Annotated in this window: 49 protein-coding genes, 4 tRNA genes and 4 pseudogenes (2 of these 57 only partly in view); 28 read left to right on the top strand and 29 right to left on the bottom strand. The window is 59.6% G+C overall.

Annotated elements, in window-relative coordinates; genetic code table 11:
• The 4 genes from HBJ59_RS11015 to HBJ59_RS11000 all read left to right on the top strand — a co-directional run.
• Positions 1–372, top strand: the final stretch of a protein-coding gene (locus HBJ59_RS11015) for an MFS transporter (protein ID WP_167663561.1). It extends 822 nt beyond the left edge of the window; 372 of the gene's 1,194 nt are visible here — the last part of the coding sequence; the start codon falls outside the window, past its left edge; the stop codon is at positions 370–372.
• Between the two features lie 41 nt (positions 373–413).
• A complete protein-coding gene (locus tag HBJ59_RS11010; protein WP_076015276.1) occupies positions 414–725 on the top strand; it encodes a cupin domain-containing protein in 312 nt (103 codons plus the stop codon).
• Between the two features lie 106 nt (positions 726–831).
• Complete coding sequence (locus HBJ59_RS11005) at positions 832–1,986, top strand: TDT family transporter (RefSeq protein ID WP_167663560.1); 1,155 nt, start codon at positions 832–834, stop codon at positions 1,984–1,986.
• A gap of 69 nt (positions 1,987–2,055) precedes the next feature.
• Positions 2,056–3,930, top strand: a complete 1,875-nt coding sequence (locus HBJ59_RS11000) for an MFS transporter (protein WP_167663559.1) — start codon at positions 2,056–2,058, stop codon at positions 3,928–3,930.
• Between the two features lie 102 nt (positions 3,931–4,032).
• Here the strand turns inward: HBJ59_RS11000 and sugE are convergent, their stop codons facing one another.
• Together sugE and HBJ59_RS10990 are read right to left on the bottom strand one after the other, a co-directional pair.
• Positions 4,033–4,347, bottom strand: coding sequence for a quaternary ammonium compound efflux SMR transporter SugE (sugE, locus tag HBJ59_RS10995; RefSeq protein ID WP_003190128.1), 315 nt, complete (start codon positions 4,345–4,347; stop codon positions 4,033–4,035).
• 105 nt (positions 4,348–4,452) lie between these two features.
• Positions 4,453–5,418, bottom strand: coding sequence for a bile acid:sodium symporter family protein (locus HBJ59_RS10990; protein ID WP_167663558.1), 966 nt, complete (start codon positions 5,416–5,418; stop codon positions 4,453–4,455).
• A gap of 60 nt (positions 5,419–5,478) precedes the next feature.
• On the opposite strand from HBJ59_RS10990, the pseudogene HBJ59_RS31840 reads away from it, so the two are divergent.
• Positions 5,479–5,559, top strand: a pseudogene (locus tag HBJ59_RS31840) (outer membrane lipoprotein carrier protein LolA); the annotation flags it as partial.
• A 13-nt stretch (positions 5,560–5,572) separates the two neighbouring features.
• Here the strand turns inward: HBJ59_RS31840 and rdgC are convergent.
• Positions 5,573–6,493 carry a recombination-associated protein RdgC gene (rdgC, locus tag HBJ59_RS10985; protein WP_008430455.1) on the bottom strand — a complete coding sequence of 307 codons (921 nt, stop codon included), beginning with the start codon at positions 6,491–6,493 and terminating at the stop codon, positions 5,573–5,575.
• A gap of 161 nt (positions 6,494–6,654) precedes the next feature.
• Between rdgC and HBJ59_RS10980 the strand changes: the two genes are divergently transcribed.
• Both HBJ59_RS10980 and HBJ59_RS10975 read left to right on the top strand, forming a co-directional pair.
• Positions 6,655–6,730: transfer RNA gene (locus HBJ59_RS10980), tRNA-Val, on the top strand.
• Between the two features lie 20 nt (positions 6,731–6,750).
• Positions 6,751–6,827: transfer RNA gene (locus tag HBJ59_RS10975), tRNA-Asp, on the top strand.
• Between the two features lie 148 nt (positions 6,828–6,975).
• Here HBJ59_RS10975 and HBJ59_RS10970 read toward each other — a convergent pair.
• From HBJ59_RS10970 to HBJ59_RS10960, 3 genes are all read right to left on the bottom strand, one after another.
• Positions 6,976–9,399: a TonB-dependent siderophore receptor gene (locus HBJ59_RS10970; protein ID WP_167663557.1), complete on the bottom strand. Its 2,424-nt coding sequence runs from the start codon at positions 9,397–9,399 to the stop codon at positions 6,976–6,978.
• A gap of 77 nt (positions 9,400–9,476) precedes the next feature.
• Positions 9,477–10,457 carry a FecR family protein gene (locus HBJ59_RS10965; protein ID WP_167663556.1) on the bottom strand — a complete coding sequence of 327 codons (981 nt, stop codon included), beginning with the start codon at positions 10,455–10,457 and terminating at the stop codon, positions 9,477–9,479.
• A 7-nt stretch (positions 10,458–10,464) separates the two neighbouring features.
• A complete protein-coding gene (locus HBJ59_RS10960; protein WP_167663555.1) occupies positions 10,465–10,983 on the bottom strand; it encodes a sigma-70 family RNA polymerase sigma factor in 519 nt (172 codons plus the stop codon).
• Between the two features lie 201 nt (positions 10,984–11,184).
• Between HBJ59_RS10960 and HBJ59_RS10955 the strand changes: the two genes are divergently transcribed.
• Positions 11,185–11,260: transfer RNA gene (locus HBJ59_RS10955), tRNA-Val, on the top strand.
• Positions 11,261–11,279: 19 nt separating this feature from the next.
• Positions 11,280–11,356, top strand: a tRNA-Asp gene (locus tag HBJ59_RS10950).
• Between the two features lie 84 nt (positions 11,357–11,440).
• Here the strand turns inward: HBJ59_RS10950 and HBJ59_RS10945 are convergent.
• Together HBJ59_RS10945 and HBJ59_RS10940 are read right to left on the bottom strand one after the other, a co-directional pair.
• Positions 11,441–12,211: an APH(3')-II family aminoglycoside O-phosphotransferase gene (locus HBJ59_RS10945; protein WP_178124262.1), complete on the bottom strand. Its 771-nt coding sequence runs from the start codon at positions 12,209–12,211 to the stop codon at positions 11,441–11,443.
• A complete protein-coding gene (locus HBJ59_RS10940) occupies positions 12,186–13,724 on the bottom strand; it encodes an MFS transporter (RefSeq protein WP_256670825.1) in 1,539 nt (512 codons plus the stop codon). The genes HBJ59_RS10945 and HBJ59_RS10940 overlap by 26 nt, the downstream gene beginning before the upstream one ends.
• Before the next feature lie 105 nt (positions 13,725–13,829).
• Here HBJ59_RS10940 and HBJ59_RS10935 point away from each other — a divergent pair, with 105 nt between their 5' ends.
• Entirely contained in the window at positions 13,830–14,753 is a 924-nt protein-coding gene (locus HBJ59_RS10935; protein ID WP_076015286.1) for a LysR family transcriptional regulator, read from the top strand.
• On the opposite strand, the gene HBJ59_RS10930 is transcribed toward HBJ59_RS10935, so the two are convergent.
• From HBJ59_RS10930 to HBJ59_RS10895, 8 genes are all read right to left on the bottom strand, one after another.
• Complete coding sequence (locus HBJ59_RS10930) at positions 14,713–15,405, bottom strand: response regulator (protein WP_003219430.1); 693 nt, start codon at positions 15,403–15,405, stop codon at positions 14,713–14,715. The genes HBJ59_RS10935 and HBJ59_RS10930 overlap by 41 nt on opposite strands.
• On the bottom strand, positions 15,402–18,053 hold the full coding sequence (locus HBJ59_RS10925; RefSeq protein WP_167663553.1) for a sensor histidine kinase KdpD: 2,652 nt from the start codon (positions 18,051–18,053) through the stop codon (positions 15,402–15,404). The genes HBJ59_RS10930 and HBJ59_RS10925 overlap by 4 nt, the downstream gene beginning before the upstream one ends.
• 130 nt (positions 18,054–18,183) lie before the next feature.
• Positions 18,184–20,256 carry a potassium-transporting ATPase subunit KdpB gene (kdpB, locus tag HBJ59_RS10920; protein WP_167663552.1) on the bottom strand — a complete coding sequence of 691 codons (2,073 nt, stop codon included), beginning with the start codon at positions 20,254–20,256 and terminating at the stop codon, positions 18,184–18,186.
• An 11-nt stretch (positions 20,257–20,267) separates the two neighbouring features.
• Complete coding sequence (gene kdpC / locus HBJ59_RS10915; protein ID WP_167663551.1) at positions 20,268–20,927, bottom strand: K(+)-transporting ATPase subunit C; 660 nt, start codon at positions 20,925–20,927, stop codon at positions 20,268–20,270.
• 10 nt (positions 20,928–20,937) lie between these two features.
• On the bottom strand, positions 20,938–22,644 hold the full coding sequence (kdpA, locus tag HBJ59_RS10910; RefSeq protein WP_167663550.1) for a potassium-transporting ATPase subunit KdpA: 1,707 nt from the start codon (positions 22,642–22,644) through the stop codon (positions 20,938–20,940).
• A gap of 107 nt (positions 22,645–22,751) precedes the next feature.
• A complete protein-coding gene (kdpF, locus tag HBJ59_RS32020; protein WP_003219423.1) occupies positions 22,752–22,850 on the bottom strand; it encodes a K(+)-transporting ATPase subunit F in 99 nt (32 codons plus the stop codon).
• A 1,304-nt stretch (positions 22,851–24,154) separates the two neighbouring features.
• The gene (locus HBJ59_RS10900; RefSeq protein ID WP_167663549.1) at positions 24,155–25,285 is read right to left on the bottom strand and encodes a catalase family protein; all 1,131 of its coding nucleotides are present in this window, start codon (positions 25,283–25,285) and stop codon (positions 24,155–24,157) included.
• 31 nt (positions 25,286–25,316) lie between these two features.
• On the bottom strand, positions 25,317–27,128 hold the full coding sequence (locus tag HBJ59_RS10895) for a di-heme-cytochrome C peroxidase (protein WP_167663548.1): 1,812 nt from the start codon (positions 27,126–27,128) through the stop codon (positions 25,317–25,319).
• A gap of 246 nt (positions 27,129–27,374) precedes the next feature.
• On the opposite strand from HBJ59_RS10895, the gene HBJ59_RS10890 reads away from it, so the two are divergent.
• The 5 genes from HBJ59_RS10890 (at position 27,375) to HBJ59_RS10870 (ending at position 30,082) form a co-directional block, all read left to right on the top strand.
• Positions 27,375–28,115: an FKBP-type peptidyl-prolyl cis-trans isomerase gene (locus HBJ59_RS10890; RefSeq protein WP_167663547.1), complete on the top strand. Its 741-nt coding sequence runs from the start codon at positions 27,375–27,377 to the stop codon at positions 28,113–28,115.
• 321 nt (positions 28,116–28,436) lie between these two features.
• Entirely contained in the window at positions 28,437–28,892 is a 456-nt protein-coding gene (locus tag HBJ59_RS10885; protein ID WP_076015295.1) for a YkvA family protein, read from the top strand.
• A 97-nt stretch (positions 28,893–28,989) separates the two neighbouring features.
• Entirely contained in the window at positions 28,990–29,328 is a 339-nt protein-coding gene (locus HBJ59_RS10880) for a helix-turn-helix transcriptional regulator (protein ID WP_076015296.1), read from the top strand.
• Complete coding sequence (locus tag HBJ59_RS10875) at positions 29,325–29,696, top strand: hypothetical protein (protein WP_010166435.1); 372 nt, start codon at positions 29,325–29,327, stop codon at positions 29,694–29,696. Before HBJ59_RS10880 ends, HBJ59_RS10875 begins: the two co-directional genes overlap by 4 nt.
• Positions 29,696–30,082 (top strand): tetratricopeptide repeat protein, encoded by a 387-nt coding sequence (locus HBJ59_RS10870; protein ID WP_076015297.1) that lies wholly within the window; start codon positions 29,696–29,698, stop codon positions 30,080–30,082. Before HBJ59_RS10875 ends, HBJ59_RS10870 begins: the two co-directional genes overlap by 1 nt.
• A gap of 1 nt (position 30,083) precedes the next feature.
• Here the strand turns inward: HBJ59_RS10870 and HBJ59_RS10865 are convergent.
• Positions 30,084–30,539: pseudogene (locus tag HBJ59_RS10865) on the bottom strand (diguanylate cyclase domain-containing protein); the annotation flags it as partial.
• 319 nt (positions 30,540–30,858) lie between these two features.
• On the opposite strand from HBJ59_RS10865, the gene HBJ59_RS10860 reads away from it, so the two are divergent.
• Entirely contained in the window at positions 30,859–32,601 is a 1,743-nt protein-coding gene (locus HBJ59_RS10860) for a P-loop NTPase fold protein (protein WP_167663546.1), read from the top strand.
• A 41-nt stretch (positions 32,602–32,642) separates the two neighbouring features.
• On the opposite strand, the gene HBJ59_RS10855 is transcribed toward HBJ59_RS10860, so the two are convergent.
• The 5 genes and pseudogenes from HBJ59_RS10855 to HBJ59_RS10835 all read right to left on the bottom strand — a co-directional run bounded on the left by HBJ59_RS10855 (position 32,643) and on the right by HBJ59_RS10835 (position 39,100).
• Positions 32,643–33,776 (bottom strand): beta family protein, encoded by a 1,134-nt coding sequence (locus tag HBJ59_RS10855; protein WP_167663545.1) that lies wholly within the window; start codon positions 33,774–33,776, stop codon positions 32,643–32,645.
• Positions 33,777–33,787: 11 nt separating this feature from the next.
• The gene (locus HBJ59_RS10850) at positions 33,788–34,999 is read right to left on the bottom strand and encodes an ImmA/IrrE family metallo-endopeptidase (RefSeq protein WP_167663544.1); all 1,212 of its coding nucleotides are present in this window, start codon (positions 34,997–34,999) and stop codon (positions 33,788–33,790) included.
• A complete protein-coding gene (locus HBJ59_RS10845) occupies positions 34,996–35,259 on the bottom strand; it encodes a type II toxin-antitoxin system HigB family toxin (RefSeq protein WP_167663944.1) in 264 nt (87 codons plus the stop codon). The genes HBJ59_RS10850 and HBJ59_RS10845 overlap by 4 nt, the downstream gene beginning before the upstream one ends.
• Positions 35,260–35,562: 303 nt before the next feature.
• A pseudogene (locus HBJ59_RS10840) lies at positions 35,563–36,906 on the bottom strand (EAL domain-containing protein); the annotation flags it as partial.
• 112 nt (positions 36,907–37,018) lie between these two features.
• A complete protein-coding gene (locus tag HBJ59_RS10835) occupies positions 37,019–39,100 on the bottom strand; it encodes a carboxy terminal-processing peptidase (protein ID WP_173860379.1) in 2,082 nt (693 codons plus the stop codon).
• Positions 39,101–39,238: 138 nt separating this feature from the next.
• Between HBJ59_RS10835 and HBJ59_RS10830 the strand changes: the two genes are divergently transcribed.
• A complete protein-coding gene (locus HBJ59_RS10830) occupies positions 39,239–40,201 on the top strand; it encodes a zinc-binding dehydrogenase (protein WP_076015300.1) in 963 nt (320 codons plus the stop codon).
• Positions 40,202–41,112: 911 nt separating this feature from the next.
• Here HBJ59_RS10830 and leuD read toward each other — a convergent pair.
• Together leuD and leuC are read right to left on the bottom strand one after the other, a co-directional pair.
• The gene (gene leuD / locus HBJ59_RS10825) at positions 41,113–41,727 is read right to left on the bottom strand and encodes a 3-isopropylmalate dehydratase small subunit (RefSeq protein ID WP_167663542.1); all 615 of its coding nucleotides are present in this window, start codon (positions 41,725–41,727) and stop codon (positions 41,113–41,115) included.
• Positions 41,724–43,145, bottom strand: coding sequence for a 3-isopropylmalate dehydratase large subunit (gene leuC / locus HBJ59_RS10820; RefSeq protein ID WP_167663541.1), 1,422 nt, complete (start codon positions 43,143–43,145; stop codon positions 41,724–41,726). The genes leuD and leuC overlap by 4 nt, the downstream gene beginning before the upstream one ends.
• Positions 43,146–43,396: 251 nt before the next feature.
• On the opposite strand from leuC, the gene HBJ59_RS10815 reads away from it, so the two are divergent.
• From HBJ59_RS10815 to HBJ59_RS10775, 9 genes and pseudogenes are all read left to right on the top strand, one after another.
• Positions 43,397–44,599 (top strand): PepSY domain-containing protein, encoded by a 1,203-nt coding sequence (locus HBJ59_RS10815; RefSeq protein ID WP_167663540.1) that lies wholly within the window; start codon positions 43,397–43,399, stop codon positions 44,597–44,599.
• Positions 44,596–45,135, top strand: coding sequence for a thiamine pyrophosphate-binding protein (locus HBJ59_RS10810; RefSeq protein WP_167663539.1), 540 nt, complete (start codon positions 44,596–44,598; stop codon positions 45,133–45,135). The genes HBJ59_RS10815 and HBJ59_RS10810 overlap by 4 nt, the downstream gene beginning before the upstream one ends.
• Positions 45,132–45,461 carry a hypothetical protein gene (locus HBJ59_RS10805; RefSeq protein WP_167663538.1) on the top strand — a complete coding sequence of 110 codons (330 nt, stop codon included), beginning with the start codon at positions 45,132–45,134 and terminating at the stop codon, positions 45,459–45,461. Before HBJ59_RS10810 ends, HBJ59_RS10805 begins: the two co-directional genes overlap by 4 nt.
• On the top strand, positions 45,458–46,018 hold the full coding sequence (locus tag HBJ59_RS10800) for a DUF6162 family protein (protein ID WP_167663537.1): 561 nt from the start codon (positions 45,458–45,460) through the stop codon (positions 46,016–46,018). The genes HBJ59_RS10805 and HBJ59_RS10800 overlap by 4 nt, the downstream gene beginning before the upstream one ends.
• A gap of 25 nt (positions 46,019–46,043) precedes the next feature.
• On the top strand, positions 46,044–46,964 hold the full coding sequence (locus tag HBJ59_RS10795) for a metal ABC transporter substrate-binding protein (RefSeq protein ID WP_167663536.1): 921 nt from the start codon (positions 46,044–46,046) through the stop codon (positions 46,962–46,964).
• The gene (locus tag HBJ59_RS10790) at positions 46,961–47,707 is read left to right on the top strand and encodes a metal ABC transporter ATP-binding protein (protein ID WP_167663535.1); all 747 of its coding nucleotides are present in this window, start codon (positions 46,961–46,963) and stop codon (positions 47,705–47,707) included. Before HBJ59_RS10795 ends, HBJ59_RS10790 begins: the two co-directional genes overlap by 4 nt.
• Positions 47,704–48,603, top strand: coding sequence for a metal ABC transporter permease (locus HBJ59_RS10785; protein WP_029300631.1), 900 nt, complete (start codon positions 47,704–47,706; stop codon positions 48,601–48,603). Before HBJ59_RS10790 ends, HBJ59_RS10785 begins: the two co-directional genes overlap by 4 nt.
• Positions 48,603–49,550 carry a metal ABC transporter solute-binding protein, Zn/Mn family gene (locus HBJ59_RS10780; protein ID WP_167663534.1) on the top strand — a complete coding sequence of 316 codons (948 nt, stop codon included), beginning with the start codon at positions 48,603–48,605 and terminating at the stop codon, positions 49,548–49,550. The genes HBJ59_RS10785 and HBJ59_RS10780 overlap by 1 nt, the downstream gene beginning before the upstream one ends.
• Positions 49,551–49,713: 163 nt before the next feature.
• A pseudogene (locus tag HBJ59_RS10775) lies at positions 49,714–49,845 on the top strand (metal ABC transporter substrate-binding protein); the annotation flags it as partial.
• A gap of 149 nt (positions 49,846–49,994) precedes the next feature.
• On the opposite strand, the gene HBJ59_RS10770 reads toward HBJ59_RS10775, so the two are convergent.
• From HBJ59_RS10770 to HBJ59_RS10750, 5 genes are all read right to left on the bottom strand, one after another.
• Positions 49,995–50,219: an MbtH family protein gene (locus HBJ59_RS10770; RefSeq protein ID WP_003209001.1), complete on the bottom strand. Its 225-nt coding sequence runs from the start codon at positions 50,217–50,219 to the stop codon at positions 49,995–49,997.
• Positions 50,220–50,299: 80 nt separating this feature from the next.
• Positions 50,300–51,700 (bottom strand): aspartate aminotransferase family protein, encoded by a 1,401-nt coding sequence (locus tag HBJ59_RS10765; RefSeq protein ID WP_167663533.1) that lies wholly within the window; start codon positions 51,698–51,700, stop codon positions 50,300–50,302.
• Positions 51,701–51,880: 180 nt separating this feature from the next.
• Complete coding sequence (locus HBJ59_RS10760) at positions 51,881–52,648, bottom strand: N-acetylmuramoyl-L-alanine amidase (protein WP_167663532.1); 768 nt, start codon at positions 52,646–52,648, stop codon at positions 51,881–51,883.
• Between the two features lie 122 nt (positions 52,649–52,770).
• Positions 52,771–54,090 carry an ATP-binding protein gene (locus tag HBJ59_RS10755; RefSeq protein WP_076015327.1) on the bottom strand — a complete coding sequence of 440 codons (1,320 nt, stop codon included), beginning with the start codon at positions 54,088–54,090 and terminating at the stop codon, positions 52,771–52,773.
• Positions 54,090–54,770: a response regulator gene (locus HBJ59_RS10750; RefSeq protein ID WP_167663531.1), complete on the bottom strand. Its 681-nt coding sequence runs from the start codon at positions 54,768–54,770 to the stop codon at positions 54,090–54,092. The genes HBJ59_RS10755 and HBJ59_RS10750 overlap by 1 nt, the downstream gene beginning before the upstream one ends.
• A 175-nt stretch (positions 54,771–54,945) precedes the next feature.
• On the opposite strand from HBJ59_RS10750, the gene dsbD reads away from it, so the two are divergent.
• Positions 54,946–56,676: a protein-disulfide reductase DsbD gene (gene dsbD / locus HBJ59_RS10745; protein WP_167663530.1), complete on the top strand. Its 1,731-nt coding sequence runs from the start codon at positions 54,946–54,948 to the stop codon at positions 56,674–56,676.
• Positions 56,676–56,850, top strand: partial view of a TlpA disulfide reductase family protein gene (locus tag HBJ59_RS10740; protein WP_167663529.1) — the beginning only. The gene runs 695 nt beyond the window's last position; the window shows 175 of its 870 coding nt (coding positions 1–175); its start codon is at positions 56,676–56,678; the stop codon falls past the right edge of the window. The genes dsbD and HBJ59_RS10740 overlap by 1 nt, the downstream gene beginning before the upstream one ends.

The raw sequence follows: 56,850 nt of genomic DNA, 5'->3' as shown, positions 1-56,850 counted from the left end.
TTGGGCGCCGTGTTGTTGGCGGTAGGTGTTGCGCTAATCCTCACGGCCGTTCATAGCGCCAGCCTGCCGCTGTTCTTCATGGCCACGCTGATCGCTGGCGCAGGCTTTGGTTCGGGATTCCTCGGCGCACTGCGCAGCGTTTTACCGTTGGCCTTGCCCCATGAGCGGGCGGGTTTGATGTCGGCGTTCTATGTGCTGAGTTACCTGGCGTTCTGCGTGCCGTCGCTGTTGGCAGGCAACTTGACGCGCACCTTCGGCTTGATTGCCACTACCGATGGTTACGGCGTGGTGCTGATCGTATTGGCGCTCGGTGCGTTGGTGGCGTTGCTATTGCAGGATTTGGCGCGGAGCAGGGCGACGGCGGGTAATTGATTCGGTAATAATCCGCCAACCGTACGCTATGGGATTCACACATGAAGATCATCCGCAGCAAGGACTTCACCGGCAGCCGCGCCTGGGAGGCGCTGGACATCGCCAACATGAACGGCATCACCACCCGGTTGCACTGGACCGACCAGCCGTACCGCTGGCACGTCAATGACGGGGAAGAAGTGTTCGTAGTGCTCGACGGCCAGGTGCAGATGCACTATCGCGAAAACGGCACCGAGCAGATCGTCTTGCTGCACGTCGGTGACATCTTCTACGCCAGCGTCGGCACCGAGCATGTGGCCCATCCACAGGGCCCGGCACGGATCCTGGTGATTGAATCCGAAGGCAGCGTTTGACTGCATATCTACAAAGCAGATAACAGTTAGAGATATTACCCGTTATATAGATATTCGATTCGGTTCTACCATGGTCTCAACCTCATGCGAGGAAGAGGAATTCACCATGACTTGCCCCAATACCCTTCACAGCAGCTTGAAACCTTTCAGTCACCTGACCCGTCCCCGGGAAGTGATTCGCCAGTTCACCCCCAACTGGTTTGCCGCCACCATGGGCACCGGAGTGCTGGCGTTGGCGCTGGCGCAATTGCCGGTCAACCTACCCGGGCTGCACGCAGTGGCCGAAGGTATGTGGCTGTTTACCATCGGCCTGTTTGTGTTGTTCAGCGTGCTGTACGCGGCGCGCTGGGTAATGTTTTTCCACGAGGCACGGCGTATTTTCGGGCACTCCACGGTGTCGATGTTCTTCGGCACCATTCCCATGGGCCTGGCGACCATCATCAATGGCTTCCTGGTATTCGGCCTGCCGCGCTGGGGTGATGGCGTGGTGCAGCTGGCCGAAGTGCTGTGGTGGCTGGACGTGGCGATGGCCCTGGCCTGCGGGGTGTTGATCCCGTTCATGATGTTCACTCGCCAGGAACACAGCATCGACCAGATGACCGCCGTATGGCTGTTGCCGGTGGTGGCCGCTGAAGTCGCCGCTGCCAGCGGTGGCCTGCTCGCGCCGCACCTGGCCGATGCCCATTCGCAACTGGTGATGCTGGTGACCAGCTACGTGTTGTGGGCGTTTTCCCTGCCGGTGGCGTTCAGCATCCTGACCATCCTGATGCTGCGCATGGCCCTGCATAAACTGCCCCACGCCAATATGGCCGCGTCGAGCTGGCTGGCCCTCGGCCCCATCGGCACCGGCGCCTTGGGCATGCTGGTGTTGGGCGGTGATGCACCGGCCATCTTTGCGGCAAATGGCTTGCCCGGTGTTGGCGAGATGGCCAACGGCATTGGCCTGGTGGCTGGGATCACCCTGTGGGGATTCGGCTTGTGGTGGATGTTGATCGCGGTGCTGATCACCGTGCGTTACCTGCGGGCCGGCATTCCGTTCAACCTTGGCTGGTGGGGTTTTACCTTCCCGTTGGGCGTGTACTCGCTGGCCACGCTGAAACTGGCGAGCACCTTGCACCTGGGTTTCTTCAGTATCGTCGGCAGTGTGCTGGTGGCGGCGCTGGCGCTGATGTGGCTGATCGTTGCCAAGCGCACGGTGGAAGGTGCCTATAAAGGTGAGCTTTTTGTTTCGCCGTGCATTGCAGGACTAGCGAATAAGTAAGCGGGATTAGGTAAAGTCGTGGCCTGGAAAAACCAATAACAGTCTTCAGGCCACGCAGGAACACGGACGATGAGCCACCCCTCGCAATTCACATTGCTGCGCAAACGGCGTTTCCTGCCGTTCTTCATCACCCAGTCCCTTGGGGCGTTCAACGACAATATCTTCAAGCAGTCGTTGATCCTGGCGATTCTCTACAAGCTGACCATCGAGGGCGACCGCTCGATCTGGGTCAACCTCTGCGCCTTGCTGTTTATCCTGCCGTTCTTCCTGTTCTCGGCCCTGGCCGGGCAGTTTGGCGAGAAGTTCAACAAGGACGCGCTGATCCGGGTGATCAAGATCGGCGAGATCGTGATCATGTCCGTCGGCGCGGTGGGCTTCATGTTCAACCACCTGGAACTGATGCTGCTGGCGTTGTTTGCCATGGGCACCCACTCGGCCCTGTTCGGGCCGGTGAAGTACTCGATCATGCCCCAGGCCCTGCACGAAGATGAGCTGGTGGGCGGCAACGGCCTGGTGGAGATGGGCACGTTCCTCGCGATTCTGGCCGGCACTATCGGCGCCGGGATCATGATGTCTTCCACCCATTACGCGCCGGTAGTCTCCACCGCCATCGTCGGCATCGCGGTGCTGGGTTACCTGGCCAGCCGCAGCATTCCCCGCGCGGCGGCTTCCAGCCCCGAGATGCGCCTGAACTGGAACATCTTCAGCCAGTCCTGGGCCACCCTCAAGCTGGGCCTGGGGCAGACGCCGGCGGTGTCGCGCTCGATTGTCGGCAACTCGTGGTTCTGGTTTGTCGGCGCGATCTACCTGACGCAAATCCCGGCCTACGCGAAGGAGTGGATGTACGGCGACGAAACCGTGGTCACGCTGATCCTCACGGTGTTCTCGGTGGGCATCGCCCTGGGTTCGATGCTCTGCGAGAAGCTCTCCGGGCGCAAAGTCGAGATCGGCCTGGTGCCGTTCGGCTCGTTCGGTTTGACCGTGTTCGGCCTGCTGCTGTGGTGGCATTCCGGCGGCTTCCCGCAGAACGTCCAGGCGAATGACTGGATCGCCGTGCTGAGTTACGGCCAAGCGTGGTGGGTGTTGTTCGATATCCTCGGCCTCGGCGTATTCGGTGGTTTCTATATCGTGCCGCTGTACGCACTGATCCAGTCGCGCACCGCCGAGAACGAACGGGCGCGGGTGATCGCGGCCAACAACATTCTCAATGCGTTGTTCATGGTGGTCTCGGCGATTGTGTCGATCGTCTTGCTGAGCATGGCCAAGCTGACGATCCCCGAGTTGTTCCTGGTGGTGTCGCTGCTGAACATCGCAGTCAACACCTACATCTTCAAGATCGTGCCCGAATTCACCATGCGTTTCATGATCTGGCTGCTCGGCCATTCCATGTACCGGGTCGAGCATAAGAACCTTGAACTGATCCCGGACGAGGGCGCGGCATTGCTGGTGTGCAATCACGTGTCATTTGTCGACGCGCTGTTGATTGCCGGTTCGGTGCGTCGGCCGATTCGCTTTGTCATGTACTACAAGATCTACCGTCTGCCGGTGCTGAATTTCATCTTCCGTACCGCCGGAGCGATTCCGATTGCCGGGCGGCATGAGGACATCCAGATCTACGAAAAGGCGTTCCAGCGGATTGCTCACTATCTGAAAGACGGTGAACTGGTGTGCATCTTTCCGGAAGGCAAGCTGACCTCCGATGGCGAGATGAGTGAATTCCGAAGCGGCGTGACGCGGATTCTTGGAGAAACGCCGGTGCCGGTGATTCCGATGGCGTTGCAGGGGTTGTGGGGGAGTTTCTTCAGTCGTGACCCGAACAAGGGCTTCTTTCACCGGATCTGGTCGCGGGTGACCTTGGTGGCCGGTGCGCCGGTGACGGTGGAGGCGGCGACGCCTGAGGCGTTGCATGGGTTGGTGGGGGAATTGCGCGGCGGTGTCAGGTAGTTTTTTGGTGTGTTTGAGGGCCTCTTCGCGAGCAAGCCCGCTCCCACATTTGGAACGCATTCCAAATGTGGGAGCGGGCTTGCTCGCGAAGGCGGTAGTGGCCTAAGCGCTGATCTTGAGCCCAATGAGCCCGCAGATAATCAACGCCACACTGGCCAGGCGAAACAACGCCATGGATTCTCCGAACAGGATAATCCCGGCAATCACCGTGCCCACTGCACCGACTCCGGTCCAGATGGCATAGGCGGTACCCAGTGGCAGTTCCTTCATGGCCAGCCCCAGTAGCCCGAGGCTGACGGCCATGGCGGCAATCGTCAGGGCCGTGGGCAGTGGCTTGCTGAAACCGTCGGTGTACTTCAGTCCGACGGCCCAGCCGACTTCAAACAGTCCGGCAAAAAACAGAATGATCCAGGACATGATGACCTCCCTTCCAAGGTGGGGTCGTCCCCGGATTAATCGCTTGATTGCGTCGCGAGGTCGTCCCCGCGAAGCCCGGTAGAGTGCCGAATATTGATCAGGTGATCAAGTTTCGGACTTGCTCGCCAACAGTTCGCGATCTTCCTTTTCGCTCATCCGCCGGAAGTACGTCGATAACAAAGCCCCGGAAATATTGTGCCAGACGCTGAACAGCGCACTCGGCACCGCAGCCAGCGGCGAAAAATGCGCACTCGCCAACGCGGCGCCCAGGCCGGAGTTCTGCATGCCCACTTCCAGCGACAGGGATTTGCGTTGCGCCAGCGGCAGGCCGAACACGCGGCCGGTGAAGTAACCCAGCAGGAAACCAAAGGTGTTATGCAGGATCACCACCGCCATGATCAGCAGGCCCGACTCGGCTATCTTCGCCTGGCTGGCCGCCACCACGGCGGCGACGATCGCCACGATGCTGACCACCGACACCAGCGGCAATACCTCCACCGCGTGACGTACCCGGGCGCCCAGCAACCGCTGCGCCACCACACCGAGCACGATCGGCAACAGCACCACTTGCAGGATCGACCAGAACAACTCCATGAACGACACCGGCAACCAGGCCGAGGCCAGCAGCCAGATCAGCGCGGGCGTCAGCAGCGGGGCGAGGAGGGTAGTGACGGCGGCGATGGCCACCGACAGCGCCAGGTCGCCCCGGGCCAGCCAGGTCATGACGTTGGAGGACGTGCCGCTGGGGCAGCAGCCGACGAGGATCACGCCGACGGCAATTTCCGGCGGCAGGTGAAAGACCTGGCACAGCAGCCAGGCCACGCCGGGCATGATCACGAAATGCGCGACCACACCCAATGCCACGCGCCACGGGTGGCGCGCGACTTCAGCGAAATCTTCAAGTTTGAGGGTCAGCCCCATGCCGAACATCACCAGGCCCAACAGCGGCACGATGGCGCCTTTCAGGCCGATAAACCAGGCGGGTTGCAGGAACGCAACCACGGCAAAAATCAGCACCCAGTAGGCGAAGGTATTGCCGACGAAACGGCTCAAGGCGGCGAGTGCGCGCATGGGGGAGTCCTTTTTTATTAGAGAGGTGCGGATACCTCTGTAGGAGCGAGCTTGCTCGCGATGGACGTTAACGATGACGCGGGCATTCTGGATGACCGCGGCGCTCTCAGGTCCTTCGCGAGCAAGCTCGCTCCTACAGTGAAGCGGTGAGGCTTTAGATGCCTTGTGGGGTCTCTTCGCCACCCAGTGCTTCCACCAACGCCGGCAGGAAGTCACCAAACGTCAGCATCATCAGGGTAAAGCTGGCGTCCTGTTGGCCCAGTGCTTCGTCGCCGCCGTCCTGTTCCGCCTGATCCTGCAGCAGGTCTTCGAACTTCAGGCGCTTGACGGTCATTTTGTCGTCCAGCATGAAGGACAGCTTGTCCTGCCAGGCCAGGGACAATTGGGTCACGACTTTGCCGGTGGTCAGGTGCAGTTGGATCTCTTCGCCGGTCAGGTCCTGGCGTTTGCAGCGCACGATGCCGCCGTCTTCGTGGGTGTCGCGCAGTTCGCATTCGTCGAGGACGAAGAAGTCATCGGCCGGCTTCTGGGTGGTGACCCAGTCGGTCATGATCGCGGTTGGCGCGGTTTTCACGGTCAGCGGACGTACCGGCAGGGTGCCGATCACTTCACGCAGGGTGGACAGCAGGTCTTCGGCGCGTTTCGGGCTGGCGGAGTTCACCAGGATCAGGCCCTGTTTCGGCGCGATGGCGGCAAAGGTCGACGAGCGACGGATAAACGCCCGCGGCAGGAAGGCCTGGATGATTTCATCCTTGATCTGGTCGCGTTCCTTTTTGTAGACCTTGCGCATTTGCTCGGCTTCGATCTCTTCGACCTTTTCCTTCACCGCATCACGCACCACGCTACCCGGCAGGATACGTTCTTCCTTGCGCGCAGCGATCAGCAGGAAATCACCGCTGACGTGTACCAGTGGCGCGTCTTCGCCTTTACCGAAAGGGGCGACGAAACCGTAAGTGGTCAACTCCTGGCTTGCACAAGGGCGCGCCAGTTTGGTGGCCAGTGCAGTTTCCAACGCCTCGGCATCAACAGGCAGATCTTGGGTCAGGCGATAGATAAGCAGGTTTTTGAACCACATGGGGTGAGTCTCTCCTTATATACAAAGGGGGGCATTATTCTCCTCATGGCGCCATAGGCCAACCCTCGCTAAGCCATTGGAAGGCCTGAAAAAAATTATTTAAGAAAGTGCTTGCCAGACCATGGGTCGCTCCGTAGAATGCGCGCCACACCGAAAGTGAAGGGTGATTAGCTCAGCTGGGAGAGCGTCTGCCTTACAAGCAGAATGTCGGCGGTTCGATCCCGTCATCACCCACCATTCGCTTTTTAGTGTTACGCGCAGCGGTAGTTCAGTCGGTTAGAATACCGGCCTGTCACGCCGGGGGTCGCGGGTTCGAGTCCCGTCCGCTGCGCCATATTCGGTCACCTGGAACGCTGAACGCCAGGTACCACAGGAAGCCCGCTCATTGAGCGGGCTTTTTGCTGTCTGGGGTTTGCCAAAACCGCCGGTCTAAAAAGCGCCCCCGATCATGTGCAGTGATCGGGGGCGTTTTTTTATTGGGTTTAGAAATCCCAGCGGGTGGTGACCATAAAGTTGCGCGGCTCACCATAAGCCGCGGAGTTATAGAAACCGATGTTGGTGTAGTAGGACTTGTCGAAGATGTTGTTGACGTTCAGCGTCGCCGACACGTTCTTGGTGATCTGGTAGCGGGTCATCAGGTCCACCAGCCAGTATGCCTCCTGGGAGAATTCTTCATAACCGCCATGGGGGTTGTTGTAGATGTCCTGCCAACCCACGCTTTGCCAGCGTACGCCACCGCCGACGGTCAGCTTGTCCAGGTCCCCTTTGAGCTTATAAGTGGTGTACAGCTTGATCTGGTCTTCAGGCTCGAACGTGGAAATCTTCAGGTCCTGGTCGTCACGCACCACCTTGTGCGTGTAGCCGGCCTGAATCTGCCAGCCCGGGCTCAACTCGCCGGACACTTCAAGCTCGTAGCCCTTGGTCACGGCCTTCGTGCCTTTATAGGCATAGTTCTGCGGCGTAGGTTTCAGGTTGTTGTAGTCGTCGTCGGAAACGGCCCGATTGTTTTCATGGATCTCGAAGTACGCCGCGCTGGCGTTCAGGCGTCCGTCGAAGAAATCAGCCTTCATGCCCAGCTCGTAGTTTTGGCCTTCGTCCGGCTCAAGCAACTGGTTTTGCCGGTCGCGGTTGTAGTTCTCCTGGGGCATGAAGATATCGGTGTAGCTGGCGTAGACCGAGTAGGTGTCATTCAGGTCGTACACCACGCCGACATAGGGTACGAAGCGTCCGGTCTCGCGGTAGGACGGGTTATTGCCGGTCAGGTGGTAATTGACCACGCGGCCACCGAGCAGCAGCTTCAGGTCATCGGCCAGGTTCAGGCGCGTGGTCATATAGGCGCCGGTCTGGCGAATGGTGTCGTCGATATATTGCTGCGGCGCGCCCCAATCGGGTTGGGTGGCGTGGCCGTGCCAGTTATTGAAGTCCACCATGTTGGGGGTGAGGTTCCAGTAACCCTTGCCGTTCCAGTCCGAAATGCCGATGGAGCCGCCCACCACCAGCTCATGCTCGCGGCCGCCCAAGCTGAACGGGCCGCTGGCATACAGGTCGGCGGAGTCGCTGACAGTCTCCCCGGTGTATTTGCCCGAAGTGATATGTGCGGTGCCATCTGCCCGTGGCTCATCGCCCTGGATCGAGCCCATCAGCGCGTGGTAGCTGTTGATCTTGTGATCCAGTTGCAACTTGGTGACCCAGCCATTACCCAAGTCATGCTCGAGCATGGCGAAGGCGGTGGGGGTGTATTGCTCCCAACTGCTCCAATTGGCCGCGTTGTTAAACGAGCGCTTTACGCTATTGCGATCGCCATTGGCGTTGATCAGCGGGAAGCTGCCGGACCAGCTTGAGGCGGTGGGCAGGCTGTCCTGATAATCGCCGCCCACGGTCAGCATCGTGTCTGGGGACAGGTCGAACTCCATGATGCCGTAGTACACCGGGCTTTTGCGCGAGTAACGGTCCATGAACGAGCGCTTGTCCTGATACGCCGCGACGGCCCGGCCACGCACGTTGCCGCTTTCGGTCATCGGGCCGCTGACGTCCAGTTCGCTGCGATAGTTGTCCCAAGAGCCCGCGCCGAGGCTGGCATGGCCCTGGAAGTCAGCCGTGGGTTTCTTGCGCACCAGATTGATCGTGGCGCCCAGCGAGCCGGCACCGGTGAGCAGACCCGTGGCGCCTTTAAGCACTTCGACCCGATCATAGATCGCCATGTCGCTCAGGGTATTACCCGCTGAATAGGCGACGTTGCGCGCGGTGGAAGGAATGCCATCGTACTGGAAGTTGTTGATGGAGAAACCGCGGGCGTAGTAGTTGGTGCGATCGGTGTCGAAGGCCGACACGGTGATGCCCGGGGTGTGGCGCATCACGTCGTCGACGTTATTCAGACCGAAGTCATCCATGTGTTTGCGGGTGACGACGGTCACCGATTGCGGGGTTTCCTTGGGAGTCAGCACCAGCCGCGTCGCCGTCGCGATGCTGCCGGGAGTGTAGGAATCAGTGCCTTCGGTAACGTTGCCCAGCTGGTTGGCGCTTACCTGCGTCGGGCCCAGTTCCATGGCATCGGTAGCCGCGGGGTTAGCTTCCAGCGCGTACACCTGATCACTTTTGATCACGCGATAGCCGCTGCCCTGTAACAGCCTGTCGAACCCTGCGTCCACGCTATAAGTGCCTTTCAACCCCGGCCCATTCAGCCCCTGCAGATTCTGGGACTGGAACACAATGGCTACGCCCGCTTGCTGGGCGAACTGGTTGAGTGTGGCGCCCAGCGGCCCTGCAGGTATGTCGTAGGCTTGGGCCGCAACGTTTACCGTCTCGGCCTGGGCCAAGTGGGTATTGAGCAGCGTCGTCGCGAGTAGTGTGAGGGTCAGCGGCGCGCTACTCAGCAGGCGTCTGCGAGGCTTGGAAGGGAAGGGCATGGTGAGGGCAGTCCTTTAGTCATCGATATACCTTCCTTGACGGGCAACCCGAAAAAAAGCGGAAGCAATGCGAATAATTATTTTTTGCTCTCGGTATCCGGGCTGACAATTATCAGCCATGGGGTAAAGGTTTTCAGCTTGATCGGCAGGGTTTGAGCCAGCATCTGCAAGGTGCGGTCGGTGTCATCCAAGGGAAGTACCGCCGAGACCTTGAGGTTCGCCAGTGCGGCTCGATCAAACTGCAAGTGGCCCGAACGGTGACGGGCGATCTCATCCAGCACTTCCGGCAACGGCCGGTTGTCGACCACCAGTTGATGGCGGCGCCAGGCCCCATTGATGCTCGCCGTATCGATGCTGCCGGAGAGGCGCACGGCATCCATGCTGAGCCGCGCCTGCGAGCCTGCGTCCACTTCCAGCGTCTGCTGGCCATTCGCGCTTTGGGCGGCAACGCGGGATTCGAGCATGCTCAGCACAGTGACGTCATCTTCGCGCCTGACCACAAACCGTGTGCCCAACGCACGCAGGGTGCCCTGGGTCGTCTGCACCACAAACGGACGGTCGCCGTCGTGGGCCACTTCCACCAGGATCTCGCCTTGTAGCAGTTCAATGCGCCGCTGCCGGCTGTCGAAATACAGGTTCGCCGCACTGATGCCGTTCAAGGTCAGCGTGGAACCGTCTGCCAGGCGCAGGGTTTTCCATTCGCCGGGGCCGTTGTGCACATCGGCCATCCACTGTTGCGGATAAGGGCTGTAGAGCAGCGCTGCGGCGGGAAGGGCCAGGCTGCAGGCCAATACCAACGCGCGGACGTAATTTTTGCGGGCTTTCCCCTGCCGAGGAAAGGCCGCACTCAAGGCCGCCCGGGCCGGTGCTTTTCGCCCACGCAGGGCCTGCACTCGCGCAATCACGTCTTCCATGCGCGCCGCTGAAGCCGCGTGTTGCGGGCTTTGCTGCTTCCAGCGCTCGAACGCCTGCCGCTGGGCCTCGGTCAATTCGCCTTCGTGCAGACGAATCATCCATTCGGCGGCTTGTTCGTCGATCTGTTGGCGGGAGTCGGGCATGTGCGGTTCAGATATCCACGCTGTGGCTGCAATGCAGCAGGGCCTGGATCAAATACTTGCGTACCGTACGTTCCGACAATTTCAGGTGGCGGGCGATTTGCTGCTGGGTGAGGTCTTCGAGGTAATACAGCACAAACGCCTGACGCACATTGTCGTGCATGCCTTCAAGAATGAAGGCGATGTGCTCAAGGGCTTCCAGGGTGGTGTGGATCTGTTCCGGCGACTGAAAACCTTCCAGGGTTTCCACCGTCAGCATCAATTCCTGAAGGTAGGCGTGCTCAATCTGCTTGCGCCGGGCCTGGTCGATGATCAGCCGCCTGGCGGTGGTGCTTAAATAGGCGCGGGGCTCGCGGATGCCGGTCACCGACTCCCGTGCGTGCAGAATCCGTGCAAAGGTGTCCTGCGCCACGTCGGCGGCGTTGTGGGTACAGCCCAGTTTTCGGCGCAACCAAGTGAACAGCCAGCCGTGATGCTCGCTGTACAGCTCGGTAATCTCCCGTTGGAACGGCGGTTCACCCACAGACATAAGGCGCAGCTCAGGTGTTATTGAGAATAATTGTTAATTGTGGGGCCAAGGCTTGTGCAAACGCAATAGACTCGCGTTTGCGTCCAAAACGCCGGTTTTGCGGGGTTCGCAGGGTTGAAGGCAAAATATTTTGAATAAATTGCATTTAAATCATGACATTACGAAAAATTACTATAGAATGCGCCCCACACCGAAAGTGAAGGGTGATTAGCTCAGCTGGGAGAGCGTCTGCCTTACAAGCAGAATGTCGGCGGTTCGATCCCGTCATCACCCACCATTCGCTTCCAGTGTTACGCGCAGCGGTAGTTCAGTCGGTTAGAATACCGGCCTGTCACGCCGGGGGTCGCGGGTTCGAGTCCCGTCCGCTGCGCCATATTCGGTCACCTGGAACGCTGAACGCCAGGTACCACGAGAAGCCCGCTCATTGAGCGGGCTTTTTGCTGTCTGGGGTTTGGGTTTAGAAAAACTCGTCCAGCAAGCAGTAGAACGCGATGCGCTGCTCATCGGGTTCGACGCCGTACTGCTCGAAGAACGGCGCCACCCAGGCCGCTCCGAGATTGCGCTCGATGCTACGGGCGGCCAGTGCAAGGTCCTGATAACGGTCACTGATGCCCAGGCGGCCGCAATCGATGAAACCACTGAAGTGATCGCCCTCAGCCATGAAGTTTGGCAGGCAGGCATCGCCGTGGGTCACCACCAGGTCATGGGCGGCGGGGCGCGTCGACAGCAGTTCGGCGAATACATCCGTGGCGGTTCGGCCCAGGCGTTCATCGTCGAAGTCGGTCTCGTCAACCAGCCCTGCGTTCACGCGATTACCGGCGGCCGCAATACGGTGTTCCAGTGAGTGGTCGAACGGGCACTGTGCAATCGACACCTGGTGCAGGCTGCGCAGTGCGCTCGCCACCAGGTGGATGACCTGCGGCGCAGATAGGTCGCTGGCGCCGGCCAGATCCTGCCCCGGGACGGCGCTCATCAGCAGCCAGTGGCGATGGTTTTCCGTGAGCACATCCAGCACGGCAGGCCCAGGCAAGTTCGATTGCTGGAGCCAGCGCAGCCGCTTGATCTCGTCGGGCAACTCGGCGTGTGGGCCGATGGGCTCGGATTTCAGGAACAGATCCTCACCGTTGTCCCGGAGCAGGCGGAAGACGTCGGCTCCCGACTCGCCAATGGTCTGTGGCTCGATGAGTGCGTTGGGGAATTGGTCACGCCATTTTTTTGGAATAGTCATGCGCGCATTCTTCCATTTTCTTCGTATTGCTTCCATCCAGCGCATCCTGGCGCCGTAAAAACACCAAGACCACCAAGGCCGTGACCAGCGTGAAACCAGCCAGTAGTTGGAGCAATGTGTTGAACCCGGCCGTGTAGGCCGCGCGCAATTGCGCCAGCGGAATCGTCGTGCCGGCCTGCAGGACATCGCCCATCACCAGCGCTTGGGCAATCACCGAAACATCCGCCGCTGCGCTCCCGCGCAAGTGGTGCGCAACCAATGCGCCCAATACCGCCATCGTAATCGCCAGCGCCACGCCTTCACTGGCCACGCGGGTGGTATTGAAAATCCCCGCCGCCATTCCCGCACGCTCCTTGGGCACCACGCTGATCGCCAAACCATCCATCAAGCCCCACGGCAGCCCGGTGCCGATTCCGATGACCAGCATCGCAGCGACAGTCTGCCCAGGCTGGTGGGCCAGGCTTAATCCCCACAGGCCCGCCGCTGCGATCAGCAAGCCAATGGCACACAACACACCTGCCGACAGCCAGCGCGTCAGCGCTGCGGCGATCATCGGCACCACCAGCATCGGTGCCGACAACGCCAGCATCATCAAACCCGCGTCCAGCGCGCTTGCGCCTTCCACGCCGATAAACCGCAGGGGCAGCAACACGATCAACACGATGTAGCAGTAACAGGTGCCGATCGGCAGGAGCTGCACGCCAATAAAGCGCGGGAAGCGAAACAGCCGCAGCTCCAGCATCGGTTGGCTTGAGTGATTTTCGACGAGGATAAACACCAGCAAAAACACTGCCGCCGCTATCAGCAGAGATTCAACCATCAGCGATGACCAGCCGTGCTCCGGGGCGAGGATCACCGCCGTGGTCAGGGCTACCAGCATCGCGGAAAACGTCAGTACGCCTGATGTGTCCAGCCGCAGCGCTTGCGGGTCGCGGCTTTCGCGCATTTTGGGCGCGGCAAACAGCAGCGAAATACCGGCCAATAGTGCGGTGCCGAGAAAAATCGAGCGCCAGCCCCAGTGTTCGATCAGCACCCCCGACAGCAATGGCCCAAACGCCAAGCCTGCACCAAACGTAGTGCCCAGCAAACTGAAGGCGCGGGTACGTGCATGGCCGTCAAACTCCTGTGCCAGCGCCGCACAGCCACTGGCCAGTGCCGTGGCTGCCGCGACGCCCTGCACACCACGCAACACATCCAGCCAGAAAATTCCCGGTGCCACTGCCAGCAACAAGGAGACCACGGTAAACAGCGCCATGCCCCACAAAAAAAGACGCTTTCTCCCATACAGGTCGGCGAGGGTGCCGGCGGCCATCAACAGGCTGCCGAAACTCAGCATGAACGCGTTGGTGATCCACGCCAGTTGGCTGGGCTGGGCGGCAAATGCCTGGCCGATAAAAGGCGTGGCGACGGCGCCACCGGTAAAGCTCATGGGCAATACCAGGGCAGCCAGGCAAATTGCGGCCAGGATGGAGTATCGGCCATGGGCGGGCAACGATTCGGTTGTAGTGTTCATAGGGATATTCCCGCGATTCTGAAGGTTAAAAGACTCTAATCAGGATGCAATCACGGATAAACGGGCTTACATTCCGTTCATAACGGACGTTATGGATGCAATGACATGACCGATAACCTGAGCGGCGTGATCGCCTTCGTCAAAACGGCAGAGGCCCTGAGCTTCACCGGTGCGGCCCGGGCAATGGGGATTTCCGCGTCGGCGGTGGGCAAGAATGTCGCCAAGCTTGAGGCGTCACTTAATGTTCGGCTGTTGCACCGCAGCACGCGCAAGGTCAGCCTCACCGCCGAAGGCCTGCTGTTCTACGAACGGTGTCGGAAAATTCTCGATGATTTGCAAGACGCCCGCGCCATGCTTTCCCATGCGATGCAGGCGCCCCGGGGCAAGCTGCGGGTCAGCCTGCCCACCATCGGCTATCGCTTCCTCTTTCCCCACATGATGGCGTTCCGCAAAGCCTACCCGGAGATCGAGCTGGAGCTGGATTTCAACGACCACCTGGTGGACGTGATCGAAGAGGGCTTCGACGTGGTCATCCGCAGCGGCGGCCTCGCAGACTCGACCCTGATGGCCCGCAAACTGGGACCGTTCAGGTTTGTGCTGTGTGCATCACCCGATTACCTTCGGGCCAACGGTCGGCCGGAGTCCTTGAGCGATTTGGAGCATCATCCGTGTTTGCGTTACCGCTTCGCCACCACTGGAAAAATCATGGACTGGACCTTATCCGCCAACCCGGCCATTACCCAGTTGCGCCTGCCCACCGCCCTGACCTTGAACAACATGGAAGCCATGCTCCGGGCCGCGATGGACGGCCATGGGATTGCCTACGTGCCAGACTTCCTGGCCCGCGAAGCACTCGCCCAGGGCCAGCTTGAAATCGTGCTCGACGGCGATTCCGACGATCAGGGGCAGTTCTGGGCGCTGTGGCCGTCCAGCCGGCATCTCTCGCCGAAGATCCGCGTGTTTGTCGACTTCGCTGCCGCGCACCTGTTCACAAGCCCACCAGTCGGTAGCCCACCTGCAACTCGGTAATGAAGTACTGCGGCTGGGCTGGGTCGGCCTCCAGCTTCTGCCGCAGATGCGCCATATGCACCCGCAGATAGTGGGCGCGGTCCACGTAATCCAGGCCCCACACTTCGAGCAATAACTGCCGATGGGTGAGCACCCGGCTCTGCCCGCGAATCATCGCGCACAGCAGGCGGTATTCGATGGGCGTCAGGTGCACCGGCAGGCCTTGGCGCCACACTTCATGGGTCGCCAGGTCCACTTCGATATCACCAAACGCCACCTTGCTGGTGGCCGCCACGGTGCCGGTTTGCCCGTGCCGACGCAGTTGCGCACGGATGCGCGCGAGCAACTCGGGCACGCCGAAGGGCTTGGTCAGGTAGTCATCGGCGCCGGCGTCCAGTGCGGCGACTTTTTCCTCTTCGCGATCCCGCGCCGACAACACCAGGATCGGTACCGCCAGCCAACCCCGCAGCTCGCTGATCAACTGTTTGCCGTCGCCGTCCGGCAGGCCGAGGTCGACGATTACCAGGTCTGGCTGGCGGCTGGAGGCGTGGATCAACGCGCGCTTGACGCTGTCGGCTTCGAACACCTGGAAGCCCTCATCCTGCAGGGCAATGCCGACAAAACGGCGGATATTGGCCTCGTCTTCAACAATCAGAATGCGTGCAGTGCTCATAGGGCGTCCATTGGGGGCGGGGTGCCCGCCGGTAAAGTGATGACGAAATGCATGCCGCACTCGCGGCCGGGTTTGGCTTCGATGCGCCCGCCGTGGGCTTCGACGATGCGTTTGGCCAGGGCCAGCCCCAGGCCGATCCCGGCGACCGAGGATTCCTGCTGGCCACGGGCAAACGGTTCGAACAGATTGGCCGGCGCGCTGCCCGTGCCAGTGTCGCTGACTTCCAGCAGGATGCTGTCCGAAACGGCGCGGGCGGCCACGGTAATGACTGTGCCCGGCGGGGTGTACTTGGCGGCGTTATCCAGCAGGTTGACCAACACCCGTTCGATCAATAGCGCGTCGACTTCCACCAGCGGCAATTGCGGGTCCAGCGTTGTGTGCAGCACATGCCGGGCCAGTGGTTCGCGCAACTGGCGCAGGGCGCTGCCGACGATTTCCTCCAGCAAATGCCATTGCCGGTTGAGCCGCACGCCGCGCTCTTGCATGCGGGCCATGTCCAGCAGGTTTTCGATCAGGCGTTGCATTGAGGTCGCCTGCTCATGAATACCGTGTAGCAACTCGGTCAGCGGGCCCGGCGGTGCATGGGGCAGGGCGGTGTCGGCGGCGCCGATCAGTGTGGTCAGGGGCGTGCGCAAGTCGTGGGAAATCGCCGCGAGCAAGGTGTTGCGCATCTTCTCGCCTTCCATCTGCACCAACGTGCTTTGCGCCACTTCGACAAAGTGCACGCGCTCCAGGGCAATCGCCAGTTGGCTCATGCAGGCTTCCAGCAGGCGGCGTTCTTCGGGCTCGTTGAGGCGTTCGCTTTGCGCCAGTTCCAGCACCAGCACGCCGCGCACGCGCATCGGCGCCTTGAGCGGCAGGTAGCAACCCTTGGCGGCGGACAAGGTGTCGGTGCCCTGGCCGGCGGATTGGCCGTGATCGTAGGTCCATTGAGCGATGCTGTCGTCGATCGGCAACCCGCCCGCCCCCACGCTGTGCACACCATCGGCGGCGTCCGGCAAGGCCAGGCCGACCCGTGCTTCGAACACGCCGCTGAAGGTGCGCAGCGCCACTTCGCTGATCTGCTCCACGGTCAACGCCGCCGACAGGTCCCGGGCCAGGCGTGCCAGTGAGGTTGCACGGCGTTCTCGAGCGGCGGCGGTGCGCGCTTCGTGGCGCAGGCGCGCGGTGAGTTGCCCGGTGATCAGGGCGATGCCGAGCATCAGCGCGAAAGTGAAAAAATACTGGGTGTCGTTGACGGTAAATGAGTAGCGCGGCTGGACGAAAAAGAAGTCGAAACACAGCACCGCCAGCATCGCCGCCCACACGCCGGGGCCGCGTCCAAAACGCAGGGCCACCAGCACCACCGTGAGCAGGAACAGCATCACCACGTTGGCCAGCTCGAACACTTGCAGCAGCAGCGAGGCGATGGCGCTGGCGGTGAAGCAGGCGAGGGTGGCCCAGAGGTAGGCCAGGGTTCTGCCGGGCGCTGGCGTGGGTTTTTCAATGGCTGGTGCAGTGCCCGGCAACACGCCGTGGGCAATCACGATCTGGTCGATCTGCGGATGGTGCCGGCTGATCCGGTCGCCCACCGACTGGTGCCAGAACCGCCATGCCCGGCGCGGATGATGGCCGAGCACAAGGCGATTGGCATTGTGTTCCCGGGCACAGGCGGCCAGCGCTTCGGCGACGTCCATGCCCGGCAATGTTGCGGTGTCGGCGCCAAACTCGCTGGCCAGGGCCAGGGTTTTCATCGCCGTGAGGTAACGCTTGGCGCCGCGCCCCTGGGCGGAGGCGACGTGCACCACGATCCAGTCCGCCTCAAGCTTTTGCGCCAGGCGTGCGGCTTCACGCACCAGGCGCTCATCACCGGCGTCACCGGCCACGCCTACCAGCAACCGCTCGCGGGCGGGCCAGAGGGTCTTGATCGATTGTTCGCGACGGTACACGCGCATCTGCGTGTCGACCCGGTCGGCGGTGCGGCGCAGGGCCAGTTCCCGCAGGGCCAACAGGTTGCCCTTGCGGAAAAAATGCCGCGACGCGCGCTCGGCTTGGGGGCCCAGGTACACCTTGCCGTCCTTCAAGCGTTGCAGCAGATCATCCGGCGGCAGGTCCACGACGATCACTTCGTGGGCGTTGTCGAACACATGGTCCGGTACGGTTTCCCGTACGCGAATGCCGATGATTCCGCTGACCAGATCGTTAAGGCTTTCCAGGTGCTGGACGTTGAGGGTGGTCCACACATCGATGCCGGCGCTGAGCAGTTCTTCCACGTCTTGCCAGCGTTTCGGGTGGCGTGAGCCGGGCACGTTGCTGTGGGCCAGTTCATCCACCAGCACCACGGCGGGATGGCGTTGCAGGGCGGCGTCGAGGTCGAATTCGGTGAGGGCAAAGTCGCGGTGCACACGGTGGGCGCGGGGCAGTTGTTCGAGGCCGTTGAGCAGCTCGGCGGTTTCCTGGCGGCCGTGGGTTTCCACCACGCCGGCGAGTACGTCGCGGCCCAGGCTGACTTCCCGTTGCGCCGCATCGAGCATGGCGCAGGTCTTGCCCACCCCGGCGTTGGAGCCGAAGTAGATACGCAATTTGCCGCGCAAGGCGGCCTGTTCTTCCTGCTGGACCCGGGCGAGGAGGGCGTCGGGGTCGGGGCGTTCTTCGTTTAATGCGGGCATGTCATTCCTCAAATGGACTGTAGGAGCGAGCTTGCTCGCGAAAAACCGGAGAGCGCCGTTGGGTGTCAGGTTTCCCGCGTTATCGTTGACGCCCTTCGCGAGCAAGCTCGTTCCTACAGTGGATCGGGTGCTACACGAGACCTAACGCGGTCAGCACCATGTCAATCAGCTTGATCCCGGCAAACGGCACCAGCACCCCGCCCAGGCCATAGATCAGCAGGTTGCGATTGAGCAACGCCGCCGCGCCAATCGCCCGGTAAGTCACGCCGCGCAGGGCCAGAGGAATCAGCGCCACGATGATCAACGCGTTGAAAATCACCGCGCTGAGAATCGCCGAGTTGGGGCTGGTCAGGTGCATCACGTTCAGCGCGCCGAGCTGCGGATAGGTCGCGACAAACGCCGCCGGGATGATCGCGAAGTACTTCGCCACGTCATTCGCCACGCTGAAGGTGGTCAGTGCACCACGAGTCATCAGCATCTGCTTGCCCACTTCGACCACTTCGATCAGCTTGGTCGGGTTGCTGTCGAGGTCGACCATGTTGCCGGCTTCTTTCGCCGCCTGGGTGCCGCTGTTCATCGCCACCGCCACGTCGGCCTGGGCCAGTGCCGGGGCGTCGTTGGTGCCGTCGCCGGTCATGGCCACGAGCTTGCCCTGGGCCTGGTAGTCGCGGATCAGTTGCAGCTTGTCTTCCGGGCGGGCCTCGGCGAGGAAGTCATCCACGCCGGCTTCCACCGCAATCGCGGCGGCGGTCAGGCGGTTGTCGCCGGTGATCATCACGGTCTTGATGCCCATGCGCCGCAGTTCGGCGAAGCGCTCCTTGATGCCGCCCTTGACCACGTCCTTTAGCTCTACCACGCCGAGTGCTTTTGAACCGTCGGACACCACCAGCGGGGTGCTGCCGCGTCGCGACACTTCGTCGACCTTGGCCTGCAACGCTGCCGGAAAACTCCCGCCCAACGCTTCGATATGACTGCGGATGGCATCCGCCGCACCCTTGCGAATACCGCGGCCTTCGGGCAGGTCGACGCCGCTCATGCGAGTCTGCGCGGTGAAGTGCACAAAGCTTGCGCCGAGGGCATTGATGTCCCGCGCACGGATGTCGAACTTCTGCTTGGCCAGCACCACAATGCTGCGGCCTTCCGGGGTTTCATCGGCCAGGGACGCCAGTTGTGCAGCGTCGGCCAGGTCGGCTTCCTTGATGCCCGGCGCCGGAAGAAAACTGCTGGCCTGGCGATTGCCCAGGGTGATGGTGCCGGTCTTGTCCAGCAGCAATACATCGATGTCGCCCGCCGCCTCTACCGCACGGCCAGAAGTGGCGATCACATTGGCCGACATCATGCGGCTCATGCCCGCCACGCCGATGGCCGAGAGCAGGCCACCGATGGTGGTGGGGATCAGGCACACCAGCAACGCCACCAGCACCGTAGCGCTGACCACGCTGCCGCTGCCGCTCATGGCCACGGCGAAGATCGAGTACGGGCTCAGCGTCGCGATCACCAGGAGGAACAACAGCGTCAGGCCCACCAGCAAAATTGTCAGGGCGACTTCGTTGGGCGTTTTCTGACGCTTGGCGGATTCGACCATCGAGATCATGCGGTCGAGGAACGACTCACCCGGGTTGACGCTGATGCGCACCACCAGCCAGTCCGACAACACCCGCGTGCCGCCGGTGACGGAGGAAAAGTCGCCGCCGGCTTCGCGGATCACCGGTGCCGATTCGCCGGTGATTGCGCTTTCATCCACCGAGGCCACGCCTTCGATCACTACGCCATCGAGCGGCACCAGGTCGCCGGCTTCGATCAGCACCACCTGGTCCTTGCGCAACAGCGTCGCTTCGGTCGGCAGCCACGCCGCGCCGTGCTTCGGTTGCTGCAGCAGCTTGGCCAGGGTCTGGCGTTTCATACCCCGCAGGCTGGCGGCCTGGGCGCGGCTGCGACCCTCGGCCAGGGCCTCGGCGAAGTTGGCGAACAGCACGGTGAACCACAGCCACAAGCTGATGCTCAGGATAAACCCGCTGGGGGCTTCACCCTGGCCACCGAGGGACTGGAACCACAGCAGCGTGGTGAGGAGGCTGCCCAGGTACACCACGAACATCACCGGGTTTTTCCACTGCGCCTGGGGCAGCAGTTTCTTGAACGCATCCCCGCAAGCGGTGAGCACGATGGCGCGATCAAACAGAGGTAAACGAGCATTCTTGATCATGGGGGAATCTCTTACTCACTGGCCGCAATGGAGGGCTGGCGCGAAGGCAGGCGGGCGTCCAGCGCGAGGTTGAGTTGCAGCACATTGACTCGTGGTTCGCCGAGCAAACCGAGGGTGCGGGCGGCGGTGTTTTCGTTCACCAGTTGCAGCAGATCGGCTTCGGGGATCTGCCGCAGGCGGGCGACCCGAGCCAGTTGGATGCGCGCGTTGGCCACGGAGATATGTGGGTCCAGGCCGGAGGCGGAAGCGGTGACCGCATCCACCGGCACCTGGGCGTCGGCGGCGAGGTCGTTGTCCTGGCGGTAGGCTTTAGCTCGGGCTGCGACCTGGTCTACCAGTTTCTGGCTGGTAGGGCCCAGGTTGCTGGCGCCGCTGGAGCCGGCGTTGTAAGGCTGCGACACGCTTTTGCTCGGGTCTTGCGGGTCTGCGCCGAGGGTCATGCTCGGGCGGCCGTGGAAGTAGCCGGGCTTGGTGAAGTCCTGGCCGATCAACGCCGAGCCGATCACCAGGCCGTCGCGTTCAATCAGCGAACCCTGGGCCTGGAACGGGAACAGCAACTGCGCGGCAAAGGTGGTGAAGATCGGGTAGGCGAGGCCGGTCAGCGCCATGAAAAACACCGCCGAAACCAGCACCGGGCGCAACAGCCCTTTGAATATCGATTGAGTCGTCATCAACGTGTCCTTAGTTGTACGTCTGGCCGGACAGCAACTGCAGTTGCTCCACCAGCGGGCCGAGCGCGAGCGCCGGCAGGAAAGTCAGGCCACCGACTACCAGCACCACAAACACCACCAGCACCATGAACAGCGGGGTTGCGGTGGGAATGGTCCCGGCACCGGCAGGCACGGTCTTTTTCATCGCCAGGGAACCGGCCACGGCGAGCATCGGCAGCATGGTGAAGAAGCGCCCGACCAGCATCGCGAGGCCAATAGTGGTGTTGAAAAACGGCGTGTTGGCGTTCAGCCCGGCGAACGCCGAACCGTTGTTGGCGGTGCCCGAGGTGTAGGCGTAGAGCACCTCGCTGAAACCGTGGGGGCCGAGGTTATTCAGGCTGGCCATGGTGTCGGGCCACAGGGCGGCGAGGGCGGTGAAACCGAGGATGCTGATGGGGTGCGCGAGCACCGAGAGCATCACCAGTTTCATCTCCCGGGCCTCGATCTTCTTGCCGAGGAATTCCGGGCTGCGGCCGATCATCATGCCCACCAGAAACACCGTCAGCAGCGCGTACTGGATCAGGTTGATAAAGCCCACACCGTCGCCGCCGAACACGCAGTTGAGCATCATCTGCGCCAGGGGCACGAAGCCACCCATGGGGGTCAATGAGTCGTGCATCGCGTTGACCGAACCGGTGGTGGCCGCTGTGGTGGTGGCAATAAACAGACTGCTGTCGGCGATGCCGAAACGCAGCTCCTTGCCTTCCATATTGCCGCCGCTTTGCTCGATGGACAGCGTCTGGTTGGCACCGGCCTGGGTCAGCAGCGGGTTGCCGTTTTGCTCGGCGCCATACACCAGTGCGAGGAAGCCGATAAACATCACCAGGAAGGTACCGAAAAACACCCAGCCCTGACGGCGTTGCAGCAGCATGCTGCCGAAGGTGTAAGTCAGTGCCGACGGGATCAGCAACATGCTGAGGATGTGCAGGGTGTTGGTCAGCGGCGTCGGGTTTTCGAACGGGTGCGCGGCGTTCATGCTGAAGAAGCCACCGCCGTTGGTGCCGATATGCTTGATCGATTCAAAGCTCGCCACGGCGCCGACAATCAGTTGTTGCTGCGCGCCTTCAAGCGTTGTGGCCAGGGCTTGGGAGGAAAAGGTCTGCGGCATGCCTTGCCACACATAGACCAGGGCCATGCCCACGCACAGCGGCAGCATCACGCGGTACAGGGGGCGGGTGAAGTCGACCCAGAAGTTGCCGATATCCGCCGAGCTTGAGCGGCTCAAGCCACGGATAAACCCCGCAGCGGCGACCACGCCCGAGGTAGCGCCGACAAACATCAGGAACGTAATCACCGCCATCTGGCTGAAGTTCGACAGGCTGGTTTCGCCCGAGTACGCCTGCCAGTTGGTGTTGGTGATAAAGGACGCGGCGGTGTTGAACGCCAGGTCCGGGGTTTGCGCGGCCAGCCCGAGCGGGTTGATCGGCATGACGGTTTGCAGCCGCAGGATGATATAGCCGAGCAGCATCATCGCCGCGTTCGACAGCAGCAGGGCCGAACCGTAGCGGGCCCAGCCCATGGTTTCCAGTGGGTCGATGCCCAGCAGGCGATAGGTATAACGTTCCGGCAGGGCGTGGCGGGTTCCGGTAAAGACCCGGGTCAGCCACTTGCCCATCAGCACGGCGAGCCCTGTCATCAACCCCAGGACCAGCGCAAATTCCAGCAAAGTGCTTAGCATGTCGAGGCTCCGTTCAAATCTTGCCCATGGCGACAATGGCCATGGCTGTCGTGGCGAAAAACACCAGGGAGAGGCCTACAAAAATCACGTCGTACATGGCGGGCTCCCTAGAACTTTTCGGCGCGAATGAGGGCATAGCCCAGATAAGCGAACAGCCCGACGGCGCATAAGCCGCTGGCGATATAGATGAACTTGAGTGTGAGCACGGTGGAACTCCCCTGATTAATAAGCCGCGATTGCGGACGCGGGGAGGTTAAGAGGTTGGGTATCAAGTTCGGGCACTGATTGCGGGCGTGGGTATTGAGACGGTGTATAGATAGTTTTGTGGTGGACGAACGAAAACAAGGGATAGCCCGGGGGTGGGGTATCCCTTGAAAGTCTGGGGTTCTGCTGCTTTTGATGATCAGCTTATTTGGCTTTCTTTTTCTTTGATTCGCGGGTGGCGAGTTGTTCGAAGCAGAAGGCGGCGGCGCCGAACAGGGCGATCATTGAGAGGACGATCATGCCTAAAGTTGAACTTTCCACGATGACTTCCTACGGGGGTGATTGGTGTGGAGTTCACAGTAGTGGAGGGGGGATTAGTTGCTCAATAGAGACGACATAAACGTTATGGCTGGGGTTGAATCTATACGGAATCTTTACGTGGCTGTTGTGTGTATATCCGTTTTTTAGGTAACGGCTACTTAGGGTTCCGCTCTTACAGCGGGTCACTTTTGAAAAGCCGGAATGCCGGCCCAGTCAAAAGTAACCAAAACGCTCTGCCCCGCCTGTCGGCGCCTCGCTGTGGCTCGGCGTTCCCTCACTCCGGCACCGCGAAGCGGGCCGCCGCGACGGGCCATCCATGGCCCGGCGCGGCTAAACCGGCGTCCTGCCGGTTTACCCGCTCCGCAATACCTACGTTCGGCCTCGGGCTGAATGGGGCAGTCAGATCAAAATCAAAAGCAAGAGCACAGCGGCCTACCGGCCGGCTTGAGTGTGGTGAAGCAGAGGCAAGATCCAGAGCGAAAGCAGGGCTGCTTTTCTGTAGGAGCGAGCTTGCTCGCGAAAAACCTGAGAACGCCGCGTTCATCCTGAATGCCCGCGTCATCGTTAACGACCTTCGCGAGCAAGCCCGCTCCCACATTTGGACCGTGCCCGCTTTAGCTTTTGATTTGGCTTTTGCTGTTGCTTCACCACACTCAAGCCGGCCTGTAGGCCGCTGTGCCCTTGATCTGCTTTTGATCTTGATCTTAGGCGCCCCGTTAAACCACGCTGGCCGAACGCAGGCTTTGGAGCGTGGGTAACCCGGCAGGACGCCGGGTTAGCCGCGCTGGGCCAAGGATGGCCCATCGCGGCGGCCCACGGTCCAAAGCCGGAGTGAGGGCACACCGAGCCCAAGCGAGGTGCCGAGTGGTGGGGCAAGAGCCCTTTTGGTTACTTTTGGGGCTCTTTTCCAAAAGTGACCCGCTGTAAGAGCGGAACCAATAGCAGCCCTGACCGCAGCAACGGATATGTACCCAACACCGCAGAGCTACAAATTCCGGCTATGCCGATAATCACTGACCGCCTCATACACCGCCTTACGCAACCGATTAATCCCCCCAATCGGCCGATGCGCCTCCACCCCAAACCACGGATTAAACGACTGATTATCACAAGCCAGATTCAACGCCGGCGTATCAAAATCCTGCGCCGGAATCACCACCTTGGCCACCGTCTCAAACGGCGCATCACTCTCTTTCCATTCAATGCTGGTGTCCTCGATCGGCATGAACTTCTGCGGATTCTGCCGCTGAATCTGCAACACAAAACACGCCGCCACCCGGTCCGTCGACAGTTGCTGATTCAACGCACTGCGCAAAAAGTTCGGCAGATCCTGATTCTGTTTAGGCAGCACATACGCAGGACACCCCTGGGGATCCGGCGCCACCCGAAACTTCGCATTCGCCGCCCCAAACTTATACGGCGACACCGAGAAATAAGTCGTCTGCGTAGGACTCACCGGCGGCGGCGCCAACGTCGCCAGCGCGATAAACAGATGCCGCACCTGCCAACTGCGCGGATCCACCCCGGGGAAGAACGCCAGGACCTTCTTGCCATCCGCCTGAGCCGAAACGTTCTGCGCATACTCCGCCACATCACTGACAAAAAAGTTCGGATGGCTGAACATCACAAAGTCCTGCTCACCCCGCGCTTGCTGATCCGCGAGCAGTTGCTTGCCTGGCACATCCAGCAATTTGATCGCCATGCCCCGGGCATCCCGGATGCTGTCGAACTGCGGATACGCATTGCCGTTGGACAAACGCATCATCGCCTGCCAAGTCTTGCCGGGCTCCGCGAACACCCCCTGGCGCAATGCCGGGTCGAGGTCCGGCAGTACGCTGACCTCGGCCTTTACACAGCCATGGGCCTTGGCATGCGCATCCCGCAGGTAACGCGTGCCTTCGCGATGTTGGTCGACGATGCGCACCGCGGTCTGGATGATGCCCTGGGTCATGGCGGCTTCACCCGGTGGAATCTGTTCATCCGGCGACACCGGGCCACTGTGTTGCCAGGCGAACCACAGGGTGGACAGCAACCAGCCCAGCAGGCCCAGGCCCAACAGCCACAACAGGGTCTTGACAAGAAACGCGCCGAGGCGCAGCCAAAGTCGAGCGAGCATTTAAAAATCCTTTTCTGCGAAGTCGGTTGAGTCAGGGCAGTTGCTGTTCCAGCGGGCCACCCAGCACTTTCAAATATTCCAGCAGCGCCCAGCGTTCCTGAGGCAGCAAGCCTCGGCCGATGACCCCGTTGCCACGCTGCCCGGCACGGAATTCGTGGCCGCTGTTGTGGTTGCCGGTGATGCGCGTATCGAACAGGAACGCGTTGGGGAACGCCGCGGTTTGATAGCCCAGGTGGCGCGGGTCGTATTCGAAGGTGCCTTTATAGAAGGTCGGGCTGCGCTCGTCCTGAGGCGAGAGCAATTGATAGATCGTCGGCACCGAACCGTTGTGCAGGAACGGCGGTGTCGCCCATACCCCGGCCAGTGGCCGTGCCTTGTAGGCACGCAATTCGCGCACGCCGATGGGCAGGCCGAAGCCGTCCAGGCGCGGACGTTCGGCAGGTGTCACGCCGGCGGCACGGTAGGCGTGGTCTTCGACAAAGGCGGTGATGTACGCCAGGCCTTTGGCTGAAGAAATGCTGCGCAGGTCCAGCGGCTCGGTGGGGGTGGGGTGCAGTTCGACGTTCATTTTCGCCAACTCCGCCGGGTCCCATTGCAGGGCGCTGAGGTCGAAGCGGTGGTCAGCGATATTGTTGGCGGTAGTCGGGTCGGTGCCGATGACTTCCACCGGGAGCATTTTCAACTGGCGCACCGGGCGGCCATCGACTTGGGAAACTGTCGGTACGTGGCAGCCGGCGCAGTTTTCGGTGAACAACGCGCGGCCTTGGGCGGCCAGTGGTTTGTCGATGGCGCCGAACAGGTCTTCAGGCCAGGTGGGTGGCTTGAGCCGTTGCAGGGTTTCTTCGATGGTATTCAGGTCCCGCACCCGCACGCTGGAGGCGTAGCGCGCATCGCCCTGGAGCGGCTGACCGGCGCTGTCGAAGAAGTCCAGGGTGGCGCCGACGCCCAGGGCTTCGCCGATGTTGCGGGCCATGGGTTGCTGGGCCGAGCCGTTCCATTGCACCCAGTCGAAGGTCCAGATGTCCCACAGTTGCGGGTAGTCCACCGGGGCGTTGGCGATGCGGTAGTTGTCGGGGGAAATGGCGTCGCCGAAGCTGGCGTTGGCGATACGGCCAAAGGCGTCGGTACGGCCCGGGCCTTCTTCGGTGGGGTAGAGGCCGCGGTGGGTGTCGTTCCAGGCGACTTTCAGAAAGTTGTTCAGGGACTTCTTGAAGTCCTGGCGCAGTTGCGCGGCGTTCTGGTCGTTGTAGTCGTGGCCCAGCACAGTGTGGGCAAAACGCTCGAATTTCCACGGGTTGTAGTAGGTCGAGGCCAAACTGGCGACCATTGCCTGGCCGAAGCTGCCGCCGCGCAGGGTCGGTACGCTGGACGGCAGCACATGTTGCGCCGGGCCACCGTCGACCCGCAGGCCCTGGCCTTTGAAGTTCAACTGGCCGGTGTGGCAGGCGGCGCACGTGATGTCGAGGAACTCATCATTGCTGCCAGGGTTTTTATGCCGGGCGAAACCCACCGGCAGGTTGCCGGGGTTTTGCGCGGTGGGCACCTGCTTGGGGTCTACCAGGAAACCGAAGCGCGCCAGGTATTCGGGTGTGGCGAAACGCTGTTCGGAGAACGGCAGTTCCAGCGCGGTGAACCAGTCATAGCGCAGGCCCTTGACCTGGGTGCCCTGGGGCGTGAAGTAATACGTCTGGCGATCTGCGGCGCTCCATTGATCCTGGTAATGCACCTGTTGCACCGGCACGTAAACCGGCAGCTTCGGGTTGACCACGTAATAGAGCACCACCGCCAGGATCAGGCCCAGCAGTATGAAAATCATCAGCAAAACACGGGAAAAAATGCGCAAGATAACTATCCTTGTCGAGTTCTAGCGTTCTTATGCCATCAGGCCAGCAGTGCGGCAAGTGGCCATGAGCTTGGTTCCAGCGCTCCAGCTGTCCGTTGCAGGGTCGTGGATTGAATGAAAATGCTTTTAAACACGTGAACTTATCAGAAATTTCCTGCTCACATGCCGGTAGCCATTGGTCGTGGCCGCCTGATAAGCTCGCGACTTTACTCGAATGCCCTTTTGGCACACGAACAAGGAAATAGCATGAAACAGCATCGGTTGGCGGCGGCGGTGGCCCTGGTTAGCCTGGTACTTGCGGGTTGTGATTCGCAAACCAGCGTAGAGCTGAAAACCCCGGCGCAAAAAGCTTCCTACGGTATCGGCCTGAACATGGGCAAAAGCCTTGCTCAAGAAGGCATGGATGACCTGGACTCCAAAGCCGTAGCCCAAGGCATCGAAGATGCCGTCGGCAAGAAAGAACAGAAGCTGAAAGACGACGAGCTGGTCGAAGCCTTCGCCGCACTGCAAAAACGTGCTGAAGAGCGTATGGCCAAGATGAGCGAAGAGTCGGCAACCGCCGGCAAGAAATTCCTCGAAGAGAACGCCAAGAAAGACGGCGTTGTCACCACTGCTTCCGGTCTGCAATACAAGATCGTGAAGAAAGCTGACGGTGCTCAACCCAAGCCTACCGACGTAGTGACTGTTCACTACACCGGCAAGCTCACCAACGGCACCACCTTTGACAGCTCCGTGGATCGCGGTAGCCCGATTGACCTGCCGGTCAGCGGCGTGATTCCAGGTTGGGTCGAAGGCCTGCAACTGATGCACGTTGGCGAGAAGGTCGAGTTGTACATCCCGTCCGACCTGGCCTACGGTGCCCAGAGCCCGAGCCCGGCGATTCCAGCCAACTCCGTGCTGGTATTCGACCTGGAACTGCTGGCCATCAAGGACCCGTCCAAGGCTGAAGCACCTGACGCACCGGCTGCACCGGCTGCCAAGAAGTAATCAGCGCCTGAACACACAACGCCCCGTCTCGACGGGGCGTTGTTGTTTCTGGCCTGTGCATAACCTTTCCATTTGGATCCCGGCCAAAATCAACCGAACCCACGCGGTCTAGAGCAGTCTGATAAAAGACCTGAGTACGGGTAGACGCAGATTATCTCCAAGTCAATGAATTCTTGGGTTTTTTTTATGTGCGCAAAAAACGCCCGATCTGACTGTAGGCCTTGTATTACGTGGCTTTCAGCCTGGAAAATAGGCTCTGTTCACAAGGTTATCCACAATTTGTGTGGATAACCTTTTCTGTCGCCTGGAACTGGAGTGACGATGAAAGCACCGTTTAATTTCACCCGTTTCCTGCCCATGGCCGCCCGCCTGCTTGGCCGAGGGCGCTTGCCTACATTGCTGTTCGCCGTTGCCGCCAAAGGCTCGAGCCAGGGCAACCGCTTGGGCAAGCTCAAGGACGACCTCAAACTGCTCCAGGCCTTGTGCCTGGCCTACTGGCGCGGCGAGTACCGGGCCATCAGCCCCAAGGCGCTGATTTCGGTGGTGGCGGGGCTGATGTACTTCCTCAGCCCGATTGACGCGATCCCGGACTTTATCCCGGTGTTCGGCATGCTCGACGACATCGCCGTGCTGGCGTGGGTCATGAAGACCCTGAACGGTGAACTGAGCGCGTTTCGCGCCTGGCGCGAGCGTCAGGTCCCGGAGAAGCTCGCGGTGGTTGAGCGCCTGCCAGCGACGCCTCTGTTGCTTGAGCAGGAACACCTGAAAAAAAACTGAAGCTTGCGAATATCCCCCTGCGCTCTTTGTGGCTGTTAGGATTACACTCCTAAGGAAAGTACTTACGAAGTAAGTGTTGTGATCCTACGGGGCATTCATGGATATTCAGATAATTAGAAAGGATGGCGAACCCGAATATGCGGTTCTGCCATGGGCTCAGTATCAGGCGCTGTTAAAAGCCGCCGGGCAGCAACAGCCAACACCTCCTGCTTCGACCCTTAGCCAAACCGCTGCCGAACCCGATCTACGCCCCCTGGAGCAGCTGCGAAGCCTGCGCGAGGCCAAGGGCCTGGCCATCGAGGTTCTGGCGCGCACAGTGGGCATCAGCCCGTCTTACCTGGGCTTGATCGAAAGTGGTGAACGCCAGCCGGACGCAGCCATCCGCCGCAGCCTGGCCTGGGAACTGGGCGTCGCAGGTTGGAGGGACGAAACGTGAGCGTACGCATCAGCCGTCAGCATTGGGATGGGTTAATCAACGAACTTGATCAGGCGCGCCGACAGCGCCATCTCTTGACCTACCGCGCATTGCTGGAGCGTCTGCAATTTCCCACGCCGGCCATGCAAACCCTGACGGCCGCGCTGGAACACCTGGCGGCGCTGGATGCCAAGGCCGACCAACCGCTGCGCAGTTCCCTGGTGATCAGCCAGGGCGCCAGCCGCTTGCCACGTACCGGTTTCTTTGAATGTGTGGAGCGTCTTGGACGCTTCTGCGGGCCGTCCGATGGCGTGGCCGCAGCGTCGTGGCACGCATCGGAGGTGGTGCGGGTGTTTGAGTACGATTATCCCGAGTCAGCGGAGGCTTAGTGTTTTGGAAGCTTAAGGCGTATGTCAGTTATTGGCTGGCGCGCAAATTGTTTCATTGGTCCTGGTTCATGCGGCAGCCGCGTTGCTGGCAATGGCTTGAAGGTCAGTTCGCACGCATGGCCAATCTGGGCGACGTAGGGGCACAGAGTTTCTACGGACATATCCTGACGTTTCGCGGCAAGGGCCTCGGCGCCCGTGAAGAGGGCGTGCGGCTGTTGCGGCTGGCGGCCCAGGCCGGAGATGGCAAGGCTGCGTACCAGATTGGGGTGTTGAGCCTCGCGGGCAGCCTTGGCAAGGCGCCGGATCCGCTGGAAGCGGCACGCTGGTGGAAAATCGCCGCCCGGGCCGGGCACCCGCTGGCGCAGATTCGCCTGGAACAACTCTGACCTAGAGCGACTCCGGTTCTGCCTGGCCCAGCTGCAGACTGTCGATCACATGAATGCTGTAGCCCGCCACGTTCTTCGCGTGGTGCTTGGCTTGCGAGGCCAGTTCTGCCAATTGGCTGGCATCGAGTTGTCCACAGGCCTGTGGATACAAATGCACCACGCCGATGGACAGCGACAGCAACGCAAACTCCTGGCGCACACCCTGGCGGTTCAGTGCAACGAAACAGCCCGCGTCCAGATGCTCGCTGCGATAGAAGCGCCGGCATTGGGTGTGGAAGTCGTCCAGCAGCTGGTTAAGCCGCTTGCGCCAATCCTGCGGCCCCAACACCAGCAAAAAATCATCACCGCCGATATGCCCGACAAAGTCGCGGCTTGGGTCTACCCGGTCGTTCAGGCATTGCGCCAGGCACAGCAGCACTTCATCGCCGCGGCCATAGCCGTAGATATCGTTGAACGGCCCTGTGAAAAATTTGTACAAAACGCTCCCGTACAGCTTGTTGAAGGGGGGCATTCTTTACGGGCAGGATTCATTTGTCGAGGCCGAGAACCCTATCGAACTCTATGCAAGGCGTCCCTTGGTCTACGAGTTTTTGCATGACTCAATAATCGTCAATTACTCCATATTGGCTTAATATAGTTTTCTTTTCGTAAATGCATGTATGGCGTTGCGATGGATTCTCGTTGTCGGTGTTTTGAGTTTTTCTATCTAATATCGATTTATGTATGTTGCGAGATTTGCTGGCTTGTTTAGTTAAATTAATTGCAAGGAGTGCTATATGTCTGTTCAACAGGTTAAATCTGCATTGGAGATGTTCATCTCTGAGCCTAATTCCAGAGCTGTTGTTTTAAAAGGCGAGTGGGGCACTGGGAAAACATATCTTTGGAATATGTTGCTAAAACAGAAAAAAGAGTCAATATCTCGTAATAAATACGCATATGTATCGCTTTTTGGATTAAGTAATTTAGTTGATTTAAAGCGGGCAATTTTTGAAAATATTGTCTCTAGCGAAAATGCTGATACTAATGGAGACTTCAAAAGCCTGATTGGGAATTTAGCAGGCGTAGGGCAAGCCTTAGAGAGAGCTGTAAGGAAAGGTGTGAAGGTTACTACTGATGCGGCATCAATACCGTTTGTAAAGGGGTTGGGTGGTGTAGTCGATGCTATCTCTTTCGCAAGTGTTTCTGATACTTTGATTTGTATTGATGATTATGAGCGAAGAAATTCAGGTCTATCTGGTAAGGAGATTTTGGGACTTATTTCTTATCTGGTGGAGAATAAAAATTGCAGTATTATTTTAGTGTTGAATCATTCTCAATTAAATGTTGATTTGGACGAGTACTTCCAATTTAACGAAAAAGTATTTGATTATGAAATTGAGTTTGCTCCTACTCCAGACGAAGCTGCGAATTTGGTTTTTAATGTGGATGATGAGTATGAGCATAGGTTGCTGGTAAACTCTGTAGCCCTTAATATTTCCAATATCAGAATTCTCAAGAAAATTCTTTATTTTTCAAAGTCTCTGGACTCGGTGATACGTAATTACCCAGAGCCAATAGTCACGCAAGTATTACATACTCTTACATTGGCCGTTTGGTCAATTTACTCCAGTGACCCCCAGCGTGTAATGATAGGTGCAATTAAGGAGTTGGGCGGTAGTGGTTTTGAAGCTTACTTTTCAAATAAAGATGACTTGCCGGATACTGCAAATAAAAATAAAGTTTCAATTTTTTTGAAAGAGTACGGTTTTTCGAGCTGTGATGAATTAGATATAGCTATCATTTCTTTGGTGGAGAAAGGTTATTTAGATGGTGTTGAGATAAGGAAGTTGGCTGAGGAGCTGGTAGCAAAAGTAGAGCATAACAAAGATATACAGATGCTTAGAGCTGCGTGGTCTGTGTATAGGTGTTCTTTTAATGATGATGAAGATGAGTTGATTGCGTCTTTTGAAAGTGCGTTAAAAGTTTGTTTGGGTAAAATGTCCTTCATGGATTTGGATTCAGTATGTGAGGCTTATAGGGGGTTGGAGCGTAACGAAAGAGCTACGCAGATTGTCGATGAGTACATGCTGGGATTGACGCGACAAGGTACGGTGATTGATAAGCGAAGCCTGTATAGATGGCCTAAAGATAAGTATCTTTCAGATGCGTTGAATGCATATATTGAAGAGTCAAAAGCTGAGAAGGGGTTCGCAGATTACATTCTGCCTTATGTTGGGACAAATGGTCTAAATAGTGAGGACTATTTAAAGCTTGCTAAGGCTTCGGTTGAAAGTTTTTATGATTTTTTTTCGAATGCTAAAGATGAGGCGTTACACTCTTGGGTCTTATATTGTTTAGAGTTCGGCTCTATTCGAGCCTCTGATGATGAGTCGCAGGTAGCTTTTAGGGATATTTTTCTGAAGTCTTACGAGGCGATACTGAAAATACGCGGCGAGTCGTTGCTAAATAAGATGCGAACAGATACTTATATGAGCTATCAAACGATTTATGAGGCACTGAAAGAACAAAATGCTCCTTAGAAAAAATTAGGCCCGGCAACAAATCGTCGGGCCTATATTCGTCATGCTTTTTCTGTTCTGGAAACTGTCGCTGCAAGTTGGCTGGTAAATTCATAAATTTCGGTGGTGAGGGAGCTGATGTGGTGATTAGTATCGATTGATATCCATGTGGTGGGGCTGCCAACAAATTTGCCTTGGCTGCACTCCATTATACGGAAGTCTCCCCAGCTGAAGTTAGCACCCATATAGTGATGCGAATCAACGATTGCTTTTGCCAAAACGTTGTTTTGAGCTGTTTTGTTATCCTGCCTTAACGAATGTCCTCTGGCTATAAAATAGCTGTTTTCAATCGTGTAGCGTATTTTTCCGTTCATATCGGGTGCGATAATGTTCTCCGCTGCCCTTGGATTGCGAACACCGTAGTCGCCAAAATACAAGCTAGCATTTGGGAATGCTTGCAAAAAACCTTTCCAAGCCAAAATTTCCTTTCTGAATATAGTTCCAGAAGAATCTTTTGTTTTTACGGCTAAATTCACCGATGCTGGAATGGAGCTACCAATTACTATTATATAAGTGAATCCTAATGAACGCATATGTTCGTAAGCATGTTGTATTGTTTCTATCGCATCGCTTACAGATTTATTTGAAATATCTGCTAAGTCGATTATTACAGGGGTAGACGCTGGATCTAATCCGGTCTCGACGGTAATATCTTCCAGTATTTCGTTGAAGTAGTCAGGGTCGAGCATGTCTTCAAGAGCGACACTATCTAAGCGAATGCTAAAGAATTGGCCTTCTACAAGATTAATCGACTTTATTGCCTCTTTGTATTCTACAATGTCCCAGCGATCATATCCTATGATCGGGCAAGGGATAACGCCTCGTGCAGCGAGCTGATCGATGCTGTAGTTTAAAATGTGCTCACCAGTTTCCACTGTGAAATTCGCCGGCCATTGAAAAATGTCAATCATGACCTGTTTCTTTGGAGTGGCTTTTGACACGGCAAGAGAGCATTTTTCAACATACTCTTTGAAAGGAGTATTTGTACGCTTTATAGCCGTTTCTAACTGCTTGCCACCTAATTTCGCAAGTTCGATAATCGGCGTGGTGCGAGCAAGAACACTGGGCGAAAGTTTGCTCAGAGCTTCTAGTTCGCCTTTTTTTGCTTTCAAAATTGGAAAGTATTGATTGTTCATCACAAGGTACCTTAAGGTTCAGATCTGAAAAGCTTTCTCACTTCGCCTTGTCCGACGAGGTCAGAAAACAGATTATAGTTGCCGCTTTCTTGCCTTAATCTTCCAGCGATTATTGCTGGATGTATTCTCAAGTCCTGAGAGAGCTGTAGGATAGTTTCTTTACTAGGACTCAAATAAGCCTCAGATCTTTTCCATATGGCTCTTGGGATGAAAGTCTCACGGGCTATTCTATTGGCTTCGGCTTCTCTCCTATCATCGGATGGTGTTTCTAAATCATCGAGTATTGCTTCAGAGTTGTCCTCCACATGTTTCCATATGTGAGCAACTTCATGTATCAGTGTAAACCAGAAGTTATCTATTCTATCGTATCTTAAGGTTAGGCCAATTATAGGTGTTCCATCACTATCTTGTAAGGCTGCTCCATCTAGCATTGTTCCTTTAAGGTGAGGTTCTATAATTACGGATACTCCTATTTCCTCCAGTAAATTAACCGCTAGCAGAGGGCCGTTTTCATATCTGCTTAAATGTGATAGTTCTTTGATGAAGCTGTTGTCTATTGAGTCTTTTTTATAATTTGTATTTTTACGTGTTGCACGAGACTTTTGGATGATTCGGGCTACCCATGCATAAAGCGTGTAATGGGTCGTCGGTGTTGCTGCTTCACCTTTGAGCGTTCTCCTGAATGAAGCTCCGCTTGCTTGTAACCCCATTTCAGATATAAAGTTTTTAACTATGTCTTCGGCGGTGATCTTTGCTTTTTCGGTTGCTTTTAGAATCCAACCTCTTGTCACCATTTCAGTGAACGGAAATTTTTTCCAGTCTATGCTTTCTTTATTTGAGGAGCTTTCTATTTCGGAAAGCCCGATTAAAGTGTCTGTTGATATTCCTAACCCTATTGCGAGTGCTCTTATCATTGGGACTGTAAGAGGGCGTTTGCGTGAAAGTATCTCAGATACGCGGCTTCTAGTGCCGAAGTATGGGACTAGGTCTGCTTGTTTTAAGCCTTTTTCTTCCATCCTGAATAGGATGGCATCGATAGGGTCAGGACTCTCTACAGGATATTTTTGTTTTTCATAATCTTCAATAAGTATGGAGAGCAATTCAAGCTCGTCACTTTCTTTAGTGCCCGGCTTGGGCATCGAGTGAACAAGTTGTTGTACTTTTTCAAAGTACGCTTGGTACTGTTGTTCAGTACGGATAATTTTTGCTTCTAAAATATTCATAGCTTTTTAATCGGAGCAGTGATGATGGCAATGCCTTGAGCGAAGGCAATCGTCAGTTCAATAAAGTAACGGGAAGAGCAAACACAGAACGAAAAGTGTCCTTCCTTTACTTTTTGAGCACTAGGATATTGTTCAATCAATTCATCGGGGCTTTTCCAGTTGGCATTAGCGATCTCGCTGACCCAGCTGGAAATCCATTTATCGATTTGCTCGCTTTTCCCTTTCAAGGGAAGGAGCTTGTCACGCCCTAGCAGTCTCATGATCACGTATTTTTTGTTCCCAATTTGGGAACAAATTACTCTTGGTTCTATAGGACGTCAAGCGTTTGTTCCCAAATTGGGAACGCGCTCGATGCCTCATAGATCATGAGATTTCAAGCGAGTGCTTGTTCTGGAGGTGAACCTTTCGTTCACTAGCTTGGTGGCGGGCTTGGTCTATCCATCGCTCCAGATTTTTCGTTTCTTCGGCACAAGATCATAGCTCTGCTGAATCAGCCCCGCGACGAGGCGAATCATCTGGTTAGCCGTGTCCGGCTCGTCACGCATTTTTTTGTACAAAACGCTTCCGTTCATCTCGTTGAATGGCTTGAAACTGTCGATATCCACGTAGCAGATCACTGACTCACGCTGTTGCTGCAACAACCGCGTCAGGCACTGCTGGATCGGTACGTTGCCCGGCAGCAAGGTCAGCGGGTTGGCGTAGCGCGCCTGCTGGATTTTCAGCTCGGTAATCAGCTTGAGCACGTCGATCACCCGGCCCAGCCCCAGGTAATCACCGTTGAGGGTGATGATGAAATCTTCCTCGATGCGCTGGCGTGCGCGGCTGGTGAGCAGGCGGCTGACTTGCTGCAAGGACTGGCTCACCTCCACGGCGAGGAAGTCATCACTCATCAAGCGGCTGATGGGCTTGCGGGCGAACAGGTCGGTAGCAAACGGCTTGAGCAGGGCGTCCGACAACGAGTGCCGGTGCACGATGCCGATTGGATGGCCACGCTCATCCAGCACCGCCAGGGAGTTGAGGTTGGCCTGGCGCCGGAAGGCTTCCAGCACCTGCGCCGTGGCGGTGTGCTGGCCCACCGCCGGTTGTTCGTTGAGCAGGGCGCTGAGGTCGCTGCCTTCGTCATTCAGCGCGACGTTGGCGCTGTCCGGCTTTGGCAGCATCAGCCGGGCTTCCTGCGGCGGATGTTCCTGGGGGCGGCAGAGCAGGTAGCCCTGCACCAGGTCGACGCCCATCTCGGTGAGCACCGCCAACTCTTCCGGCAATTCGATGCCTTCGGCGATGACCTGGGCCCGGGAGGCCTTGGCGATTTGCAGGATCGAGCCGACAAATTCGCGCTTGAGGGCGTCCTGGTGGATGCCGTCGATAAAATGCCGGTCGATCTTCACGTAGTCCGGGCGCAATTCCGACCACAGCCGCAGGCTGGAATAGCCGGCACCCAGGTCATCCAGGGCAATCGAAAAGCCCATGTCGCGGTAATGATGCAGCGCGGTTTGCAGCAGTTGAAAGTCGTCGGTCGGGGTTTGCTCGGTCAGTTCGATCACCACCTGGCTGGGCGGGATGCCGAAATCGCTGAGCAGTTGCAGGGTGCGGCCGGGCTGGTGCGCGGTTTCCAGCAGGGATTCGGGCGAGACGTTAAGGAACAGCTTGCCCGGTAGCTTCTGGTCGCTGAACCGTCGGCAGGCACTTTCCCGGCAGACCATCTCCAGCTCGCTGAGGCGCCCGGCATGGCGGGCAACGGAGAACAGCGCGATAGGCGAGTGCAGCGGGCTGTTGGACGGGCCACGGCTGAGGGCCTCGTAACCGACCACGCGTCGCTCGGACAGAGAAATGATCGGTTGGAACAGGCTGTGCAAACTGCCTTGAGCCAGGATTGAGCCCAATGCATTCAGCTGTTCGGTCATGGTCATGATTTTCTCGGGTCGAAAAAAAAGGACCTGCTTGGGCAGGTCCTTCATTTCACGACAGAATGATGTCTATTTGATGACACTCCGGGGAGCGTTCACATTAAATTGCCATCATTTACTGCTTGGCCACCGTCTTACTGATTTTCAAGTAATCCAGCAGGATCCGCCCGGTCTCGCTCAGGTAGGCATCATCTTCCGGCTTGGTTTTATCAGGCTCGGCGGCGATCGCGTCTTCGTCTTCTTTCTTCAGTTCCTTGAGTGGAGCTTCGCCTTTGGCCTTGCGGCGGGCGTTCTCCAGCACCAGTTGCTGATTCTCGATGTCGGTGTGCTGCGCACGACGATCGGCTTCGTTCAGGCTGACGGTTTTCTCTTCCATCAACTTCTTGGCCAGGGCCAGTTTGTCGCGGATGAAGATGAACTCGGCATCCTTGGCGGAGCGGGTATCGTGATCAGTTTTCAACTGCGCGACGTACGGTTTGAACGGGTCCACCGCCGGCTTGATCGCAGGACGGATGGTGTCCCACGGCATGGCCTCGGGCAGGGCGCTCTCGCCGATTTCCTTGGTGTCGATGATCGACGGGAAATCGATATCCGGCAGTACGCCCTGATGCTGGGTGCTCTGCCCGGAAACCCGGTAGAACTTGGCCAGGGTCAGTTTCAGCTCGCCATGGTTCAGCGGCTGGATGGTCTGCACGGTGCCTTTGCCGAAGGTCTGGCCGCCGATAATCAGCGCCCGGTGGTAGTCCTGCATCGCGCCGGCGAAAATCTCCGAAGCCGATGCCGAGAGGCGGTTGACCAGCAACGCCATCGGCCCTTTGTAGAAGGCACCCGGGTTCTCGTCTTCCAGCACGTCTACACGGCCGTCAGCGTTACGCACCAGTACGGTCGGACCCTTGTCGATAAACAGACTGGTCAGCTCGGTGGCTTCCTGCAGGGAGCCGCCGCCGTTGTTGCGCAGGTCGATGACCACGCCGTCGACTTTTTCCTTCTGCAGTTCTGTCAGGATTTTCTTAACGTCGCGGGTGGTGCTCTTGTAGTCCGGATCACCGGCGCGGAACGCTTTGAAGTCCAGGTAGAACGCCGGGATCACAACCACGCCCAGCTTGTAGTCCTTGCCATCCTGCTTGAGGTTGAGGACTTGCTTTTGGACGGCCTGGTCTTCGAGCTTCACCGCTTCACGGGTGATGGACACGATCTTGCTGGTCTGGTCGTTCGGCGCGTTGGTGTGCGGAATCACTTCCAGGCGCACCACGCTGCCTTTCGGACCACGGATCAGCTTGACCACTTCATCGAGACGCCAGCCGACCACGTCGACCATCTCTTTGTCGGCCTGGGCCACACCGATGATCTTGTCGGCCGGAGCAACCTGCTTGGTCTTGTCGGCAGGACCTGCCGGCACCAGACGCACGATTTTCACCTGGTCGTTATCGCTTTGCAGGACGGCACCGATGCCTTCCAGCGACAGACTCATGTTGATATCGAAATTTTCCGCGTTATCTGGTGACAGATAATTGGTGTGCGGGTCGTAGGACATTGCGAAGGTGTTGATGTAGGCCTGGAAGATATCTTCGGCACGGGTCTGATCCAGACGTGCCAGCTGATTCTTGTAGCGCTTGGTCAACAGTTCCTGAATGGCCTTCGGCTCTTTGCCGGCGATCTTCAAGCGCAGGACTTCATCCTTGACGCGTTTGCGCCACAGGTCGTCCAGCTCGGCTTCGGTGGTCAGCCAAGGAGCGTCCTTGCGGTCAACCAGCAAGGTCTCTTTCTTGGTGAAGTCGAGCTTGTCGACGCCCTTGTTCAGCTCACCAATGGCGAAGTCCAGACGCGCTTTGACGCGGTCCAGGTAACGCTTGTAGATAGTGAAGCCGGGCTGCAAATCACCGCTCTTGAGGAAGTCGTCGAACTGCGTCTTCCACTTGTCGAACTCGGTGATGTCACTGGCCAGGAAATAGCTGCGCGAGGGATCCAACAGCTTGAGGTAGCTGTCGTAAATGATCACCGAGCGAGCGTCGTCCAGCGGCGGCTTGCTGTAATGATGGCGCTTGAGCAACTCAACGACGTTAAGGCTGGCAATCACCTCATCGCGATCAGGCTGAAGATTGTCCCAGCTGTTGGCTGCGAACGTATTGCTCGATAGCGGCAGAAGGCCGATACCAATAAAAAGAGCGAGGGCGGTGCTGGGGAACAAATGCTTCATGCTGATTCGACGCGGGGGCAATTGATAACGCATATTAGGCCGTCTTTGAAGTCGCCGGTTCCATATGGGCCGGTCGCATAATGCAAAAAGCCCGGCGCTACAGCAACGGGCTCAGTCCAGACTCACTATGGAGGCACTGTGAAAGCATTGCAAGGCGTTGAAGGTCATGTGGAGTGGCAAGATGAGCCGAGTCCTACATGTGATGTAGGCCAAGTTCGCATTCGTGTGGCGGCTGCGGGCCTGAATCGGGCCGATTTATTACAGCGGTCAGGGCTCTATCCACCGCCTCCAGGAGCCAGTCAGGTGCTGGGCCTGGAGTGTTCCGGGGTGATCAGCGAAGTCGGTGCTGGTTCGTCGTGGCAAGTGGGTGATCGCGTTTGCGCCTTGTTGGCTGGCGGCGGGATGGCTGAAGAAGTGGTGGTGGATGCGCGGCATGTGCTGCCGGTGCCTGAGGGCGTGTCGCTGGTGGAAGCTGCCGGGTTGCCCGAGGTGTACAGCACTGCGTGGCTGAATCTGTTCCAGCTGGCGAGCCTCAAGCCTGGGGAGAAGGTGCTGTTGCATGCTGGCGCCAGTGGCGTGGGGTCGGCGGCGATTCAGTTGTGCAAGGCGTTTGGTAGCCCGTGCTGGGTCAGTGTGGGGTCGGCGGATCGCTTGGCGTACTGTGAAGCGCTGGGGGCTCAGGGGGGTGTGGTACGTACTGACGGCATCGAGGGGCTGAGTGATTTTGGACCGTTCGATGTGATTCTTGACCCGGTGGGCGGGAACTATGCTGCGTTGAATCTCAAGCTCGCGGCGCGTGATGGGCGCTGGGTGTTGATTGGCTTGATGGGCGGCCGTGAGGCGCAGATCGATTTTGCGCAGGTGTTGGCCAAGCGTGTGCAGGTGTTGGGGTCGACGTTGCGTAGCCGGGATGATCAGTTCAAGGCTGACCTGTTCAGTGACTTGAGCCAGCATGTATGGCCGTTGTTTGCCGAGGGTCGTTTGAGTCCGCAATTGGCCAAGACGTTTGCGATCAAGGATGCCGAGGCTGCGTTTGCGGAACTGGCGACTAATCAGATTTCCGGGAAGCTGGTGTTGGTGATTGACGAGAGTCTGACCTGATTTCAGATGCATCATTTGTGTTGGGGGGGAGTTGGGCTGGGTGTATATCCGTTATTTGGGTGATGGCTGGTATTGGTTCCGCTCTTACAGCGGCTCACTTTTGAACAGCGCAAAAGTAAGCAAAACGCTCTTGCCCCACCACTCGGCACCTCGCTTGGGCTCGGTGTGCCCGAACGAAGGCTTTGGAGCGTGGGCCGCCGCGATGGGCCATCCTTGGCCCAGCGCGGCTAACCCGGCGTCCTGCCGGGTTACCCACGCTCCAAAGCCTGCGTTCGGCCAGCGTGGTTTAACGGGGCGCCTAAGATCAAGATCAAAAGCAGATCAAGGGCACAGCGGCGGCCTGCAGGCCGGCTTGAGTGTGGTGAAGCAAAGGCAACAGCAAAATCAGAAGCTAAAGCGGGCACGGTCCAAATGTGGGAGCGGGCTTGCTCGCGAAGGCCGTTAACGATGACGYTGGCATCCTGAATGAACGCGGCGCCCTCAGGTTTTTCGCGAGCAAGCCCGCTCCCACAGAAAAGCAGCTCTGCTTTCGCTCTCGATCTTGCCTCTGCTTCTAACACTCAAGCCGGCCGGGAGGCCGCTGTGCTCTGCTTTTGATCTGCTTTTGATCTTGATCTGACTGCCCCATTCAGCCCGAGGCCGAACGCAGGTATTGCGGAGCGGGTAAACCGGCAGGACGCCGGTTTAGCCGCGCCGGGCCATGGATGGCCCGTCGCGGCGGCCCGCGGAGCAATACCGGAGTGAGGGAACACCGAGCCTAGGCGAGGTGCCGACAGGCGGGGCAGAGCGTTTTGGTTACTTTTGCGCTTTTCAAAAGTGACCCGCTGTAAGAGCGGAACCCTAAGCGGCCTTTACCTAAATAACGGATATGTACGCAATTTCACGGCAGTCAACCTGCAACACCAGGCCCATCACCCAAGCCAGGGATTGGCCGCCAGATGCCCCCGCTCAAACACCTTGATCTGCTCGCTGCGCTGCAACGTCGTGCCAATGGCATCCAGCCCCAGCAACAACGCAGTCTTGCGCAACGTATCAATCTGAAACCCAATCACCTGCCCGTCCGCCAAAAGAATCTCCTGCGCCTCAAGGTCCACGCTGATCTGCGCCTGTTCAGGCTGACTCACCGTCTGCCCCAACCGCTGCAACACCGCCTCCTCCAGCGTGATCAACAACACCCCATTACGCTGGCAGTTGTCATAGAAAATCCCCGCAAAGCTACTGCCGATCAGCGCGCGAATGCCCATCTGCTTCAAGCCCCACACCGCATGCTCCCGGCTGGAACCACAGCCAAAATTCGGCCCCACCACCATAAAGCTCGCGCCCCGCCAGGCTGACTGGTTCAGCACAAACTCCGGATTTGGTTCGCCCGACGCCAAAAAGCGCAAATCAAAGAACAAACCGCGATCCAGCCCGTTACGGTCGATGCCCTTGAGAAACTGCTTGGGCATGATCACGTCGGTGTCGATATTGGCCGCTAGCATCGGCGCGGCCTTGCCGGTGATCCGGGTGAAAGGTTGCAGGCTCATGTGCGGTCTCCAAAGTGGCGAATGTCCGTCAGGCGGCCGGTGATGGCGGCGGCTGCAACCATGGCCGGGCTCATCAGGTGAGTGCGGGCTCCCGCACCCTGGCGGCCTTCGAAGTTGCGGTTGGTGCTGGAGGCGCAGCGGTCGCCCGCCTCCAGCACGTCGTCGTTCATTGCCAGGCACATCGAGCACCCGGACTGGCGCCATTCAAACCCGGCCTCGATAAAGATCGCAGCAAGGCCTTCGGCTTCGGCCTGGTCACGCACTTCGGTGGAGCCCGGCACGATCATCGCCCGCACGTGATCGGCCACGTGCTTGCCGCGCACCACGCTGGCGGCATCGCGCAGGTCTTCGATGCGGGCGTTGGTGCAGGAGCCGATAAACGCATGGCTGATGACGATCTCACTCAACGGCATGCCGGCTTCCAGGCCCATGTAGTTCAGGGCGCGGCGCATGTCCTGGCGCAGGATCAGGTCGCTGACGTCTTGCGGGTCTGGCACGCGGGCGCCGATGGGCGCGGCCTGGTCAGGGCTGGTGCCCCAGGTGACCATCGGCTCCAGGCCGGTGGCGTCCAGTTGCACTTCGAGGTCGAACAACGCGTCGGCATCCGAGTGCAGTTGGCGCCAGCCCACCAGGGCGCGCTCCCACAACTCGCCCTTCGGCGCGCGGGGTTTGCCCTTGAGGTAGGTGAACACTTTTTCATCCGGCGCCATGAAGGCGCCGCGGGCGCCCGCTTCTACCGCCATATTGCAGATGGTCATGCGCGCCTCGACACTCAGGGCATCGATGGTCGAACCGCAAAACTCAATGGCGTAGCCGGTGGCTCCCGAAGCGCCGATCTTGCCGATCAGCGCCATGATCACGTCTTTGGAAGTCAGGCCGTGGGCCAGTTCGCCGTCCACGGTCACGCGCATGCTTTTCAGGCGCTTGTAGACCAGGGTTTGCGAGGCCAGCAAATGCTCGATTTCCGAGGTGCCAATGCCAAAGCCGAACGCGCCCAAGGCACCGTAAGTGGTGGTGTGGCTGTCGCCGGCAGCGATCACCATGCCCGGCAGGATAAAACCCTGCTCCGGGGCGATCACATGTTCGATGCCTTGGCGCTTGTCGAGAATATCCAGCAGCTCAATCCCGAAGTCACGGCAGTTTTCCGCCAGGTACGACACTTGGCGCTCGCCGCCAGCATCCGGCATGGTCGCGATGCGCTTGGGCGTGGTGGGGTTCACATGGTCGACCACCGCCAGCGCCGTGCCGGGGCGCCATACGCCACGGCCCGCCTCGCGCAAGCCGCTGAAGGCTTGCGGGCTGGTGTATTCATTGATCACCTGGCGGTCGATGTACAGCAGCACATGGCCCTGGTCATCCAGGCGGCACACCGTGTGGGAGTCGATGTGTTTGTCGTAGAGGGTTCTGGCAGAAGTCATTATTGGGCTCGCTCAACGGTATGGCTCCATCATAGGCAGCGCCCCCGCCCCATCAATCCCGCCTTGGTGATGACTCGGAACATGTTTCGTGTTGCATGAATGGCTATCTGAAACATTTACTTTCATATCCGCCTTAGGGTTTTGCATTTCTCATCCGTCTTAACTTAGATACAGCCGCTCGCGTCAGCAAAAGCTACGGGCGGCGTTTTCCGGGCCTTTACTGCCCCCCTCCGATCAAGACCCTCATTCACATGTCGAAGAAGTCACGCTCAAAACTCTGGTTTCTCGTGCACAGCTGGCTGGCATTGCCCATCTGGTTCTTTGTGCTGATCGTCTGCGTCACTGGCACCCTGGCGGTGGTCAGCCAGGAGATCGTCTGGCTGGCCAACCCGGACATCCGCGCCAGCAAGCCGTCGGACGATGCCGAACTGCTCAGCTACGAACAAGTCATCGAGGCCATGAACCGCGCCGAGCCGCAGACCATCGTTAAATCCCTGAGCCGCCCCGACGAGTCGCATTTCGCCCTGACGTCGAACGTGGCCTATCCCGACGGACGCACCGTAGAAGTGTTCGTCAACCCCTACACGGGGGTGATCCAGGGGATCGCCCCGTCGTTCGACTTCCAACAATTCACCCGCGCACTGCACGGCTGGTGGCTGGTGCCGTTCACCAACGGTTTCAGTTGGGGCTGGTACCTGGTCTCGTTGCTGGGTTTGCCGCTGCTGGCCTCGCTGGTTACGGGCCTGGTGGTCTACAAGCGTTTCTGGAAAGGCTTTTTCAAGCCGACCCTGCGTTTCAACCATGGCGCGCGAATCTTCTGGGGTGACTTTCACCGATTGAGCGGGATCTGGTCGATCTGGTTTATTGCAGTCATTTCCATAACCGGCACCTGGTTTCTGATTCAGGCGATTCTCTTCGATAACCAGATCTCGATTTCCAGTGAACCAATTGTCCCGGTGATCACCCGGGACAAGGTGCCCCTGTCCAGCCCAGGCGTGCGTGCGCCGATGATTCCCCTGGACGAGGCAATCGACATCGCCACCCAGCGCATTCCAGGCCTGGAAGCCAGTTTCGTCAGCCTGCCGGCGACGGCCTATAGCCATTTGATGATTGGTGGCCGGGGCTGGTACCCGCTGATGTACCAAACCGCGCAAATCAACCCTTACAACGGCGAAATCGCCGCCTCGCACCTGCTGTCCGACCGCTCCGGCCTGGAGTTCGTCACCGAATCCATGCGCCCGCTGCACACCGGGGATTTTGGCGGACTGTGGATCAAGATGATCTGGTTCTTCTTCGGTTTGGTACTGAGCATGATGGTCTTAAGCGGTCTGCTGATCTGGAGCAAACGCACGGCGCTGGCCACGCTCAACGCACTCAAGCGTGGCGCCAAGGTGCGCCGGCAACCGCTGGAAAATCCGCTTGGACAGGCTGAAACCACGGAGGGCAACCGATGAACAAGGCCACGACGATTAACCCGCCCTCTCCCCTGCGTGCCTTCTGGCTCAAGTGGCGCTTCCACATCAATATCCTGCTGATTCTGGTGCCCCTGGGCTTTATGCCCAAGTACTTTGCCGACGCCGCGCTGTTTCGCGGTGACAGCGGTCTTGGCGAGCGGGAGATCGGCGAAGTGCAGGTCGGCCCATGGAGCGTGAAGCTCGCCGAACTGCGTAACGAGGCCCCGCGCCCCGACCCGGCGGGGCCGATGAAATCCTTCAATGCCGCCCTGTGCGCCACGTGCATCGACCAGGTCAAGGCGACCTACCTGCGCATCGGCAAGCCTCGCAGCCTGCGGGCCGCCGGAGTGATCTTCTTCGGTACACCGTATCGCATGGGCGCCATGCTGCCGATCCCCGAACGCACACCACTGGACGCCGAAGTGTGGATCACCATGGAAGGCTGGGACGGCGCCATGCACCAGGCGTCCGTTCCCTTGAGCCAGGCATCGCCGGCCACCATCGACTGGCTGAAAAAACGAGGAGTTAAACCATGACTTTGCCGCAACTGGCCCGCGCCTGTGGCGTGCTGATCCTCGGCGCCGGTTTCAGTACCGTCGCCCTCGCCCACAACCCGATGTGCGAATGCAAGGAAATCCCCGGCGAGCAGATCCAGTGCACCGGCGGTTTCTCCGATGGCAGCGGCGCCCCCGGCGTGACCCTGGATGTGATCGGCTATGACGAAACCATCCTGGTGCCCGGCAAGCTGGGTGAAGACTCGAAGCTGACCTTCAAGAAACCGTCCGCCGAGTTCTACGTGTTGTTTGATGCGGGCCCCGGCCACGTTGTGGAAATCGACCAAGCGGATATCCAGCCCCAATGAGCCGTACAACCCAAGTCGTGCGCCCTGCCGGTGCCGGCCATGAAACCCTGTATGTCCTGCTGTTGTGCCTGATCATCCTCGCCGTTGCCGGCACCGTGGTGGCCCTGCGCGGTGAAAGCCAGGAGATCGCCGCCGTGCCCAGTCACCAACTGGACGCCCGCCGCGACCTCAGCGCCGCCGAGCAAGGCATCTACGCCGACCTGCGGGTGACCCTGGATGAAATCCACTTGCTGCAGCAAGAACACAGCGCCCTGCCAACGCCTGAGCAACTGGCCGAGGAAGGTTTTGCGCCCTTCGCCCAGGACGCCAGCTCGGTGAGCCGCGGCGACCACCGCTGGCAGTTGCTGGACGCAGGCTACCTGGGCCTGAGCCAGACACCGGACCTCAGCGGTTCGTTGTTGATGCGCATCCGTGGTGCCGAGCCGGATATCTGGCTCAACCGCAGCGCCAACCTCACCGCCCCCACCGACCTCACTGACCAGGCGCTGATCAGCGCGGGCTGGCAGCAAGTGGTCGCGCAATTCGATGCCGGTGTCACCCGCCAGCATCGTCATTGAATTCACGCTGTAGCGAGAGAAGACCATGTCTATTTCATCTCCATTATTACGCCTGGTGCTGGTCGGCCTGATTACCGTGCTGCTGGCCCCATTCGCGAGTGCCGACCCTGCCAAACGCCTGCGCATCGGCATCACCCTGCACCCGTATTACAGCTACGTGGCCAATATCGTCGGGGACAAAGCTGAAGTCGTGCCGTTGATTCCGGCCGGCTTCAACCCACACGCCTACGAGCCCCGTGCCGAAGACATCAAGCGCATCGGCACGCTGGATGTGATCGTGCTCAATGGTGTCGGCCATGACGATTTCGCCGACCGCATGATCGCCACCAGTGAGCATCCGGACATCCCGGTGATCGAGGCCAACGCCAACGTGCCGCTGCTGGCCGCCACCGGCAACGCCGCGCGCGGTGCCGGCAAGGTGGTCAACCCGCACACCTTCCTGTCCATCAGCGCCTCGATTGCCCAGGTGAATAACATCGCCCGGGAACTGGGCAAGCTCGACCCGGACAACGCCAAGACCTACACCCAGAACGCCCGGGCCTACGGCAAGCGCCTGCGCCAGATGCGCGCCGACGCCCTGGCCAAACTCACCAGCGCACCCAACCCCGACCTGCGGGTGGCCACGGTGCACGCGGCGTATGACTACCTGCTGCGGGAGTTCGGCCTGGAAGTCACTGCCGTGGTGGAACCGGCACATGGCATCGAACCGAGCCCCAGCCAGTTGAAGAAAACCATCGACCAACTGCGGGAGCTGGACGTGAAAGTGATCTTCTCAGAGATGGACTTCCCGTCCAGCTACGTCGACACCATCCAGCGTGAATCCGGGGTGAAGCTGTACCCGCTGTCGCACATCTCCTACGGCGACTACAGCCCTGAAAAGTACGAAGTGGAAATGACCGGCAACCTCAATACCGTGGTGCGGGCGATTCAGGAGTCCGGGGCATGACGGCGGCTGAACACTTGAGCGTGGCCAGAGTTGGCCCGACCCTCGACTTCAATAACGTGGCACTGACCCTGGGCCGTACCGTGATCCTCGACGCGGTGAGCTTCCAGGTCCAGCCCGGCAGTATTCATGCGCTGGTGGGGCCCAACGGCGGCGGAAAAAGCTCGCTGATCAAGACCCTGCTGGGGCAAACGCCGCACCAGGGCCAGTTGAGCCTGCACTGGCCGGACGCACCCGGCACCATCGGCTACGTGCCCCAGGCGCTGGAGTTCGACAGGGGCTTGCCGATGACTGTCGACGACTTCATGGCTGCGATGTGCCAGCGGCGTCCGGCGTTTCTCGGGCTGTCAAAGCACTACGCTGCCGCGATTGGCGACGCACTGGAGCGGGTCGGCATGCAGGACAAGCGCAAACGGCGCATGGGAGCCTTGTCTGGCGGTGAGCGCCAGCGCGTTCTGCTGGCACAAGGCTTGATCCCGGCGCCGCAATTGCTGGTGCTGGACGAACCGATGTCGGCGCTGGATGAAGCCGGTATCCAGGTGTTCGAGCGCTTGCTGAGCGACTGGCGCCAGGCCGGGATCACCGTGCTGTGGATCGAACACGATCTGGAAGCCGTCGGCCGCTTGGCTGACCGCGTCACCGGGCTGAACCGCCGCGTGCTGTTCGACGCTACGCCCAAGGAGGCGCTGACCCCGGACCGCCTGCTGACCCTGTTCTCCACCCACCCACGGAGCCCGGCCTTATGAGCTACGAAGCCTTTCGCTTGATGGTCCAGGGCTGGGCGTCTTCCGGGTATTTACCGGAAGCACTGGCCTATGGGTTTGTGGTCAACGCGCTGCTGGCCGGGCTGCTGATCGGCCCGGTGCTGGGCGGTTTGGGCACCCTGGTGGTGGTCAAGCGCTTTGCATTCTTTTCCGAAGCGGTGGGCCATGCTGCCTTGACCGGCGTGGCCGTGGGCATTCTGCTGGGTGAACCCTACACCGGGCCTTACGGCAGCCTGTTTGGCTACTGCCTGTTGTTCGGGATCCTGCTCAACTACTTGCGCAACCGCACCGGCCTGGCGCCGGATACCTTGATCGGCGTGTTCCTGTCGGTTTCGCTGGCCCTGGGCGCGAGCCTGCTGCTGATTCTGGCGGGCAAAATCAACGTGCACATCCTTGAAAACGTGTTGTTCGGCTCGGTGCTGACAGTGAACGGCAATGACCTGCTGGTGCTGGCGATTGTCGGCTCACTGGTGATGGCCCTGGCCCTGCCGCTGTACAACCGCATCATGCTGGCCAGCTTCAACCCGCAACTGGCGGCGGTGCGCGGGGTAGCGGTGAAGACCCTGGATTATCTGTTCGTGATCCTGGTGACGCTCATCACCGTTGCGGCAGTCAAGGTCATCGGCGCGATCCTGGTGGGTGCGTTGCTGGTGATTCCGGCGGCTGCCGCACGCCTGTTGAGCCAGTCGCTCAAAGGGTTCTTCTGGATCTCGGTGGTAATCGCCACCGTCAGCACCCTGTGCGGGATCCTGCTGCCAATCATCTTCGACCTGCCGATTCCGTCCGGTGCCGCAATCATTCTGGTAGCCGGTATTGCCTTCGCCCTCGCCGCCATCGCTCGCGGCACGGTCCCCAGCCTGAAAGGGAATCTTGGATAATGCGCCCGATTTTTCGACCACTGCTGCTGGCCCTGGCAATCGCCACACCGGCGTTCGCTGCCGACGGCGTCAAGCCTTTGCAGATCACCGCCAACCAAGGCGTCGGCCATGCCGCCCTGAACAAGGCCCACGGGTTAAAGCCGGTGAAAGTACTCGCCGCGCTGCCGATTACTTACGGCCTGGCGCAGATGCTGCTCAAAGGCACCGATGTGCAACTTGAACGCGCGGCACCGGCCAACCTGCCCGGCTCGCGGCAAGTCGCCTATTTCACCGGGCGCGGCGCACAGGCATTGAACACCCTGGCGCTGGACGCCGACGCGGCCATCGGCCTGCGCTCGTTGTGGCCGGATGACCCGCTGTATCCGGTGGCCCGGCGCAGCAATATCCGCATCATAGAAGTCGACGCTGCCCGCCCGGTGGACGGTGGTTTACCGGGGATTGCCGTGCAGCCGGGCGCCATCGACGGTTTGAACAGCCAGCCGTGGCAAGCGAGCAACAACATGGGACGCATGGCCGATGTGATGGCCGCCGACCTGAGCCGCCTGGCACCCGAGGCCAAGGTGCAGATCGAGGCCAACCTGGCCGGCCTCAAGCAACGCCTGCTCAAGCTCACGGCCGACAGCGAGGCGCGACTGGCCAAGGCCGACAACCTGACGGTGGTCAGCCTGAGCGATCACTTTGGTTACCTCGTCAGTGGCTTGAATCTGGAACTGGTCAGCACCGATGCGCGGGCCGATACCGAGTGGACACCCGAGGCGTTGCAACAACTGACTGCAAGCTTGAAGGAAAATGAGGTAGCCGTGGTGTTGCATCATCGTCAGCCAAGCGATGCAGTGCAGGCAGCTGTCACGGCGGGCGGGGCGAAGTTGTTGGTGCTGGGCACCGATGGCCCAGACCCGGTTGCAGAGCTGGAAGGCAATGTGGACCAGGTGATCAAGGCCCTGTAACGCGCCTCTCACAGGTCAAACACAGTAAATGTGGGAGCGGGCTTGCTCGCGAAAGCGCTGTGACAGTCAACACATACAGTGACTGACACGACGCCTTCGCGAGCAAGCCCGCTCCCACATTTGGATCTGTGTTGTGCCCGAGGTCTGGGTCAGCCCGCCAACCCGCAAGCCAAGCGATGCGGTGCAGGCGGCGGTCGCGGCAGGCGGGGCGAAGTTGCTGGTGCTGGACACCGATGGCGCCGACCCGGTGGCAGAACTGGAAGGCAATGTGGATCAGGTGATCAAGGCGCTATAACGCGCCTCTCACAAGCGAAACACAGCAAATGTGGGAGCGGGCTTGCTCGCGAAAGCGGTGTGACAGTCAACGCATAAAGTGACTGACACGGCGCCTTCGCGAGCAAGCCCGCTCCCACATTTGGATCTGTGTTGTGCCCGAGGTCTGGGTCAGCCCGCCAACGCCTGGCTGTCCATCTTCTGGCGCAGGCTCAACGGGCGCATGTCGGTCCACACTTCTTCGATGTAGGCCAGGCACTCTTTCTTCATCCCGCTCTTGCCGACGGTGCGCCAGCCTTCCGGCACGGCTTTGTAGTCGGGCCAGATGGAATATTGTTCTTCATGGTTGACCACTACCTGAAACAGGATGTCTTCGCGGTCGAATACTGAGGTCATTGCTGTTCTCCGTCGGTGTAAGGCTGGCTGCGCACCACGCACAGCTGATGTAAGAAAGAACGTGCCAGCCCGGTAAAAAATTAGAGGGTGGCGACCGCTGCCGCCAGGGCGCGACCAAAGATCTCGGCCACACGGTCGATTTCTGCGGCGGTAATCACCAACGGCGGCAGGAAACGCACAACGCTGCCATGACGACCGCCCAGTTCAAGGATCAGCCCGCGCTTGAGGCATTCACGCTGTACCAGTGGCGCCAATTGACGATGCACCGGCGGGTGGCCCTGAGTGTCCGGGGCGCCTGCGGGATCCACCAGCTCCACGCCGAGCATCAGCCCACGACCACGAATGTCCCCCAACTGCGGGAAGTCGCGCTGCAGGATGCGCAGGTGCTCCCCAAGGCGCTCGCCCATGGCGGCCGCGTGGGCGGGAATATCGTGGTCTTTAAGGTAGCGCATCACTGCCGACCCGGCGGCCATGGCCATCTGATTGCCACGGAAGGTTCCGGCATGGGCGCCCGGCAACCAGGTGTCGAGCCAGTCGCGATACACCACCACCGCCAGCGGCAGGCTGCCGCCGATCGCCTTGGACAGCACCACCACGTCCGGGACGATGCCGGCGTGTTCGAAAGCAAACATCTTGCCGGTACGACCAAAACCGCTCTGGATTTCGTCAACGATCAACGCCACTCCGGCTTGTTCGGTAATACGGCGCAGGCCACGCAGCCAGTCGAGATCGGCCGGGATCACGCCGCCCTCGCCCTGCACCACTTCAACGATCACGGCTGCCGGCAGCAAAACACCGGCCTCGGGGTCGTTGAGCAGGTTTTCCAGGTAATGCAGGTTGACCTTGACCCCTTCCGCCCCACCCAGCCCGAACGGACAACGGTAGTCGTAGGGAAACGGCAGGAATTGCACGCCATTACTGAGCAAGGCACCCAGCGGCTTTTTCGGCCCCAGGCTGCCCATCAGGCTCAGGGCGCCCTGGCTCATGCCGTGATAACCGCCCTGGAACGACAACACCGTGCTGCGTCCGGTGGCGGTGCGCACCAGTTTCAGCGCGGCTTCTACCGCATCGGTACCGGTTGGGCCGCAGAACTGGATCTTGGCTTCCCGCGCCAGCGCCGACGGCAACAGGCCGAACAGGTCCTGCACGAACTGATCCTTGACCGGTGTGGTCAGGTCCAGGGTGTGCAACGGCAATTCATCGCTCAACACCTGGCGAATGGCCTCGATCACCACCGGGTGGTTATGCCCCAGCGCCAGGGTGCCGGCGCCGGCCAGGCAGTCGATAAAGCTGCGGCCTTCGACGTCCTCGACGTAGATCCCGCGGGCGCGCTTGAGCGCCAGGGGAATGCGCCGAGGGTAGCTGCGAGCATTGGATTCCTGCTGGCGCTGGCGGGCCAGCAGCGGGGTTTCGTCGAACTGGTAGAGCGTTTCCGCAGGGACCGCTTGGGTCTCTTCAATACGGCTGGTAGCGACTGACATTTCCAGATCCCTCAATACGCTGATGATGGTGACCAAACTGCCAACCCGTTGGCGTCTGGCCCAAGGGCAACGCACGGATTTCCTGTTCTGGAAACGCATCAGCGAGGGGAGGATTTACACCCGTAGAGTTAAAACCCACATTTACGCCTGTCTATCCCCACAGGAATGTAGGAAACACCCTCATAGCCCTGTGTACTTTTCATTCAAGGCATACAGAATTGCGCAGGTCTCGCTGTCGAGTTGCCCACTGTAATCGCGAGACCGATAGTGCATCTGGAACGCCCTGACCCGCTGTCGGAAGCCCTGGCGATCCTTTGCCGGGGCGTAGCCATAGCGCTGAAACGCCCGCTCGATCTCTACTTCCGGAGGCAACCCTATGGAAAATCGCCGTTCATAGGACACCTTGGCGGGCTCATCGAACCAGGCACCCACGCCGGCTTCAAACAGACAACGCCACGGCAGGCGCGGTCCCGGGTCGCTCTTGCGCCAATAGGCAATGTCCGAATGCCCGAGAATATCGGTAGGACCGATCGCCGGGTAACGCCCCTGAATGTCGCGAATCAGTGCAATCAACACGTCGATCTGTTCAGGGCCATACGCGGAAAAGCTAAACACACCGGCTTCATCCCGGGCCTGATTGACAATTTCAATCCCGATCGAGGGGCTATTCAGGTTGTCACGCCCGGCCCAGTGGCTCGCGCCGGCATGCCAGGCGCGCTGCGCTTCGTCCACCAGGCGGAACACCCGCAGTTCGTCGTAGCCGGCGGCGCGGTAGCTGGCGTCATGAGGATCAGGCAACAGGTAGCGCGCACTGACACCGTCACGGGTCAGCGTACGCAATGACGAAGCAAAAGGCGCAGCGGTGTAATGCACAATCACCTGGCGCACGGCTTCGCCATTGCGCTGGTTAAAGTCTTTTGCGGGAAACGTGGAATCGATGACCAACATAGGCGCTGTCCTTTTCAACACAGGCTGAGTCATTCAGCCCGTTCAAACACAAAAAAATGACCGCCATCCTGAAGCGTTACGCTTGAAGATGGCGGTAGCTATTTGTGCCGTGAAAAGAAGGTTCAGCGACGCAACGGCATGCCCAGGTCGACGCGCATGCCATCGGCCTGGCTGTCGAATTTCAAGGAGCACGAGCAGCGCTGCACGATTGCCTGGACAATCGCCAGCCCCAGGCCGCATCCCGGGCTGTTGCCGTTGCGCCAGAAGCGCTGGGTCAAGTGTTGCAAGTCTTCACTGGAAATCGGCGCGCCGTGGTCACGCACCCGGAACACCACATTATCGCCAGTGCTGGACACACTCAGTTCCACCCGGGTGTCAGGCGGGGTGTGGCGCAAGGCGTTGTCCAGCAGGTTGCGCAAGGCGGCGACAGCCAGGCCCACCGGCATTTCCACCGGTTTGTCGGACAGGCCATCTGCCAGGATCAGGTCAATGCGCTGATTTTCGCCGCCATTGGCGTCCTGGATCGCCAGTTGTGCAACTTGTTCGGCACTCGATTGCAGGCCGTCATCAAACGACAGGCTACCTTCGACCCGCGCCAGCAGCAGTAACTGCTCAAGGGTGCGGTGCAAGCGATCGGCGCCTTCCTCGGCATGGGCCAGGGACTGGTCACGGGCAGCGCCTTCGGTCATGCGCGCCACTTGCAGGTGGGTCTTGATCGCCGTCAGCGGGCTGCGCAATTCGTGGGCCGCGTCACCGGTCAAGCGGCGTTCGCGCTCGATGGTCTTGGCGATGCGTTGCAGCAACTGGTTCTGGGTGTCGAGCAGCGGCTTGAGTTCGCTGGGCAGCGGGCTGATCTGCAAGGGCTCAAGGGAATCGGCACTGCGGCGCATCAAGGCGTCACGCATGCGGTTGAGCGGCAACAGGCTTTGGCCGATCCCCAGCCATAGCAGGCACAGGCAGCCCAACAGCGCCACACCCACCGGCACCGAAGCCGCCAGCAGGATCGACAGGTTCAAGGCTTCACGCTCCACCTGCCGGTCGGCGGTGGTGATAAACAAATCGCCACGGGACAGGGTGAAGCTGCGCCAGCCCACGCCATCAATCATCTGGTCGCGAAAGCCGCTCTTGCGCGACTCCAGGCCCTGGTCCGGCGTGGTGTGGCTGCGGGCGAGGACCACCCCGCGCAATGAGCTGACCTGGCACGCCATGCCACCCGGTACATTCAGTTGTTCGGCACTGAAGTGCGCGCCCTCACCCGTGCTCGACAGGCCCGGCATCTGCTCCATCAGCCCGGCGACCATGCGCGCCGACGCCACCAGGCGCTGGTCGAGGGAGAACATCATCTGGTTGCGCAAGTCGTTGAGCATCCACGCGGCAGCCAGGGCCCAGATCAGCACAAAGGCCGCGCCGAGCTTGAAGGTCAGGCGCAGGCGCAGGCTCATCACGAAGCGTCCTCTCCACCGTCAGCCGGGCCCAGGCGATAACCCAGGCCGCGCACGGTTTCGACGATGCCGTTACCGAGTTTGCGCCGCAGGTGGTGGATGTGCACATTGAGGGCGTTGCTTTCCAGTTCGTCGTTAAGCCCGTAGACGCTGTCTTTGAGCTGTTCGCTGGACAGCACCCGGCCGCGGTTTTGCAGCAGGGCCTGCAACAACGCCTGCTCGCGGCGGGACAGGTCAACCGACTCACCGCCCAGCAACGTTTCGCGGCTGCTGGGGTTGTAGGTCAGGCGCCCGTGTTCGACCAGGTGGACGCTGCGCCCGGCCACCCGGCGCAACAAGGTGTGCAGGCGCGCGGCGAGTTCCCGCAGGTCGAAGGGCTTGAGCAGGTAATCGTCGGCACCGGCCTGCAGGCCGTCGACGCGGTTGGTCACCGAATCCCGCGCGGTGAGGATCAGCACCGGAATCTCCAGGCCCTGGCTGCGCAATTGCTGCAACAGCTTCAAGCCGTCTTCATCCGGCAGGCCGAGGTCGAGTACCATCACGTCGAACTCCGCCACCTTGAGCATCGCCCGGGCAGCGGCGGCGGTGCCGACGCGCTCGACGGTCAGCCCTTGGGCGCTGAGCCCGGCAACAATGCCGCTGGCGATCAGTTCGTCGTCTTCACAGACCAGTACGTGCATGGTGAACCCTTTGCAAAATGTGAGGGTGATTAAAAAGGCAGTGGATTAAGCGCGCATTATGCCGCCAGCACGCGTAAACCCGGATAATCCCTGCTGTCTAGAATAGCCCGGTTAATCATCGGTTAATCAACGCCACACATTGTGTGTCCCACTTGCTTCGAACTAAGGCTTGATCATGCGGCATCTGTTTATCTTTCTGCTGGTAGTGTTTGCTGGATTCGCCCAGGCCGCGCCGGGCAACAATCCGTTCGAGACCAAACCCGACTTCCTCCCGGTGGGCAAAGCCTTCACCTTTACCTCCGAGCGTCTGGCCTCCGGCGAAACCCAGCTGTATTGGCAGATTGCCGATGGTTATTACCTGTACCAGCAGCGCATGAAATTCGATGGCCTGGCCGAGAAGCCGACGCTGCCCCAAGGCGAAGCCCACAGCGACGAGTTCTTCGGTGAGCAGCAAGTCTATCGCCAGGGCCTGGAAGTGAAGATTCCCGCCGGTGCCACCGGCCAGGTCAAGCTCGGCTGGCAAGGTTGTGCCGATGCCGGCCTGTGCTACCCGCCGCAATCGATCACCGTTGACCTGGGTGGCGACCCCGCCGTAGCCGCCATCGGCCAAGCCCAGGACCAAAGCCTGGCCAGCGGCCTGCAACAGCGCAGCCTCGGCTGGAGCCTGCTGGTGTTCTTCGGCCTGGGCCTGCTGCTGGCCTTTGCCCCGTGTTCCTTGCCGATGCTGCCGATTCTCGCCGGCCTTGTGGTAGGCAGTGGCGCCAGCCCACGGCGCGGCTTTGCCCTGGCCGCCAGCTACGTGGTGTGCATGGCGCTGGTGTACGCCGCCCTCGGCGTATTGGCCGCGCTGCTCGGCGGCAACCTCGCCGCCTTGCTGCAAACCCCGTGGATCCTCGGTAGCTTCGCCGTGTTGTTTGTGATCCTGGCCCTGCCGATGTTCGGCTTCTTTGAACTGCAACTACCGGCCTTTCTGCGGGACCGCCTCGACAACGTCAGCCGCAACCAGAGCGGCGGCAGCCTAGTGGGTGCCGGGGTGCTTGGCGCCTTGTCCGGCTTGCTGGTGGGCCCGTGCATGACCGCGCCCCTGGCCGGCGCCCTGCTCTACATCGCCCAAAGCGGCAATGCCCTGCACGGCGGCTTGATCCTGTTTGCCATGGGTATCGGCATCGGCGTGCCGCTGTTGCTGCTGGTGACCGTGGGCAACCGCTTCCTGCCCAAGCCCGGCACCTGGATGAACATCCTCAAGGGCATCTTCGGTTTCCTGTTCCTCGCCACCGCCGTGCTGATGATTCGCCCAGTGGTCGGTGAAACCCTGTGGCTCGGCTTGTGGGGTGTACTGGCGCTGGTCATGGCCTACTGCGGCTGGCGCCTGGCCCACGACTTCGGGCGCACCGCCATGCTGTTCGGTGCCGGTTCGCTGGTGCTGGGCCTCTGGGGCAGCGTATTGGTGATCGGTGCGGCCGGCGGCAGCGACGACCTGTGGCAACCGCTCAAGGTCTATAGCGGCTCGCGGGTGGCCGGTGCCCCCAGCGCCCACGACGCCTTCATGACCATCAACGACCCGGCCGTATTGCAAAGCCAACTCGATAGCGCCAAGGCCCAAGGCCAATGGGTGCTGGTGGACTACTACGCCGACTGGTGTGTGTCGTGCAAGATCATGGAGAAACAGGTGTTCGGCAAACCCGAAGTCATGGACGCCCTCAAGGATGTGCGCTTGCTGCGCCTCGACGTCACCGCCGACAACGCCGCCAGCCGCGAGCTGCTGGGCCGCTACAAAGTCCCCGGCCCGCCGAGCTTCGTCTGGATCGGCCCCGACGGTGAAGAGCGCCGCGCCCAGCGCATCACCGGCGAAGTCGACGCCGCCGCCTTCCTGCAACGCTGGACCCAAGCCCGGGAAGCCCTCTGATGCTGACACTGACCATCGGCACCTTCGCCATCGCCCTGAACCACTTGCTGCTGATCACGGCGTTGATCCTCGCCACCCTGGTGGGCTGGCGGGTGGCCAAGCGCGGCGGCGAGAACCCGGAGTCGGTGCTGTTCACCCTGTTTCTGGTGGGCATGCTCGCCGCGCGCGTCAGCT

Source organism: Pseudomonas sp. AN3A02 (assembly GCF_011765255.1).
GTDB lineage: Bacteria > Pseudomonadota > Gammaproteobacteria > Pseudomonadales > Pseudomonadaceae > Aquipseudomonas.
The sequence above is the reverse complement of the archived record's forward strand: the minus strand, read 5'-3'. Positions and strand labels throughout refer to the sequence as shown.

Coding starts and splice junctions, on each gene's coding strand:
- HBJ59_RS11010 (WP_076015276.1), top strand. CDS start 414: ATGAAGATCATCCGCAGCAAGGACTTCACCGGCAGCCGCGCCTGGGAG.
- HBJ59_RS11005 (WP_167663560.1), top strand. CDS start 832: ATGACTTGCCCCAATACCCTTCACAGCAGCTTGAAACCTTTCAGTCAC.
- HBJ59_RS11000 (WP_167663559.1), top strand. CDS start 2,056: ATGAGCCACCCCTCGCAATTCACATTGCTGCGCAAACGGCGTTTCCTG.
- sugE (WP_003190128.1), bottom strand. CDS start 4,347: ATGTCCTGGATCATTCTGTTTTTTGCCGGACTGTTTGAAGTCGGCTGG.
- HBJ59_RS10990 (WP_167663558.1), bottom strand. CDS start 5,418: ATGCGCGCACTCGCCGCCTTGAGCCGTTTCGTCGGCAATACCTTCGCC.
- rdgC (WP_008430455.1), bottom strand. CDS start 6,493: ATGTGGTTCAAAAACCTGCTTATCTATCGCCTGACCCAAGATCTGCCT.
- HBJ59_RS10970 (WP_167663557.1), bottom strand. CDS start 9,399: ATGCCCTTCCCTTCCAAGCCTCGCAGACGCCTGCTGAGTAGCGCGCCG.
- HBJ59_RS10965 (WP_167663556.1), bottom strand. CDS start 10,457: ATGCCCGACTCCCGCCAACAGATCGACGAACAAGCCGCCGAATGGATG.
- HBJ59_RS10960 (WP_167663555.1), bottom strand. CDS start 10,983: ATGTCTGTGGGTGAACCGCCGTTCCAACGGGAGATTACCGAGCTGTAC.
- HBJ59_RS10945 (WP_178124262.1), bottom strand. CDS start 12,211: ATGACTATTCCAAAAAAATGGCGTGACCAATTCCCCAACGCACTCATC.
- HBJ59_RS10940 (WP_256670825.1), bottom strand. CDS start 13,724: ATGAACACTACAACCGAATCGTTGCCCGCCCATGGCCGATACTCCATC.
- HBJ59_RS10935 (WP_076015286.1), top strand. CDS start 13,830: ATGACCGATAACCTGAGCGGCGTGATCGCCTTCGTCAAAACGGCAGAG.
- HBJ59_RS10930 (WP_003219430.1), bottom strand. CDS start 15,405: ATGAGCACTGCACGCATTCTGATTGTTGAAGACGAGGCCAATATCCGC.
- HBJ59_RS10925 (WP_167663553.1), bottom strand. CDS start 18,053: ATGCCCGCATTAAACGAAGAACGCCCCGACCCCGACGCCCTCCTCGCC.
- kdpB (WP_167663552.1), bottom strand. CDS start 20,256: ATGATCAAGAATGCTCGTTTACCTCTGTTTGATCGCGCCATCGTGCTC.
- kdpC (WP_167663551.1), bottom strand. CDS start 20,927: ATGACGACTCAATCGATATTCAAAGGGCTGTTGCGCCCGGTGCTGGTT.
- kdpA (WP_167663550.1), bottom strand. CDS start 22,644: ATGCTAAGCACTTTGCTGGAATTTGCGCTGGTCCTGGGGTTGATGACA.
- HBJ59_RS10900 (WP_167663549.1), bottom strand. CDS start 25,285: ATGCTCGCTCGACTTTGGCTGCGCCTCGGCGCGTTTCTTGTCAAGACC.
- HBJ59_RS10890 (WP_167663547.1), top strand. CDS start 27,375: ATGAAACAGCATCGGTTGGCGGCGGCGGTGGCCCTGGTTAGCCTGGTA.
- HBJ59_RS10885 (WP_076015295.1), top strand. CDS start 28,437: ATGAAAGCACCGTTTAATTTCACCCGTTTCCTGCCCATGGCCGCCCGC.
- HBJ59_RS10880 (WP_076015296.1), top strand. CDS start 28,990: ATGGATATTCAGATAATTAGAAAGGATGGCGAACCCGAATATGCGGTT.
- HBJ59_RS10860 (WP_167663546.1), top strand. CDS start 30,859: ATGTCTGTTCAACAGGTTAAATCTGCATTGGAGATGTTCATCTCTGAG.
- HBJ59_RS10855 (WP_167663545.1), bottom strand. CDS start 33,776: ATGAACAATCAATACTTTCCAATTTTGAAAGCAAAAAAAGGCGAACTA.
- HBJ59_RS10850 (WP_167663544.1), bottom strand. CDS start 34,999: ATGAATATTTTAGAAGCAAAAATTATCCGTACTGAACAACAGTACCAA.
- HBJ59_RS10845 (WP_167663944.1), bottom strand. CDS start 35,259: ATGAGACTGCTAGGGCGTGACAAGCTCCTTCCCTTGAAAGGGAAAAGC.
- HBJ59_RS10835 (WP_173860379.1), bottom strand. CDS start 39,100: ATGAAGCATTTGTTCCCCAGCACCGCCCTCGCTCTTTTTATTGGTATC.
- leuD (WP_167663542.1), bottom strand. CDS start 41,727: ATGAGCCTGCAACCTTTCACCCGGATCACCGGCAAGGCCGCGCCGATG.
- leuC (WP_167663541.1), bottom strand. CDS start 43,145: ATGACTTCTGCCAGAACCCTCTACGACAAACACATCGACTCCCACACG.
- HBJ59_RS10815 (WP_167663540.1), top strand. CDS start 43,397: ATGTCGAAGAAGTCACGCTCAAAACTCTGGTTTCTCGTGCACAGCTGG.
- HBJ59_RS10810 (WP_167663539.1), top strand. CDS start 44,596: ATGAACAAGGCCACGACGATTAACCCGCCCTCTCCCCTGCGTGCCTTC.
- HBJ59_RS10805 (WP_167663538.1), top strand. CDS start 45,132: ATGACTTTGCCGCAACTGGCCCGCGCCTGTGGCGTGCTGATCCTCGGC.
- HBJ59_RS10800 (WP_167663537.1), top strand. CDS start 45,458: ATGAGCCGTACAACCCAAGTCGTGCGCCCTGCCGGTGCCGGCCATGAA.
- HBJ59_RS10795 (WP_167663536.1), top strand. CDS start 46,044: ATGTCTATTTCATCTCCATTATTACGCCTGGTGCTGGTCGGCCTGATT.
- HBJ59_RS10790 (WP_167663535.1), top strand. CDS start 46,961: ATGACGGCGGCTGAACACTTGAGCGTGGCCAGAGTTGGCCCGACCCTC.
- HBJ59_RS10785 (WP_029300631.1), top strand. CDS start 47,704: ATGAGCTACGAAGCCTTTCGCTTGATGGTCCAGGGCTGGGCGTCTTCC.
- HBJ59_RS10780 (WP_167663534.1), top strand. CDS start 48,603: ATGCGCCCGATTTTTCGACCACTGCTGCTGGCCCTGGCAATCGCCACA.
- HBJ59_RS10770 (WP_003209001.1), bottom strand. CDS start 50,219: ATGACCTCAGTATTCGACCGCGAAGACATCCTGTTTCAGGTAGTGGTC.
- HBJ59_RS10765 (WP_167663533.1), bottom strand. CDS start 51,700: ATGTCAGTCGCTACCAGCCGTATTGAAGAGACCCAAGCGGTCCCTGCG.
- HBJ59_RS10760 (WP_167663532.1), bottom strand. CDS start 52,648: ATGTTGGTCATCGATTCCACGTTTCCCGCAAAAGACTTTAACCAGCGC.
- HBJ59_RS10755 (WP_076015327.1), bottom strand. CDS start 54,090: ATGAGCCTGCGCCTGCGCCTGACCTTCAAGCTCGGCGCGGCCTTTGTG.
- HBJ59_RS10750 (WP_167663531.1), bottom strand. CDS start 54,770: ATGCACGTACTGGTCTGTGAAGACGACGAACTGATCGCCAGCGGCATT.
- dsbD (WP_167663530.1), top strand. CDS start 54,946: ATGCGGCATCTGTTTATCTTTCTGCTGGTAGTGTTTGCTGGATTCGCC.